This is a genomic window from Sphingobium sp. AS12 (assembly GCF_019097845.1).
In the GTDB taxonomy this organism is placed as follows: Bacteria; Pseudomonadota; Alphaproteobacteria; order Sphingomonadales; family Sphingomonadaceae; genus Sphingobium.
Genome location: NZ_JAHRGM010000046.1, coordinates 1 through 53,971, shown reverse-complemented (window position 1 = coordinate 53,971; position 53,971 = coordinate 1). Strand labels below are relative to the sequence as shown.

General features: G+C 63.4%; 63 protein-coding genes and 2 pseudogenes (1 of these 65 cut by a window edge). 29 read left to right on the top strand and 36 right to left on the bottom strand.

Features of this window, described 5'->3' with window-relative positions; all coding sequences use genetic code 11:
• From KRZ98_RS16595 to KRZ98_RS16580, 4 genes are all read right to left on the bottom strand, one after another.
• On the bottom strand, positions 1–200 hold the 5' portion of the coding sequence (locus KRZ98_RS16595; protein WP_217674548.1) for a hypothetical protein. 112 nt of this gene lie to the left of the window's left edge; 200 of the gene's 312 nt are visible here — the first part of the coding sequence; its start codon is at positions 198–200; its stop codon lies off the left edge, out of view.
• Between the two features lie 120 nt (positions 201–320).
• Complete coding sequence (locus KRZ98_RS16590; RefSeq protein ID WP_217674547.1) at positions 321–713, bottom strand: TfoX/Sxy family protein; 393 nt, start codon at positions 711–713, stop codon at positions 321–323.
• A complete protein-coding gene (locus KRZ98_RS16585; protein WP_217674546.1) occupies positions 710–1,066 on the bottom strand; it encodes a nuclear transport factor 2 family protein in 357 nt (118 codons plus the stop codon). Before KRZ98_RS16585 ends, KRZ98_RS16590 begins: the two co-directional genes overlap by 4 nt.
• Complete coding sequence (locus KRZ98_RS16580) at positions 1,056–1,610, bottom strand: TetR/AcrR family transcriptional regulator (protein WP_217674545.1); 555 nt, start codon at positions 1,608–1,610, stop codon at positions 1,056–1,058. The genes KRZ98_RS16585 and KRZ98_RS16580 overlap by 11 nt, the downstream gene beginning before the upstream one ends.
• A 311-nt stretch (positions 1,611–1,921) precedes the next feature.
• Between KRZ98_RS16580 and KRZ98_RS16575 the strand changes: the two genes are divergently transcribed.
• From KRZ98_RS16575 to KRZ98_RS16555, 5 genes are all read left to right on the top strand, one after another.
• On the top strand, positions 1,922–2,311 hold the full coding sequence (locus tag KRZ98_RS16575) for a GntR family transcriptional regulator (protein ID WP_217674544.1): 390 nt from the start codon (positions 1,922–1,924) through the stop codon (positions 2,309–2,311).
• Between the two features lie 4 nt (positions 2,312–2,315).
• Entirely contained in the window at positions 2,316–3,191 is an 876-nt protein-coding gene (locus KRZ98_RS16570; protein ID WP_217674543.1) for an ABC transporter ATP-binding protein, read from the top strand.
• The gene (locus KRZ98_RS16565) at positions 3,188–4,105 is read left to right on the top strand and encodes a hypothetical protein (protein WP_217674542.1); all 918 of its coding nucleotides are present in this window, start codon (positions 3,188–3,190) and stop codon (positions 4,103–4,105) included. The genes KRZ98_RS16570 and KRZ98_RS16565 overlap by 4 nt, the downstream gene beginning before the upstream one ends.
• Positions 4,106–4,120: 15 nt before the next feature.
• Complete coding sequence (locus KRZ98_RS16560) at positions 4,121–4,957, top strand: DUF2306 domain-containing protein (RefSeq protein ID WP_217674541.1); 837 nt, start codon at positions 4,121–4,123, stop codon at positions 4,955–4,957.
• Positions 4,958–5,386: 429 nt separating this feature from the next.
• Positions 5,387–6,136: an SDR family oxidoreductase gene (locus tag KRZ98_RS16555; protein ID WP_217674540.1), complete on the top strand. Its 750-nt coding sequence runs from the start codon at positions 5,387–5,389 to the stop codon at positions 6,134–6,136.
• A 77-nt stretch (positions 6,137–6,213) separates the two neighbouring features.
• Here the strand turns inward: KRZ98_RS16555 and KRZ98_RS16550 are convergent, their stop codons facing one another.
• On the bottom strand, positions 6,214–6,453 hold the full coding sequence (locus tag KRZ98_RS16550; protein WP_217674539.1) for a hypothetical protein: 240 nt from the start codon (positions 6,451–6,453) through the stop codon (positions 6,214–6,216).
• A 280-nt stretch (positions 6,454–6,733) separates the two neighbouring features.
• Between KRZ98_RS16550 and KRZ98_RS16545 the strand changes: the two genes are divergently transcribed.
• On the top strand, positions 6,734–7,714 hold the full coding sequence (locus tag KRZ98_RS16545) for an aminotransferase class V-fold PLP-dependent enzyme (protein WP_217674538.1): 981 nt from the start codon (positions 6,734–6,736) through the stop codon (positions 7,712–7,714).
• Here KRZ98_RS16545 and KRZ98_RS16540 read toward each other — a convergent pair.
• The 5 genes from KRZ98_RS16540 to KRZ98_RS16520 form a co-directional block, all read right to left on the bottom strand.
• The gene (locus tag KRZ98_RS16540) at positions 7,686–8,429 is read right to left on the bottom strand and encodes an aspartate/glutamate racemase family protein (RefSeq protein WP_217674537.1); all 744 of its coding nucleotides are present in this window, start codon (positions 8,427–8,429) and stop codon (positions 7,686–7,688) included. The two genes, KRZ98_RS16545 and KRZ98_RS16540, sit on opposite strands and share 29 nt — an antisense overlap.
• Positions 8,430–8,452: 23 nt before the next feature.
• The gene (locus KRZ98_RS16535) at positions 8,453–8,779 is read right to left on the bottom strand and encodes a DHCW motif cupin fold protein (RefSeq protein ID WP_217674536.1); all 327 of its coding nucleotides are present in this window, start codon (positions 8,777–8,779) and stop codon (positions 8,453–8,455) included.
• Between the two features lie 55 nt (positions 8,780–8,834).
• Positions 8,835–10,058, bottom strand: a complete 1,224-nt coding sequence (locus tag KRZ98_RS16530; RefSeq protein ID WP_217674535.1) for a serine hydrolase — start codon at positions 10,056–10,058, stop codon at positions 8,835–8,837.
• 325 nt (positions 10,059–10,383) lie between these two features.
• Positions 10,384–11,760: a pyridoxal-dependent decarboxylase gene (locus tag KRZ98_RS16525; RefSeq protein WP_217674534.1), complete on the bottom strand. Its 1,377-nt coding sequence runs from the start codon at positions 11,758–11,760 to the stop codon at positions 10,384–10,386.
• A 13-nt stretch (positions 11,761–11,773) separates the two neighbouring features.
• Positions 11,774–12,151: a cupin domain-containing protein gene (locus KRZ98_RS16520; RefSeq protein ID WP_217674533.1), complete on the bottom strand. Its 378-nt coding sequence runs from the start codon at positions 12,149–12,151 to the stop codon at positions 11,774–11,776.
• Positions 12,152–12,256: 105 nt separating this feature from the next.
• Between KRZ98_RS16520 and KRZ98_RS16515 the strand changes: the two genes are divergently transcribed.
• A complete protein-coding gene (locus tag KRZ98_RS16515; protein ID WP_217674532.1) occupies positions 12,257–12,661 on the top strand; it encodes a helix-turn-helix transcriptional regulator in 405 nt (134 codons plus the stop codon).
• 14 nt (positions 12,662–12,675) lie between these two features.
• On the opposite strand, the gene KRZ98_RS16510 is transcribed toward KRZ98_RS16515, so the two are convergent.
• Both KRZ98_RS16510 and KRZ98_RS16505 read right to left on the bottom strand, forming a co-directional pair.
• Positions 12,676–13,206, bottom strand: coding sequence for a lipocalin-like domain-containing protein (locus tag KRZ98_RS16510; protein ID WP_217674531.1), 531 nt, complete (start codon positions 13,204–13,206; stop codon positions 12,676–12,678).
• Entirely contained in the window at positions 13,203–13,874 is a 672-nt protein-coding gene (locus tag KRZ98_RS16505; RefSeq protein ID WP_217674530.1) for an SDR family oxidoreductase, read from the bottom strand. The genes KRZ98_RS16510 and KRZ98_RS16505 overlap by 4 nt, the downstream gene beginning before the upstream one ends.
• Before the next feature lie 171 nt (positions 13,875–14,045).
• Here KRZ98_RS16505 and KRZ98_RS16500 point away from each other — a divergent pair, with 171 nt between their 5' ends.
• From KRZ98_RS16500 to KRZ98_RS16490, 3 genes and pseudogenes are all read left to right on the top strand, one after another.
• Positions 14,046–14,633: a CGNR zinc finger domain-containing protein gene (locus tag KRZ98_RS16500; RefSeq protein WP_217674529.1), complete on the top strand. Its 588-nt coding sequence runs from the start codon at positions 14,046–14,048 to the stop codon at positions 14,631–14,633.
• A 16-nt stretch (positions 14,634–14,649) separates the two neighbouring features.
• Positions 14,650–14,877 (top strand): annotated as a pseudogene (locus tag KRZ98_RS16495) (IS110 family transposase); the annotation flags it as partial.
• An 83-nt stretch (positions 14,878–14,960) separates the two neighbouring features.
• Positions 14,961–15,680 (top strand): surface lipoprotein assembly modifier, encoded by a 720-nt coding sequence (locus KRZ98_RS16490; RefSeq protein ID WP_217674528.1) that lies wholly within the window; start codon positions 14,961–14,963, stop codon positions 15,678–15,680.
• A gap of 267 nt (positions 15,681–15,947) precedes the next feature.
• On the opposite strand, the gene KRZ98_RS16485 is transcribed toward KRZ98_RS16490, so the two are convergent.
• On the bottom strand, positions 15,948–16,292 hold the full coding sequence (locus KRZ98_RS16485) for a hypothetical protein (RefSeq protein WP_217674527.1): 345 nt from the start codon (positions 16,290–16,292) through the stop codon (positions 15,948–15,950).
• A gap of 39 nt (positions 16,293–16,331) precedes the next feature.
• On the opposite strand from KRZ98_RS16485, the gene KRZ98_RS16480 reads away from it, so the two are divergent.
• The gene (locus KRZ98_RS16480; protein ID WP_217674824.1) at positions 16,332–16,517 is read left to right on the top strand and encodes a hypothetical protein; all 186 of its coding nucleotides are present in this window, start codon (positions 16,332–16,334) and stop codon (positions 16,515–16,517) included.
• A gap of 35 nt (positions 16,518–16,552) precedes the next feature.
• Here KRZ98_RS16480 and KRZ98_RS16475 read toward each other — a convergent pair.
• Positions 16,553–16,997: pseudogene (locus tag KRZ98_RS16475) on the bottom strand (AAA family ATPase); the annotation flags it as partial.
• 10 nt (positions 16,998–17,007) lie between these two features.
• A complete protein-coding gene (locus tag KRZ98_RS16470; protein ID WP_217674526.1) occupies positions 17,008–17,565 on the bottom strand; it encodes a pyridoxamine 5'-phosphate oxidase family protein in 558 nt (185 codons plus the stop codon).
• A 132-nt stretch (positions 17,566–17,697) separates the two neighbouring features.
• On the opposite strand from KRZ98_RS16470, the gene KRZ98_RS16465 reads away from it, so the two are divergent.
• Entirely contained in the window at positions 17,698–17,844 is a 147-nt protein-coding gene (locus KRZ98_RS16465; RefSeq protein ID WP_217674525.1) for a hypothetical protein, read from the top strand.
• A gap of 38 nt (positions 17,845–17,882) precedes the next feature.
• On the opposite strand, the gene KRZ98_RS24645 is transcribed toward KRZ98_RS16465, so the two are convergent.
• Complete coding sequence (locus KRZ98_RS24645) at positions 17,883–18,104, bottom strand: hypothetical protein (RefSeq protein WP_217674524.1); 222 nt, start codon at positions 18,102–18,104, stop codon at positions 17,883–17,885.
• Between the two features lie 806 nt (positions 18,105–18,910).
• Here KRZ98_RS24645 and KRZ98_RS24640 point away from each other — a divergent pair.
• The 4 genes from KRZ98_RS24640 (at position 18,911) to KRZ98_RS16440 (ending at position 21,831) form a co-directional block, all read left to right on the top strand.
• Positions 18,911–19,651 carry a CPBP family intramembrane glutamic endopeptidase gene (locus KRZ98_RS24640; RefSeq protein WP_217674523.1) on the top strand — a complete coding sequence of 247 codons (741 nt, stop codon included), beginning with the start codon at positions 18,911–18,913 and terminating at the stop codon, positions 19,649–19,651.
• A 30-nt stretch (positions 19,652–19,681) separates the two neighbouring features.
• Complete coding sequence (locus tag KRZ98_RS16450) at positions 19,682–20,146, top strand: hypothetical protein (RefSeq protein ID WP_217674522.1); 465 nt, start codon at positions 19,682–19,684, stop codon at positions 20,144–20,146.
• 17 nt (positions 20,147–20,163) lie between these two features.
• Complete coding sequence (locus tag KRZ98_RS16445) at positions 20,164–20,445, top strand: transcriptional regulator (RefSeq protein WP_254798577.1); 282 nt, start codon at positions 20,164–20,166, stop codon at positions 20,443–20,445.
• A 351-nt stretch (positions 20,446–20,796) separates the two neighbouring features.
• Complete coding sequence (locus KRZ98_RS16440; RefSeq protein ID WP_254798575.1) at positions 20,797–21,831, top strand: IS110 family transposase; 1,035 nt, start codon at positions 20,797–20,799, stop codon at positions 21,829–21,831.
• Between the two features lie 511 nt (positions 21,832–22,342).
• On the opposite strand, the gene dmpG is transcribed toward KRZ98_RS16440, so the two are convergent.
• The 4 genes from dmpG to KRZ98_RS16420 all read right to left on the bottom strand — a co-directional run bounded on the left by dmpG (position 22,343) and on the right by KRZ98_RS16420 (position 26,105).
• On the bottom strand, positions 22,343–23,389 hold the full coding sequence (dmpG, locus tag KRZ98_RS16435; RefSeq protein WP_217674800.1) for a 4-hydroxy-2-oxovalerate aldolase: 1,047 nt from the start codon (positions 23,387–23,389) through the stop codon (positions 22,343–22,345).
• Positions 23,389–24,330, bottom strand: coding sequence for an acetaldehyde dehydrogenase (acetylating) (locus KRZ98_RS16430; RefSeq protein WP_217674520.1), 942 nt, complete (start codon positions 24,328–24,330; stop codon positions 23,389–23,391). The genes dmpG and KRZ98_RS16430 overlap by 1 nt, the downstream gene beginning before the upstream one ends.
• Positions 24,327–25,115, bottom strand: coding sequence for a 2-keto-4-pentenoate hydratase (locus KRZ98_RS16425; RefSeq protein ID WP_217674519.1), 789 nt, complete (start codon positions 25,113–25,115; stop codon positions 24,327–24,329). The genes KRZ98_RS16430 and KRZ98_RS16425 overlap by 4 nt, the downstream gene beginning before the upstream one ends.
• A gap of 111 nt (positions 25,116–25,226) precedes the next feature.
• Complete coding sequence (locus tag KRZ98_RS16420) at positions 25,227–26,105, bottom strand: NmrA family NAD(P)-binding protein (protein ID WP_217674518.1); 879 nt, start codon at positions 26,103–26,105, stop codon at positions 25,227–25,229.
• Positions 26,106–26,331: 226 nt separating this feature from the next.
• Here KRZ98_RS16420 and KRZ98_RS16415 point away from each other — a divergent pair, with 226 nt between their 5' ends.
• Together KRZ98_RS16415 and KRZ98_RS16410 are read left to right on the top strand one after the other, a co-directional pair.
• Positions 26,332–27,384 carry a carbon-nitrogen hydrolase family protein gene (locus KRZ98_RS16415; RefSeq protein WP_217674517.1) on the top strand — a complete coding sequence of 351 codons (1,053 nt, stop codon included), beginning with the start codon at positions 26,332–26,334 and terminating at the stop codon, positions 27,382–27,384.
• 15 nt (positions 27,385–27,399) lie between these two features.
• Entirely contained in the window at positions 27,400–28,440 is a 1,041-nt protein-coding gene (locus KRZ98_RS16410) for a phenylacetaldoxime dehydratase family protein (RefSeq protein WP_217674516.1), read from the top strand.
• Between the two features lie 105 nt (positions 28,441–28,545).
• Here the strand turns inward: KRZ98_RS16410 and KRZ98_RS16405 are convergent, their stop codons facing one another.
• Entirely contained in the window at positions 28,546–29,286 is a 741-nt protein-coding gene (locus KRZ98_RS16405; RefSeq protein WP_217674515.1) for an aspartate/glutamate racemase family protein, read from the bottom strand.
• Between the two features lie 60 nt (positions 29,287–29,346).
• Complete coding sequence (locus KRZ98_RS16400) at positions 29,347–31,800, bottom strand: TonB-dependent receptor (protein WP_217674514.1); 2,454 nt, start codon at positions 31,798–31,800, stop codon at positions 29,347–29,349.
• Between the two features lie 218 nt (positions 31,801–32,018).
• Between KRZ98_RS16400 and KRZ98_RS16395 the strand changes: the two genes are divergently transcribed.
• The 7 genes from KRZ98_RS16395 (at position 32,019) to KRZ98_RS16365 (ending at position 39,446) form a co-directional block, all read left to right on the top strand.
• On the top strand, positions 32,019–33,230 hold the full coding sequence (locus tag KRZ98_RS16395) for a Rieske 2Fe-2S domain-containing protein (RefSeq protein WP_217674513.1): 1,212 nt from the start codon (positions 32,019–32,021) through the stop codon (positions 33,228–33,230).
• Positions 33,230–34,099, top strand: coding sequence for an alpha/beta fold hydrolase (locus KRZ98_RS16390; protein ID WP_217674512.1), 870 nt, complete (start codon positions 33,230–33,232; stop codon positions 34,097–34,099). Before KRZ98_RS16395 ends, KRZ98_RS16390 begins: the two co-directional genes overlap by 1 nt.
• 88 nt (positions 34,100–34,187) lie before the next feature.
• Positions 34,188–35,489, top strand: coding sequence for a M20 family metallopeptidase (locus KRZ98_RS16385; protein WP_217674511.1), 1,302 nt, complete (start codon positions 34,188–34,190; stop codon positions 35,487–35,489).
• Positions 35,482–36,423 carry a hypothetical protein gene (locus tag KRZ98_RS16380; RefSeq protein ID WP_217674510.1) on the top strand — a complete coding sequence of 314 codons (942 nt, stop codon included), beginning with the start codon at positions 35,482–35,484 and terminating at the stop codon, positions 36,421–36,423. The genes KRZ98_RS16385 and KRZ98_RS16380 overlap by 8 nt, the downstream gene beginning before the upstream one ends.
• On the top strand, positions 36,420–37,274 hold the full coding sequence (locus tag KRZ98_RS16375; protein ID WP_217674509.1) for an alpha/beta fold hydrolase: 855 nt from the start codon (positions 36,420–36,422) through the stop codon (positions 37,272–37,274). The genes KRZ98_RS16380 and KRZ98_RS16375 overlap by 4 nt, the downstream gene beginning before the upstream one ends.
• A gap of 84 nt (positions 37,275–37,358) precedes the next feature.
• The gene (locus KRZ98_RS16370) at positions 37,359–38,048 is read left to right on the top strand and encodes a GntR family transcriptional regulator (RefSeq protein ID WP_217674508.1); all 690 of its coding nucleotides are present in this window, start codon (positions 37,359–37,361) and stop codon (positions 38,046–38,048) included.
• A 576-nt stretch (positions 38,049–38,624) separates the two neighbouring features.
• Positions 38,625–39,446 carry an arginase family protein gene (locus tag KRZ98_RS16365; protein ID WP_217674507.1) on the top strand — a complete coding sequence of 274 codons (822 nt, stop codon included), beginning with the start codon at positions 38,625–38,627 and terminating at the stop codon, positions 39,444–39,446.
• 273 nt (positions 39,447–39,719) lie between these two features.
• Here KRZ98_RS16365 and KRZ98_RS16360 read toward each other — a convergent pair whose 3' ends face one another.
• The gene (locus KRZ98_RS16360) at positions 39,720–40,472 is read right to left on the bottom strand and encodes an SDR family oxidoreductase (RefSeq protein ID WP_217674506.1); all 753 of its coding nucleotides are present in this window, start codon (positions 40,470–40,472) and stop codon (positions 39,720–39,722) included.
• Positions 40,473–40,704: 232 nt separating this feature from the next.
• On the opposite strand from KRZ98_RS16360, the gene KRZ98_RS16355 reads away from it, so the two are divergent.
• From KRZ98_RS16355 to KRZ98_RS16345, 3 genes are read left to right on the top strand one after another with little or no spacing between them, the layout of a single operon-like run.
• Positions 40,705–41,454 (top strand): CPBP family intramembrane glutamic endopeptidase, encoded by a 750-nt coding sequence (locus tag KRZ98_RS16355; protein ID WP_217674505.1) that lies wholly within the window; start codon positions 40,705–40,707, stop codon positions 41,452–41,454.
• Between the two features lie 29 nt (positions 41,455–41,483).
• Entirely contained in the window at positions 41,484–41,948 is a 465-nt protein-coding gene (locus KRZ98_RS16350) for a hypothetical protein (RefSeq protein ID WP_217674504.1), read from the top strand.
• Entirely contained in the window at positions 41,945–42,250 is a 306-nt protein-coding gene (locus KRZ98_RS16345) for a transcriptional regulator (RefSeq protein WP_254798573.1), read from the top strand. Before KRZ98_RS16350 ends, KRZ98_RS16345 begins: the two co-directional genes overlap by 4 nt.
• 210 nt (positions 42,251–42,460) lie before the next feature.
• On the opposite strand, the gene KRZ98_RS16340 is transcribed toward KRZ98_RS16345, so the two are convergent.
• The 5 genes from KRZ98_RS16340 to KRZ98_RS16320 all read right to left on the bottom strand — a co-directional run bounded on the left by KRZ98_RS16340 (position 42,461) and on the right by KRZ98_RS16320 (position 47,121).
• Entirely contained in the window at positions 42,461–42,751 is a 291-nt protein-coding gene (locus KRZ98_RS16340; RefSeq protein ID WP_217674503.1) for a hypothetical protein, read from the bottom strand.
• Positions 42,752–42,816: 65 nt separating this feature from the next.
• Positions 42,817–44,340, bottom strand: coding sequence for a S8 family serine peptidase (locus KRZ98_RS16335; protein WP_217674502.1), 1,524 nt, complete (start codon positions 44,338–44,340; stop codon positions 42,817–42,819).
• Between the two features lie 49 nt (positions 44,341–44,389).
• A complete protein-coding gene (locus KRZ98_RS16330) occupies positions 44,390–45,232 on the bottom strand; it encodes a hypothetical protein (protein ID WP_217674501.1) in 843 nt (280 codons plus the stop codon).
• Positions 45,233–45,242: 10 nt separating this feature from the next.
• Positions 45,243–46,226: a hypothetical protein gene (locus tag KRZ98_RS16325; protein ID WP_217674500.1), complete on the bottom strand. Its 984-nt coding sequence runs from the start codon at positions 46,224–46,226 to the stop codon at positions 45,243–45,245.
• Between the two features lie 628 nt (positions 46,227–46,854).
• Complete coding sequence (locus KRZ98_RS16320) at positions 46,855–47,121, bottom strand: hypothetical protein (RefSeq protein WP_217674499.1); 267 nt, start codon at positions 47,119–47,121, stop codon at positions 46,855–46,857.
• A 185-nt stretch (positions 47,122–47,306) separates the two neighbouring features.
• On the opposite strand from KRZ98_RS16320, the gene KRZ98_RS16315 reads away from it, so the two are divergent.
• The gene (locus KRZ98_RS16315; RefSeq protein WP_254798571.1) at positions 47,307–47,498 is read left to right on the top strand and encodes a MipA/OmpV family protein; all 192 of its coding nucleotides are present in this window, start codon (positions 47,307–47,309) and stop codon (positions 47,496–47,498) included.
• Positions 47,499–47,620: 122 nt separating this feature from the next.
• Here the strand turns inward: KRZ98_RS16315 and KRZ98_RS16310 are convergent, their stop codons facing one another.
• The 8 genes from KRZ98_RS16310 to KRZ98_RS16275 form a co-directional block, all read right to left on the bottom strand.
• Positions 47,621–48,352, bottom strand: coding sequence for a response regulator transcription factor (locus KRZ98_RS16310; RefSeq protein ID WP_217674498.1), 732 nt, complete (start codon positions 48,350–48,352; stop codon positions 47,621–47,623).
• A 139-nt stretch (positions 48,353–48,491) separates the two neighbouring features.
• The gene (locus KRZ98_RS16305; protein WP_217674497.1) at positions 48,492–49,238 is read right to left on the bottom strand and encodes an SDR family NAD(P)-dependent oxidoreductase; all 747 of its coding nucleotides are present in this window, start codon (positions 49,236–49,238) and stop codon (positions 48,492–48,494) included.
• Positions 49,239–49,245: 7 nt separating this feature from the next.
• Entirely contained in the window at positions 49,246–49,755 is a 510-nt protein-coding gene (locus KRZ98_RS16300) for an aromatic-ring-hydroxylating dioxygenase subunit beta (RefSeq protein WP_217674496.1), read from the bottom strand.
• A complete protein-coding gene (locus KRZ98_RS16295) occupies positions 49,748–51,064 on the bottom strand; it encodes a Rieske 2Fe-2S domain-containing protein (protein ID WP_368389841.1) in 1,317 nt (438 codons plus the stop codon). The genes KRZ98_RS16300 and KRZ98_RS16295 overlap by 8 nt, the downstream gene beginning before the upstream one ends.
• Complete coding sequence (locus KRZ98_RS16290; RefSeq protein WP_217674495.1) at positions 51,007–52,134, bottom strand: amidase; 1,128 nt, start codon at positions 52,132–52,134, stop codon at positions 51,007–51,009. The genes KRZ98_RS16295 and KRZ98_RS16290 overlap by 58 nt, the downstream gene beginning before the upstream one ends.
• Positions 52,131–52,610 (bottom strand): nuclear transport factor 2 family protein, encoded by a 480-nt coding sequence (locus tag KRZ98_RS16285; RefSeq protein WP_217674494.1) that lies wholly within the window; start codon positions 52,608–52,610, stop codon positions 52,131–52,133. The genes KRZ98_RS16290 and KRZ98_RS16285 overlap by 4 nt, the downstream gene beginning before the upstream one ends.
• Complete coding sequence (locus KRZ98_RS16280; protein ID WP_217674493.1) at positions 52,607–52,969, bottom strand: hypothetical protein; 363 nt, start codon at positions 52,967–52,969, stop codon at positions 52,607–52,609. Before KRZ98_RS16280 ends, KRZ98_RS16285 begins: the two co-directional genes overlap by 4 nt.
• Positions 52,970–52,985: 16 nt before the next feature.
• On the bottom strand, positions 52,986–53,971 hold a 986-nt coding region (locus KRZ98_RS16275; protein WP_217674492.1), incomplete at its 5' end, for an acyl-CoA dehydrogenase family protein.

Here is a 53,971-nt window from a genome sequence, read left to right as displayed (position 1 = left end):
CGCATGCGTGCTTCGGTGCGTCCGATCCGATATTGCTGGCGGCCGAGCCGCGCCGCCTCGCGGCCGGTCAGCTCGCCCGATCTCCAGCCTTGCACGATCCGGTCGCGCTGCTGGTGCTGGCGGGCATTGACCTGCGCCGATGCCGTCCCTGCCGCTGCGATGATGCCAAGGCCGGCCAAGGCCGCAATGATCATCCTCATGTCCAAGTCTCCCGTGACGCTCTTACCTGTCGTCGCTTGCGCGTCCGACGAGGCTTGAACGGGACGGGGGCAGAAATCCGTCGCGCCGGGGTATAAATACTTTCTGGGCTGCCATTTGTTTCACCGGCTGGCCTTCCTTGTCGCGGTGATTCGTCCTGCGATTGGCTGGCCGCCACCGCGGGCGGTTGCGGCGGTGCGGCGCGCCTGCTCGGCCCATGCGCGGAGCCGCTCAGGGTCATCGACGATGTCGGTTGGCACCTCATAATAGCCCGTGACCGTCACGACCCACCCGGCGGCGGCATAGCGAAACGGCGCCGCTCCCATGGCCTCGAAGGTGGCGCGGCCGGCATCATCGACGCGCAGATAGAGCGATCCCTTCATGACGAAGCCGAACTGGACGCCGTCCGCCACCAGCGCTGCGCCGCCGAAAAACCGCTTCACCGTGATCGTGTGCAGCCCTCCAATGCGTTCGGCGAGGTCGAGCGCCAGCTCTCGCGATGTAACAATATTCATCCTTGCGGCTGGGGATGGAAGAAGCCGGAGATCGATTGCAGGCGGCCGTCCGCGGCGATCAGGCCAAAGCTCGTCCCGGTCTGGAGGACCTGTTCGTCGCTGCCTTGTAGCTCCCAGTGGGCGAGGGACCGATCATGATGGTGCAGCACCGTCCGGATGTGGAACCGGCCGCCGGGCACGCTGGCCTGGAATTGGCCCATGTAGGCCGAGATCGCCGCTGCGCCCGAGAGAAGGCCGTTCGGATCGCAATAGGTGACGTCGTCGGTCAGGCAGGCGGCGAGTTCCGCTTCCCGCGCGTCTGCGGAGAGAGACCAAATTGCCGAATAGCGGTTCCAGAGCGCGTCAGGAGTCATGGCTTTTCTCGAGATCCTTGCATTCATCTGTGATGAGGCGTTCAAGCGCAGCCACGTCATGGCCGGCACGCACCAGGACCAGAATCCCCTGATAAAGTACCAGCAGCTTCGTGGCGGCCTCAGCCGGTTCCAAGCCGGCCCGCAGCGTCTTACGGTCGCGCGCTTCTTCAAGCCGCGTCGTGAAAGCCCGCATCAGGGCCTGGAGGCCCTCCTCGACACAGCGATGCGGCCGCGGCGCGGCGCCGAACTCGATCGCTGAATTGGTGATCAGGCAGCCGAAGGTTTCGCCGTTCGGTTCATGCAGCAGGGAAAGGAAGAGGTCGCGTAAACCGTCAAGGCCATGCTCGACCGGCGCGTGTCGCGCGATCCGGCCCTCGAGGACGACGTGGTTGTAGTGGGCGAAGGCGGCGTCGAACAGACCGGCCTTGTCGCCGAAGCTATTGTAGATACTGCCGGCTTTCAGACCGGTCGCCTCCTCAAGGTCACGGATCGAAACGGCTTCGTAGCCCTCGCGTCTGAAGGCGTGCATCGCGCCGCTCAGCACGGCGCCCTCATCATAGGAACGGGTTCGGCCCACGGGAAATCCATTCTTGATTACATATTCTAAAATGACCGATCAAAAATGAATCGTCAACCCCTGGCTAAGGGAAATCGCGACGGGACCGAACCGGAGCAGGTGCATTGGGCGACGTGCGACACGATCAGTCTCCCCGTTCCTCGGGTTCCGCGTCTCAGGTGGAAGAGGGCGCGCTTCCATCGTCGTCGGGGTAGTTGACTGGTGATATATATAACTATATCACTATAGCAGGTGAGCCGCACCACTATCTGCGTCGGACCATTGATGGAGTGACGGGTATGGATTCAGCGTTCAGTGACAAGCAGCCGATCTACCGACAGCTTCGCGATCGGGTCGTGGCGATGATCCTCGACGAAGTGCTCAGGGATGGCGACCCGCTTCCCACCGTTCGCACGGTCGCGGCCGACTATCGGCTCAATCCCCTGACCATCCTCAAGGCGTACGCGCAGCTTGTCGATGAGGGTCTCGTGGAGAAGCGGCGAGGTCTCGGAATGTTCGTGAACCCGGGAGCACGCGCGCTGTTGCTGCAGGGCGAACGCCAGAAATTCCTCGCGGAGCAATGGCCTGAGGTCCTCGCGACGATCAAACGGCTCGGCCTCCAGCCGGCAGACATGCCGGGCTTTTCGGAGGTCGGCCGCAAGAACGCAAAGACGCTGGTCGGGCGCTGACCGGATGACGTGCATCGAGGCGCGCAATCTCTCCAAAGCCTTCGGGCCCGCGACGGCGCTCGACGGTATCAATCTCACCATCGAAGAGGGCAGCATCGTCGGACTGATCGGCCCTAATGGCTCTGGCAAGAGCACGCTCCTCAGAACAATCGTGGGACTGCTCCCGCACGAGGGAGATCTGGCCGTCCTGGGCCGGGATCCGTGGCGCGAACGGGCAGCGTTGATGCGTGACGTGTCCTACATCGCCGATGTCGCGGTGCTGCCGCCCTGGATCAATATGGGTCAGGCTCTCGACTATGTGGGGGGCGTCCACCCCCGCTTCGATCGCGCGAAGGCGGAAGCCTTTCTTCACCGGACCAGCATCAGCCGACGGGCCAGGGTGCGCGACCTGTCGAAGGGTATGGCCGCCCAACTTCATCTGGCGCTGGTGATGGCCATCGAAGCGCGTCTGACGGTGCTCGATGAGCCGACGCTCGGGCTCGACGTCGCCTATCGCAAAGCCTTCTATGACGCGCTGCTTGGCGACCATCTCGATCACGACCGGACTATCTTGATGGTGACGCATGAACTCGCCGAGATCGAGCGGGTTCTGGACCGGATCATTCTCCTCGACCACGGGCGGGTCAAACTCGACTTCGTCGCCCACGAGATCGATGCTCGATTCACCGAGCTCGTCGCGCATCCCGATCATCTGGCGGCTGCACGCGCATTGGGGCCGATCCAGGAACGCTTGCTGCTCGGGCAGAGTGTCTTCCTGTTCGACGGCGTCGATCGCGACGAATTCCGGACCTGGGGCGATCTGCGGACACCCAGCCTTACCGATCTCTTCACCGCGCTCGTCACTGCGAAGTCGGATCAGAATGATCGGGTGGCCGCATGACCAGGTTGCTGGCCATGCGGAAATCTCGGGCCTTCGATCCGGATGCGACCCGCCCGCGGCCCACACATCCAACGCACCCACTCCTTTGGACATTACGGCGCGAACTGTGGGAGCACCGTTCGCTGATATTCGCGCCCCTCGCTGCTGTTGCCGTGGCCCTGTCAGGGTTTCTGGTAAGCGCGGTCGGCTTGCCCGCAACGATGCAGGCCAGCCTCGCCGGGACACCAAGCGAACTGAAGGACGCGATCCGCCGGCCCTTTGACATCGCCGCGGTCGCGATCATTGCCACCACATCGCTCGCAGGACTGTTCTATGCGCTTGGCGCGCTGAATGGCGAGCGCCGCGACCGCAGCATCCTGTTCTGGAAATCGCTGCCGGTGTCCGATGCGACCGCCGTGCTTGTCAAAGCCGCGATTCCCATCGCGCTGCTGCCGCTAGTCGCTTTCCTCCTCGTCCTCGCGGCGCAGGCAATCATGCTGCTCGCCAGCACCGCGATCCTGAGCGCGAGCGGCGTGGCGATTGGGCCCCTGTGGGGCAGCGTGCCGGTGCTGCACCGGGTCCATATCATCGCCTGGAGCATTGCGACGCTCGCGCTGTGGCATGCACCTATCTATGCTTGGGCGCTGCTGGTCTCCGGCTGGGCGCGACGGATGACCCTCCTCTGGGCGACGCTACCGCCGCTCGCTGCCATTGTGTTCGACCGCATGGCATCTGGGCGATGGCATGTCGCTTCATGGTTCCGCGACAGGCTGATCGGCAGCCTCGAGGCGGGGATCAAGCCAAGCGCCACGGCCGAACCGCAAATGGCGGTCATCCACTTCGCCGCGTCGCCTGGCCTGTGGATCGGCCTCGCGATCACCGCCGCCTGCCTCGCTGCCGCCGTCCGACTTCGTCGCAACATCTTCAACCCTTGATCACGGAGCCCGAGCATGGCCACAACCGTCCTGCCCCTTGGGGTCGAAACAAGCAGCAAGCCCAGCACAGATAGCTGGCTCAAGGCGTCGGCATGGGCCTGGTGCGTGACGGCGGTCATCGGGCAGATGGCCTTCATCTATTTCATCGTCGCATTCTATGGGCCGTCGACCGCCAGCGGCAATTTCGCTGACTGGAACAAGAAGAACCTGATCACCGGCCATGTCCCGGGCGACACCGCCGGTAATCTCCAGTTCGCCGTCCATGTCCTGATGGGCGCCATGATCACGGCGAGCGGCGCGCTCCAGCTCCTTCCGCAGATCCGCAGATACGTGCCCGCCCTTCACCGCTGGAACGGGCGCTTCTACATCATGATGGCATTGCTGATGTCGCTCGGCGGCATGTCCCTGGTCTGGGTGCGAGGCACCTATCTCACGCTGACCGGCGCGCTCGGGATCAGCCTGCTGGGCGTCCTCCTCATGGGCGCCGCCATCATGGCCTGGCGAACCGCTGTCGCCCGCGACTTTCGCAATCATCCGCGCTGGGCGCTTCGCACCTTCCTTTTGGCCAACGGGGTGTGGTTCCAGCGGATCGGCTACATGGCCTGGATTCTCGTCAATCGCGGTCCGGTCGGCATCGGGAAGCGCATGGACGGCCCGTTCGATCTCTTCTGGGGCTTTGGAAGCTTCCTTCTCCCGCTCGCCGTCCTTGAACTGTACTTCTTCGTTAGGGACCGGGGCGGTGCGCGCGCCAAATCCGCCATGGCTGGTGGCCTCGTGGTCCTGACGCTGCTGACTGCGCTAGGAATTGGCGGTGCGTATATGCTGATGTGGCGACCGGTCCTTCTACGCTGATCAGCAGGCGATATTTGTCGAGCTTGGCCAGGGCGGCTTCCAGCGGCCAGTTCGTGGCTGGTGGGGATAGCTTGTCCTTGGAGGAGTTGATCGCCGCCGTGTCGGGTTCCCATCCGGAACAGATCGTCGAGCGTGTCGCATCGCTCGATGCGAGGCTCACCGACGCTGCCGCGGAAGGCGAACTCGGCGACATGGGGTTCCGGAAGCGGAGACGCTGGCACTGCTCGCGAAGCTGGTTGCGGAGATGGTCGGCCTGCCGCCGGGATATATCCGATGGCAGGAAGCGCCCAGGATCATCGACGTTCAGCAGAGCCTTCCGCGATCCCGGAACCGGATACGGGTTGATGCGCATTTGACCGCAAGGAACAGGAAGCTACCGTCAGTGGAACAGTTTAGCGAAGCAACTTCACCAACCGGAGTTGCGGAAAGATGCTTCTAAACGGAAAAGTCACCATCATCACCGGTGCGAGTTCAGGGATAGGGAGAGCGGCCGCAATGCTCTTTGCAGCCGAGGGCGCCTCCGTCGTTCTGGTCGCCCGGCGAAGTGGCCTGCTGAACCAACTGGTCGCTGAAATAGAACAAGGTGGCGGCCGTGCTCTCGCGGTCGTTGGAGACGTGACGGACGAACGCACGCATCGCTCAGCCGTGGTCGCCGCGCAGACCCGATTCGGCGGTTTGCATGTGGCGTTCAACAATGCCGGTCTGGTCGGCGCGACGAAACCGTTGGCGGAAATCACGCCCCAGCAATGGTCGGACGTGCTGGCGGTCAATCTGACCGCCGCCTTCCTTGGCGCGCGCGCCCAGATACCGGCATTGTTGGAGCAGCGAGGCGGCGCCCTTGTCTTCACGGGCAGCTTTGTCGGCAGCAGCGTCGGCCTGCCCGGCATGGCGGCCTATGCGGCTGCCAAGGCGGGCCTGACGGGCCTGGTTCGCGGCATAGCTGCGGACTATGGTGCCGCAGGCGTTCGTGCGAACGCATTGCTCCCTGGAGGCACGGCGACCGAGATGGCAGGCGATGCCGCCCAGCGCGAGTGGGCTGCGAGCCTGCACGCGATGAAGCGGATTGCCGAACCGGAAGAGATCGCCCAGGCAGCATTGTTCCTGGCCAGCGACATGTCGAGCTTCGTTACCGGTTCGGCTTTGTGGGCCGATGGCGGCAATGCGGCGGTGAAGCTCTAACCTCGTTGCAAAGTCTGTTTCTTTCGTCGTGACGGATGCTGGTTTGACCGCAAGCTTCGAGAGTCCGCAGCGCGAAATCACTGCCAGACGCACGCTCCGCTGCCTTGCGAGGATATCGAATGACCCTGATCCGTCCGTTGCTCCAACGTACCCAGGCCCATGCCGCCGACTTTCTGGAGGGACTGGGCGAACGGCCGGTCGGTGCCACAGTCGGTGCGGCGATGTTGCGCGACCGCCTCGGCCTGGACCTCGGCAGCGCAGGCGTTCCGGCCGAACAGGTGATCGACGAACTGGTTGCCGCAACCGAAGGCGGGCACCTGGGATCGGCAGGCGGGCGGTTCTTTGCCTGGGTGATCGGGGGCGCGCTGCCGTCGGCGCTCGCCGCCGACTGGCTCGCTTCGACCTGGGACAATAATGCAGCGCTCTACGCCTGTGGGCCAGCCGCGTCGGTCGTGGAAGAGGTGGCGGGCGCCTGGACCAAGGATGTGCTCGACCTGCCTCGGCACGCTTCCTTCTCGTTTACGACCGGGTGCCAGATGGCGCATTTCACCTGCCTCGCCGCGGCCCGCCACGCGCTGCTGCGGGATCGGGGATGGGATGTCGAGCGCGACGGCCGGCGCACCGGCGATCCGCGTGCTCGCGACCGAGCAGCGGCACGGGAGCGTCGAACGCGCGTTGCGCTTCCTCGGGCTCGGCACTGCCGCGCTGGTGCCGCTTGCGACCGATGCGGAGGCGCGCGTCACGCCCGCCGCGTTGGCCGACGCGCTGCAAGCCTCCGATGCGCCGACGATCGTCGTCCTCGACGCGGCCGACCTGAACGTGGGCGCCATCGACCCGTTCGCCCAGCTGGTTCCGATCGCGCGCAAGGCCGGAGCGTGGGTGCATGTCGACGGCGCGTTCGGGCTCTGGGCGCGTGCGAGCAGACGGCATCGCGTGAAGCTCGTCGGGGTCGAACTGGCGCACTCCTGGGCGACCGATGCCCACAAATGGCTGAACACGCCGAAGGACATCGGTATCGCGATAGTCACGGACGTAGCCGCGCATCGCGCCGCCATGACGCTCAGCGCCGACTATCTGCTTTCCGATGGCGACACGCGCGACCAGATCGACTGGACGCCCGACTGGACCCGTCGCGCGCGCGGGTTCGTGGTTTACGCGGCCCTGCGCGAGTTGGGGCGGGACGGCGTGGCCGGCCTCATCGACCGGAGTTGCGATCACGCTGCGGCGCTCGCGCACGGCATCGCGGCGCTGCACGGCGCGGAATTGGTGGCGGCGCCGACGCTGAACCAAGCGCTGGTCCGGTTCCGTTCGCCGGAGCCGGGCGCGACCGAAGCGGATCACGATGCACGCACCGCCGCCGTGATCGCGGCCATAAACGCGGACGGAACGGCGTTCTTCAGCGGCACGGTCTGGAAAGGGCGGCGCGCCATGCGGATCAGCGTCATCAACTGGCGAACCTCGGCCAGGGATGTGGAGGCGACGATCACGGCGGTTGCGTGCGTGCTCGCCAATATGGACTCATCTGTGACCGGGGGCGCATCAAGTATCGCTATTGACCGGCTGTGTGGTGGCGGTTGACTTTGCGGGGCAGCCCAACACGACGCGGTGAAGGCTGCTCATTGGACAACCTCTGTGCGACGCGGGCTGATTCGGTAGGATTGGATCGCGTTGGTCCCGCGCCGACCAGCAGCATGATCTCGGTGCAGCCGAGGATGATCGCCTCTGCGCCGCGATCGATCAGCCGGGCCATGACCGCGCGATAAGCGTCCCGCGACGCCGGGGACACGATGCCGGCGACAAGCTCCTCGTAGATCACCCTATGAACCAACAAGCGATCGGCTTCATCGGGCACGAGCACATCGAGTCCATAGCGGTCGCGGAGCCGATCCTTGTAGAAGGGTTGCTCCATCGTGAACGCCGTGCCGAGCAGGCCGACGCGCTCGACGCCGCCCGCCCGGATCTCCTCCGCGGTTGGATCGGCGATATGCAGCAGCGGGATCGAGACCGCTGCGGCGACGGCATCGGCCATGCGGTGCATGGTGTTGGTGCAGATCAGGAAGAAGTCCGCGCCGCCTCGTTCGAGCCGCCGCGCCGCATCGATCATCCGTTCGGTCAGGGTTGCCCAGTCGCCTGCATGCTGGAGCTTTTCGACCTCGCCAAAGTCGACCGAGAACATCAGGCTCCGGGCCGAATGTGCATCGCCCAGCCGCCGGCGGACGCCCTCATTGATGATCCGGTAATATTGCGCCGAGCTTTCCCAGCTCATTCCGCCGATCAGGCCGATCGTCTGCATCCGCAATCCCTCGCTTGTTGTGGTCAGTCGGCGACGAACACCCTGGCGCCGGCGCGGGTCGAGATGCGGTGTGCGGCGTGGCCGGAGTCGGACACCCGAAAACCCATGCCGGCCCTGAGATGGAACGACCGCCCGTCCCGAAGCTCGACCTCGAGCTCGCCTTCCAGCACATGAAGGATATGGCCCTTGTCGCACCAGTGATCGGCCAGACAGCCAGGCGAATAGTTCACCGCCCGGACCCGGACGCCGTCGATGTCCTCGGTGCGCCATAGGGCATGGCCTGTTTCGCCCCCGTGTTCGGTGACGGGCACCAGCGACCGGTCGGTGATCGTGAACTGCAGGTCAGGCATCTTCGAGGACGGTTCCTCCGGCTTGCAAGTGTCGCGCTGGCGCCACGTCCTCCCGTCAGCGAGAAGGGGCTATTCCGTCCCAGAAAACCAGGTCGCCATATTCCCAATCCCAAGGCGCGCCAGTCTCGCCGAGGATGAAGCGGACGATGGCCGGGAAGGCGCGCTCTGCGCGCACATCGTTGGCGAGGATGACGACGCAGCGACGGCCGCGCTCGACACACACCATGGTATTGCCCGTCGCGTCATCATGGCCGCCCTTGTAGAAACCCGGCCCCTGCGGCCCTGCAAAGACGATGACGCCGAGACCGGCGGCGAGATCGGAGCGCTGCTGTTCGGGCGGAAGCTGGAGCTGCGGCCACAAGGTCGGGAATTGCCGGCTCGAGGTGATGCGCAATTGCGGGCGCACCATCTCCGCTCGCGAGGCAGGCGAAAGCCCCTCGCCGCGGACAAAGGCTGCGGCGAATCGGGCGAAGTCGGCGATGGTCGTGTCCATCGAGCCTGCCGCACGCACGCGCGAGCGTTCGTCATGAGGCAGGGCGGCGCCGTCGGCCGTCCAGCCATCGGCCATGTTCGCCGCGAAATCGTCGCGCCAGACGAGCGACGTGTGCGTCATGCCCAGCCGGCGGAAGTTCGCGTCCGTCAGAGCGCCGATGCTGAAGCCAAGGCCCTTCTCGATCCCGAGCTGCAAAAGGATCATGCCGTCGCCGGAATAGGCATAGCGCGTTCCCGGATCGAAGTGGATGCGTGCCCGCTTGTCGTCCTCGAAGAAGAAATAGTTCGCAAAGCCGGTGCTGTGGTCGAGCACCATGCGCGGCGTGATCGCGCGCCAGCGTGGATCGTCCGCCAGCGGGCCGTAATCGGCATAGGCGCGCACGACATCCGCATCGGTGCCGTAGTCCGGCAAGGGTCGCGGCAGCAAAGCCGCAATGGGGCGGTCGAGGTCGAGCCGGCCCTGCCCCGCAAGCTGCATCACCGTGTAGGCGAACACCGTCTTGGTCAGCGACGCGGCGTACATCACGGTGTCGGCGGTCAGCGGCTCATCCTTGGCGTTGCGGAAGCCATAGGCGCCCACATGCGCTACCCGTCCATCCTCTATCACTGCTATGGCAAGACCTCTCGCACCCGTTCCCTCCATCGCACGCGCGACGAACGCCTTGATCTGCGCGGGAGACCGCCGGGACGGCGCGGCCGTACGGGCATCAGACGCCGACGCTGCGAGTAGAACGGCCGGGATCAGGCACCATCCGCGAATGGCGGGCGACAGGCCAAACAACTTCAATGGTCACCTCCATCAACGACCGGCGTGGCGCGGATGTCGCTCGACGATGGGCATTTGAACCGTCGTCCCGTCGAGGACGTCCGGCACGACATGATCCTTCCCGCACCATTGCAGATGGGCAAGGCGCCAGCAACCGCGCCCCGATCTGCTGCCGCGGCTCGGTGAGCGTGAACCCGGAGTCGATCGGAACGACAAAATAGCCTGCCGCCACTTCGTCGAGAATAGCACGCAGATCGGGGCGCGAATCCCGGCCCGGGGGATCGCGCCCGACGCCGCGGGCATCGACCGGAAAATGTCCAGCGGGGCCCCGCCCAGCGGGTGCGTGTCACACCGTCGCGGCCTTGATCGCGGCGACCGTACGGCGAACATCCTCTTCCGTCGTCACCCAGGAGGACACGCTCAGGCGTATCGCGTCCACGCCGCGCCATCTGGTCGGTCCGAACCATGCCTCGCCGCTGGCGCGAACCCCGGCGGCGATCTCCGGCATGCGCGCCTCCTGCCCGGGCAGGGTCGCCACGACCTGATTGAGCACCACGTCGTTGAGAATCTCGAAGCCGGCCGCGCGCAGCTGGTCCGCGAACAGGCGCGCCAACCGGCAGCATCTGTCGACCAGATCGGCGACGCCTTCGCGCCCGAGGCTGCGCAGCGCCGCCCAGACCTCTACGCCTCTCGCGGAGCGGGAGAACTCCGGCACCATATCCTTGGGCGCGGCGGTGTCCCCGGCCTTCAGATAGGGCGCGACGGTCGCCATCACGGCATGGACGGCCTGCGGCTGGCGGCAGATGGCGAACCCGCAATCATAGGGCGTGTTCAGCCATTTATGCCCGTCGCTCACCCAGGAATCGGCCGCTTCATATCCCGCGATCAGGCGCCGGGTCTGCGGGGAGGCCGCCGCCCACAGCCCGAAGGCGCCGTCGACATGCACCCAGGCGCCGGCGGTTCCGGCGCGGGCGCAGATTTCTCCGATCGGGTCGATCGCGCCCGAGTTCACATTGCCCGCCTGGGCGATGACGAGGCTGCGCTCGGTCAATGCCGGCATGGCGTCGGGGATCATCCGGCCCTGTTCGTCGCAGTCGACATGGGTGATGTCCTCCAAACCGAATCCCAGCAGCGACAGCACCTTGGCATTGGTGACGTGCATCTGCGCCGTCGCTGCGACATGCAGTCGAGGCGCGCCGTTCAGCCCCCTGGACGTCACATCCCAGCCCGCCTTTGCCAGCAGGGCGTGACGCGCCGCCGCGAGGCAGACGAGCGCGCCCATCGTGGTTCCGGTCACGAAGCCGACGGAGGCCTGCCTCGGCAGGTCGAACAGGTCGAGCAGCCAGCCCGCGGCAATCTTCTCCAGCTCCACGCCGATCGCGCTGGTGCCGTCGTTGAACACGACCTGGTCCCAGGCCGAGGCGATCACCCGCGCGCCGAGGGCGGCAGGCAGCGTTCCGCCCACGACAAGCCCGAAGAACCGTCCCGCCGCTGTCGCGGTTGTCGCGGGGCCGCCGTAGCGCGCGAGCAGGTCCAGGGTAGCGGCCGGATCGCTCGGGCCTTCTGGCAGGGCTTCGTGGAAACGCTGCAGATCGGACAGCGCCGATGCGTTCGGAGCGACGTTCCTGGCTTCGAGATTCCGCAGATAGCGCTCGCCATGGCCGGCGGCCAGGCGAAGCGCCTCGATCGAACTGGCAAGCAGGGACTGGTGGTTCGGGGTCATGTGCTCATCCTGCTCAATCGCCCGTGGCGGTGACGGTCGCGCCTTCGATCATCAGCATCGCCGTCCGCTCGAGCGCACGGGTTCGATGGACGACCCCCTTGGGAACGAGATAGCCTTGGTTGGGCGACAGCTCGACGGACGGGCCGTCCTCGATGTCGACGTACAGCTTGCCCGCGACGACGTAGAACAATTCGTCCTCACGATCGTGCTTGTGCCAGTGGAACTCGCCTTCGATGACGCCGAGGCGCAGGACGCAGTCATTGATGCGGGCCAGCGGCTGGTTGAACCAGCTGTCCGGCGCGCCAGCGCGGATCGCGTCGACATCGATCATGGTCAGCGGCAGGCATTTGACGTCCGTGCGGATGTCATAATCATAGTCGGTGTCGCTCATCAGGGCCTCCTTCGCCATGCGGAGCGCGAAACCGGGCCGGGCCTTCCCCGAGCCGAGGCCGGAGCCGCCGCTTGCAGTCGCGCGTCCGCGAATCTATATAGAGGAATGACTATATTGACGAATGCCTATCCAGAATCGAGCTCCTGGTCAACCGTTGCCGCGCTGAAGGCGATCGCGAACGAGAACCGGCTTCGCATCCTCGGCTGGCTGCTCGATCCGACGGCGCATTTCCCACCGCAACGGGATGGCGATCTTGTCGAGGACGGTGTCTGCGTCGGCTTCATCACCGACAAGATCGGGCTGAGCCAACCGACGGTCACAAGCCATATGTCGATCCTCGCAGACGCTGGCCTGGTGACGCACAGGAAGATCAAGAACTGGGTCTTCTACAAGCCGGACCGGCAGCGGATCGCACGTCTGCGCACGGCGCTCGACCTCCAACTCGGCGCGATGGGCGGCAAGGGCAAGGAGACGACAAACCGGCCTGACGAGGTCCAGACCCGGCGATAAGCTTGCACAGGCGCTCATGGCGTCGGACGCGATACGCGGCGCCAGACCGAGATCGGCACTGATCCGTCCGGCCGCGGCGGAACCTCCCAGGTCAGGACATCCTCGTCGAGCGTGAACGACCGGACCTGCACCTGCCCGCGCCAGTTCGGGAAGGACGAATCCTCGATCGCAAAGCGCAGCGTCCTGGCCGTCCCGTCGACCGTCAGCGAACCAAAGTGCGTGCTCGAACCCATCACGGCGGCGCGCATTTCGGCATCCGTACCCTTGCCCTTGTCCCCCGCCGCGAAATCGGGACGCTCGGCGCGGAAGATCTGGAGCGCATATCGCCCCGCGTCATCGATCATCAGCCGGCCTTGTGGCGCGGCGCCATAGTCGCGCGTCACCGAGCCGTCGGGCAATCGGCGGTCGGCGGCGACGAGCGTCCATGTGCCGGCAAGCGACGGCGCGACCGGGCGTGAAGCGGCGTCGCGTGCGGCAGCCGCCACGGGAACGGCCGCAGCAAGCGCGAGCAGTGCGCGGCGGCCGAACAGAACGTGCGAATTCATAACAATCCTCCACCATTGATATCGAAAACGGCGCCCGTCACGAACGGGTTGGCCATCACGAACAAATAGGCCGAGGCCAGTTCCTCGGGTGTGGCGACCCGCTTGATGGGCAGCGCCGCAGCAATGCGCTCCAGCGCTTCCAGCCTCTTGGCCGAGCCCGCTTCGCCCCATTGGGCCGTATCGGTCACACCAGGGCTGATCACGTTGACACGGCGCGGCGCCAGTTCCTTGGCGAGATGCTTGCCGGCCGAATCCACGGCTGCGTTGACCGAGCCTTTGAGGACGCTGCCGACGCCATATCTGCGTGACACCTGGCCCGAGGTGAAGGTGATCGACGCCAACGGATCGAGATAGGGCAGAGCCAGGCGGACCGCGTGCAGTGCGCCGAACAACTTGGCGTCAAAGGTCTGTTGCAGATGGTCGCTCGTCAGCGTTCCGAGCGATGGCGCGCCTTGGCGGGACCAGGCGGTGTAGGCGATGTGATGGATTTGGCCGATCCTTGCGAAAGCCGCTTTCATCGACGGCAAATCGGTCACGTCGGCAACCATCCCCTGCGTGCCCTCGGGCGCGCGCCCCGAGCGGCCAAGGGCAAAGGTTCGCGCGCCTGCCTTGGCGGTGGTTTCCGCAACCGCCCAGCCGATCCCGGTGCTGCCGCCGACAACAACCACGCTTTGCCCTTCCAGTGATGTGCTCACGAGAACCTCCGTTCGGTTCGCAAAAGAATGCGGTTGACTACGCGTTCGCTGCGGTAACCTATTTGTGAGGTTACGTTGTCTTGCCAACTGTAACCTGTCAATATGGTTTCATAGCAAAACGCATCACAATCAGATGAAATGCCCATGCTTCCAGTGAAAGGTACGGCCTCCCATGAGGAAACCCGGGACGGTTTCCGCTTTCGCGGCGGCCATGCGGCGCTCGACCTCACGGCCACGCTCACGGGCCGCCTCAAGGAGGCGCAGCGCGATCTCTTCGCGGGGCCTGAGGACGTCGTGCGCTGGCTTTGGGCGGCCGGGTTCGAATGTGTTCAGAACGTGCCGGACGACCACCTGTTGGATTCTGCGCGGCTGTTGCGGGAAGCGATCTACATCCTGACGATGGGACGCATCATGGGACAGGTGCCGCCTGCGAGGGAGCGCACGGTTCTCAACGACATCGCTCGACTGCCTGCGGCAGCCCCCGAGTTCGATTCCGACGGTTCGGCGCGACTGTGCGGCGACGCCGGCGCATTGCTGGCCTTTATCGCGCGTGAGGCGGTCCTTCTGCTGGGGGGCGAGATGGCCGATCGGGTTCGGCAATGCGAGGGGGAGGGATGTGCGATCGTCTTTCTCGACACGTCGCGCTCGGGCGATCGCCGCTGGTGCTCGATGGCGGCGTGCGGCAATCGGCACAAGGTCGCTGCCTTTCGGCAACGTAAACGGAAGCCGTGATGAGAATCGACCCGCCATTTGGAGGATAGCGCGAGCCGATCTGGCGAAGAGCGTATTCCAAGCACACGGCATCGACGAGAGCGGTGCCACGGTGCTGGTGAAGAAGCTGCACCGCAAGCAGATGCTGCCCTTTTTCTCGAAGCTGCCGCCTTGCCTGATCGCGGTGGAGGCTTGCGGAACCGCTCATTACTGGGCTCGCACGCTTGCAGCAATGGGCCACGAAGTCCGCCTGATACCGCCATCGTAGGTCAAGGCTTACGTGAAGTTATGCCCACCTACGCATAACTTCACGAACGGCTTCAGGCGCAATCCGGTCTGGGCGTAACCTTGACCGGCGATGTCTTTCTGCGCGTTCCGTTGGCGACGGCGAGCAACCTGTTGACCACGGTGAGCGCTAGCGCGAATATCTATGGCAAGAGCCGGTTCAACGACATTAACGCCAGTCTCTCGACAGGGCCGGAACTGCTGCGCGGACGTTCGCGCATCCGGCCCCAACTCCTTGTCGGGAAACGCTGGTTCGGTGGTGACGGCTATTCGACCAGCTATGGCGGCTGGCTGAATTGGCGACGGCAGCTCGACCGTTCGAGCCAGGCCGAACTGGACCTTATCCTGCTTCACTATGACTATGACCGCAATGACGGCCTTGACGGACGGCTGGCGAGCAGCGCGTTGCACTACGAGCGTGCGCTTTCGCCGCGCCTGTTCGGACGGCTCGGCTTGCGGGTCGATCGACAGCAAGCCCGCGATCCGGCCTATGCGACGTGGACGGTGGGCGGGGATTTCCTGCTTTCGCGCGAAATCGGCCGCCAATTCTTTTTCGGCCAGCTCTCCTATTATCATATCAGCGCCGATGCGGCCTTCCGGCTCCCGCCCGCCCGGCGAGACGACGATCTGGTGGAGGCAGCGGCAGGTGTCCTGCTTCGTAGCCTGTCGTTCAAGGGGCTTGCACCGGCGATCAGGGTGCGATGGACGCACAGCAAGTCGCCCGTGTTCTTCTACGACTATTCCCGCCTTCGCGCCGAAATATCGTTGACGCGCGATTTCTGAAACCAAAGGCACGGGGATCGTTCAAGCGGTATCTGGCCGCTCGGCCAATCCGAACAGGCGCATCAGTCCGCCGCAACGTCAATGGTGCAGCGCACCGATTCCTTTGCTTTCGTGGCTGCGTCCTGGCATTTCTCGATTGCCTCTTGGTTGCCGCGCAACATTTCAACTGCATGGTTGAGAGTGGCCCGTGCCTGCGGGCTGCGAGACGTTCAGGCCAATGCCAGCCTCTCGGCCCGAGGCGTGGGCCAAAGCCGGGAAGTGCCGCCCTTAGCAGGCATCCAGCGGCGAAGCCGCGCCTGCCGCCCGCCATAGGTTGCGGTTCTGCTGGTCGATGGTGGCGGCCGTGCCGATGGTCGCCCGCAAGCTTCGCGCGTTTTCTGTAAGCTCGCGCTTCGCTTCGGCAAGCATGGCCTGATCCTCGCACCGCGCCATCACCGCCGCCGCCTCGAACCGCGCCCCAAAATCCTCCGGCGTCATCTGCAAGGTGGGAGCGCTCTCGATGGCGTGGCGTAATAGCGCCAATTCGCCCTGTAGTTGGGTAAAGGCCCGTGTCGCCCGGTCCGGTGCGGGCGGCTCGTAAGGCAGTGCGTTGGGCCAGCGATATTCGTCCATGTCCTTCTTCTCCTATCGGCTCATGCCAAGGTCGCGGCCATGATCGAACGGCACGGAGTCCGCCAAATCACGGGCAAGGCAGCGGCCCATATCTGCGTCAATGCCCAATTCCTGCCTGCGGCCGGGCAGCAGCGATTCCACCTGCGCGTCGCGTTCGAGGCTTTTCGCTATCCCCGCCATTTCCTGCGCGACGCGCTTCGCGCCCTGGAAATCGCCGCGCGGTAGTTCGTCCTGCGCCTGCCGGAGCTGCCGCCAGCCCTCCGGTCGCGCGCGGCCTTGTTCAGTTCGCGCACCTCGTCATTGGTGTGCGTGAGGATGATCCGCGATTGATCCGGCGCGGCGATGCGCTCGCGGCCCCACCGCTCGACAAGTTCGCTCCGCGCCTGCTCGCGCGTCTCGGCCGCATGGACCAGCCCCGCTCTGCGTAGACCCGGATCGCTTCGCGGGTTCGGCCGGTCGCCAGATGCCGCTTAGCGTCGCGCTGCCAGTCGTGAAGCTGGCGGCGGACCTGCGTAATCTCCACCCCGCTATGCTGTTCGTGGATCGCCCGGAACGCCGCACCCGCCTCGATGGCCTGCAACTGCTGCGGGTCGCCCACCAGCACGACCTTGGCCCCGGCGTCTGCGGCATGGGACCGCACGCGCTCCATCTGGAGCGTGCCGACCATGCCGCCTCATCTATAACCAGCACATCGCGGGCGGTGAGGCGCTTACAGTTAAGCGACCGCGAGACCTTGAGGCTGCCATGTCTCTGCTGTGCCGGGCAGGCCTTTTGCCATGACCTCGATCCAGGTCGGCCGAAAACCCAGCAGCACGAAGTCGCGGGGAAAGTTTGGAAAGAAAGCTTGCAGTTCCTCGCCCTTGTAGGGGTTCTTGACCGCAATGACAGCCTCGTCCCGATACACCCGCGCTTCGCCCATCAAGCTCGCGTAAGCGCCGTTCGCGTCATCGCTGAAGTGGAGCGTCGCGGCGGGATTCTGTCCAAGCTGGTCGAGCTTGCGGCTGCCGCCTCTTGTGCCGATCCACAGCGTGAGATCGTCGTCTGGCGGCGAAACAAGGACAGTGCGGGCTCTCGGCCTGCCTTCCGCGTCCACAGTGACAAAGGTTGCCAGAACATCCGTGGTCACGAGCGCTCGTGCCGCGGCAAGCACCGCTTGTACTTCGGCAATTCGGTAGAGCAGCGGGACGCGCGACTGCGCCAAAGCTTTCGCAGGGCTGGCGACCAAGGCTGCCAGCGTTGCCGTTATCATGGCCCGGCGCCGATCAACATTCATGATGGTCCTCCGCTGGCTTAGGAATTTCTATGTGCGTGTAACGCATTTTCCAGCTTCGGGTAAGTGTCGTGCCGCCGCTCGATGAATATGCCTGCCCAATGACGATCAGGCGACGGCCTGTAACCCCTTGCGTTGGATGATCGACAACGGGCGCAGCGCCGGGCCGCCCGGTCGCTTCACGCTGCGTTCCTGTCAATCGCGGGCAAGCTGCAAGGCGAGGAACGCGACAAGGCGCTCGCCCTTTGGGAAACGACGCGGCAAGCGGGCGTTCGAGAATGAAGCCGAAACGCGAGGCGATAAGGTCGTTTGATCGGGGATCAGGCCGCCGCGCGCCCGGAGTCATCGGAGGCATCCTTGCCGGTCTTGCCAAGGTCGCGCATGTGGTCGATCCGAACAGGTTGCGCGTCGGGGAAGCGGGCGACAAGTTCAAGGCTTCCGCCCGCCGCCTCGATATAGCCGCGCAGCGTGGCCAGCTTGAGGTCGGCGCGCTTCTCGATCTTCGACACGCCCGCCTGATTGGTTTTCAGCTTCTCGGCCACGGCTTTCTGTGAAAGGCGCCGCGCCCTGCGTAGCTGCGATCGGCATCTGGAGCAATACGAAGAGGCCCGGTCTTGCAGACATGGACGAATATGGGAAAGTCTTCCGGGCGGCCGATGAACTTTGTCCGCCCGGTGTTCCGACTGTCGACCGAGCAACGAACTCCCAGTGAGGCGATAGCGCCGAATAGCCCGGCGCGTTCTGGCCAGCGATCGTCTGGCTCCCGCGCATGAGGCGTTCGCCTCTCGGCTTCGTTCACCAGGTGGGCCGTAACCAGATACTGGCTCCCTTTGCAGGCATCGGGGATGGCCGGGGTTCCCCCGATGAATACGCGAACTTGTCGGCGACATGATCCGCGAGCGATTCATGCTCCCCGTCCCGGATGTTCATGGTCTCTTTGCGCGCTACAGATTCGAGCGGGTATCGCCGCCGCGCGGCTATCGAACGAAAACAGCATGGATCAGGCCGCCCCGCCAAGGTCGCGACAATCAACAATACCGACGTGTCGCTCCCCGGCAATCAACCTGCGACATAGGCTTTGCCAGCGACAATCAAACGCACCAAAACAGCAATGTCGCGATCAACGCTTCTCATCCAGATCGTCGCGCTACACTTAAGGTTTCCTGGCCTCACCGATGCTGACGGGGCGGGCGATTTCCCTGATTGCAGCCGACAATGATCGACACCCGCGCAAGGCGGCAGACCGTTACCAAGCGCAATCGTCAGTTTCTCCCATGGAAAGTTTTCACTTGCCACATTGGAAAGCGATGTTATGTCTTTCCGAATTGGAAAGTGATGGAGGCGACGTGTGCCGCAGACCCTGCTTGTGCTCGCCGGACTTACGGGGTGGGCCTGGCTCGACCGCCACTCCTATCGCGCGCTTTGTCTGGTCGAGGAAAGCACAAAGCGGCGCGCCTTCTACCGGCAGTGGACATGGGTTTCCTTTGTCGCGTTCGGTCTGGGCGGGCTGGCGCTGCTTGTGCTGGTGGGATCGCTCGAAGCGCTCCGGCGCATGCCCGCCGAATTCGCCGCGCTTCGTCCCTCGTTCGAAGCCCCCGAGACCGTGAATGCCGGCAGCGCCGATTATCTCATCGGCGTGCTGATCGGGGCAGGGCTGGTCCTCGGCCTTTCTGCTTTTCTGTGGTCGCGGCGCATTCGCAAGATGCGCATGCCGGTCATAGGCGACATCGAACCGCTCATGCCCCGCAACCGATCGGAAATCCTCAGCGCGATCCCGATGGCGATCAGCGCTGGCGTGGTCGAGGAGCTGTTTTTCCGACTGGCGCTGCCACTGCTGGCCGCCCAGGTCACTGGCTCCGCGCTGGCTGGCTTTGCGATCGCCTGTGTCGCTTTCGCGCTCGTCCACTTGTATCAGGGTTGGAAGGGAATGGTCTTTGTCTTTGTTGCAGGCGTGTGGTTCGCTTGGCTGTATCTTGGCAGCGGTTCGCTGCTGAAACTGATCCTGCTTCACATTCTGATAGACCTCGTCGCGCTGGTCGTGCGCCCGACGATCGGGCTCCTCCTTCTGCGGCGCGCCGCTACGGTTTGACTATTCTCCCCGGTATGGAAGGAAAATGAGATGGACCCAGAACCGCTGAAGCCGGAAGACGCCCGCGCGGCGCTCGACGGCATCGAGGAGGCCCGTCGCGAACTGGCGCGGAAGGCGACTGCCTTTCCGCTCTGGCGCCATGCCGCGTTCGGCGCGATCATGGCCATGTTCGTTCTCGGCCAAGATTTCGGCCCGCCGCTTCAAATCGTGCTGCCGGTCGGAGCATTGGCGGCGACCTTCTGGCTCGCCGCCGACGACCGACGGCGCCACGGCATGTTCATCAACGGCTATCGTAAAGGGCTGACGCTGATTGTGTCGGTGGCGCTGCTCGCAGCGATGCTGGGCGGTATCGCGTTCGAGGTCTACGCACGACTCGCGGGGCTGTCGCTAGCGGTAAAGCTGGGGATAGCGATGGTCGCCTTCCTTGTCGCGCTGGAGTCAAGCTACGCTTGGAACCGCGCCTACCGTCGCGAGCTGATGAACGAAACGCGGTGAGCGTGGACGGGATTGACATGGTGCTGCATCCGCCCAGCCGGCTGCAGATCGCAGCGTTGCTCGCGAAGGTGAGCGAGATGGAATTCGCGAAACTGCGCGAGCTTACGAAAGTCAGCGATTCGGTATTGTCGAAGCACCTCTCTGCACTGGTCGACGCCGGTTATGTGCGGCTGCGCAAGGCGGCAACTGGCGGGCGGCAACGTACCTGGGAGTCGCTCACCGCTGCGGGAAGGCGTGCGCTCGCGCGGCATGTTGCTGCTTTGCGTGCGCTCGTCGCGCACCTGCCGATGGCGGAATAGAGCATCACGATTCGCGGCAGCTGGTTTGTGGCCCAGGTGTCCAGAGCAGCATAGGTAGATGTGACATCGGCGGTCGGCGGCGCAAGACGGCCAATTGTGACTGGTCCGATAGCGCGTCCGAAACCCCCTGACACGGACCTCGCTTCATGATGTGTTCGCGAGATCCCCGGAGACCACGAATGAGCGAGGGCTTTGCAGCCCGATGCTGATTTTATCGCAAGAATCGGGAAGCAGCAGCAGGAGATTTGAGTCAGATTCATGTGTGGACATCCGATAATCGCGGCGCTCGATGAGTCGCTGATAGTGTCGCGGTCCGGGCGATGTTGCCCGGTGGTTTGACCATCGGAGGCTATGATGATCCACTATGTCGGTTTGGATGTGTCGCAGAAGATGACGGCGATCTGCGCGGTCGATGCGCAGGGGCAGAGACTTTGGCGAGATCAGTGCGGTTCGACACCGGAGCAGATCGAGGCGGCGGTGCTCCGTCGCGCTGGCCCTGATGCGCGTCTCGGCATCGAGACGGGGCCGATGACGCCTTGGCTGGTTCATGAGCTGCGCGATCGAGGTTTCGATATTGTTTGCCTCGATGCACGACATGCCCGCGCTGCGCTCAAGATGCAGCTCAACAAAACGGACCAGAATGTTGCCGAAGGATTGGCGCAGATCATGCGTACAGGCTGGTATCGATCGGTTCACGTGAAGTCGTTTGACACTCATCGTGCGCGGGCTTTGCTGGGCGCCCGTGCTCAACTTGTCGGCATGACGACACGGTTGTCCAACCACATTCGAGGCGTGCTGAAGACATTTGGTCTCCTGCCCGGCACGATGCGTGGTCTGCCATTCGACAGGTGGGTTGAAGCCTTGCTTGCCAATCGTCCGGATGTCGCACCGGTCGTTCACCCCATGCTCGTCGCTTGGCGGCAGCTACGGGAGCAGATTGCTGTCTTTGACAAAGCAGTGCGCGTACTGGTCAAAGCTAATCCGGCCTGCAGGCTCCCGATGAGCGTACCTGGCATCGGCGTATTGTCGGTGCTCGCCTATGTCAGCACGGTCGAGGATCCGGCTCGATTTCATCGATCTCGATCTGTTGGCGCACATTGCGGGCTTACGCCGCGGCAGTATCAGTCTGGGGAGGTCGACCGCAGTGGCAGGATATCGAAGTGCGGCGACATTCTCACTCGAACGCTGCTGTATGAAGCCGCTGTCGTGATCCTGGCGCGGATCAAGCGCGCTTCTGGGCTCAAAGAATGGGCCGAGGCGATCGCGAGGCGGTCGGGCCACGGCAAGGCACGGATAGCGCTAGCCCGCAAATTGTCGGTTATCCTCCACAGCATCTGGCGCTCGGGCGAGCCGTACCGTTGGCCGGAGGATCGGCTGGCAGCCTGACCCACTTGCGCGATTCCATTCCGTCGTTCTGGCGAATGGGATGCTTGCCCGATGGGCGAGGATGAAGGTGACTGCGCAAGAGGGCCTTGGGCCTCTTGATCCTCAAGAGAGCCCGCTGTGGACCTTGCAGCACCTCGGCTTCGTACCAGATGTTGCGGCGGCATTGCCGACCGCGAAGAGAACCGTGACCCCGGGGCGGGCATCATTGCCAGATACAGATTGACGGGAGAAGCGCGATTAGAGAACGGCCCCTGTTGGGCAAGAGGGAATTGACGCATTGATCTGAGCCGGGTCAGGTTCATTCATGTGTCCGGCCTGGCGCAGCAAGTGGAGCGGCTCGCCGACGTTACCGCCGAAGGTGAGTTCACCGATATGGGTTTATAGGTTTCTCGCAGGAGGCAAGCCTCGCGCTGCTTGCCGAGCTGCTTGCTGACATGGTCGGCTTGCCGCTCGGATAGCCGGAAAACTTTGAGTGCATTTCCGTCCGGTCTACCGAAGCCGGACCAACCCGCTAGTGCGGACTGTTTGGCGCGAGGAGATCGGACCGGATATCTAGCGCGACATCGACGATCATGTCTTCTTGCCCACCCACCATGCGGCGGCGGCCGAGTTCCACGAGAATTTCACGGGTGTCCACACCGTAATCCGCACTGGCTTTCTCGGCGTGGCGCAGGAAGCTGGAGTAAATACCCGCATAGCCCAGGCTCAGCGTCTCGCGATCGACTCGAACCGGGCGATCCTGCAGCGGGCGGACCAGTTCCTCCGCCGCGTCCATCAGCTTGTAGAGGTCGCAGCCGTGTTTCCAGCCCTTGCGGTCAGCGGCGGCGATGAACACTTCGAGCGGAGCGTTGCCTGCACCCGCGCCCATCCCGGCGAGGCTGGCATCGATGCGGATCGCGCCTGCCTGCACGCCGACCATCGAATTCGCGACGCCGAGCGAAAGATTGTGATGCGCGTGGATACCGCGCTGGGTTTCCGGTTTCAGCACACGATCATAGGCTTCGCACCGCGCCCTGTAGCCATCCATGTCAAGCGCGCCGCCGCTGTCGGTGACATAGACACAATGCGCGCCGTAGCTTTCCATGAGTTTCGCCTGCTGCGCGAGCGCGTCGGGCTCGATCATGTGGCTCATCATCAAAAAGCCCGAGACATCCATGCCCAGATCGAGCGCGGCCGCGATATGCTGGCGCGATATGTCCGCCTCGGTGCAATGCGTCGCCACGCGGACCGAACGTACCCCCAGCGCGCAGGCATGCCTGAGTTCCTCGATGGTGCCGATGCCGGGGATCAGCAGGGTGGTGAGCACGCTATGTTCCAGCACATCGGCCACCGCCTCGAGCCATTCCCAGTCGGTATGCGCGCCGAAGCCATAGTTGAACGAGGAACCGTTGAGCCCGTCGCCATGCGCCACTTCGATCGCATCGACTTTCGCGTCGTCGAGCGCTTTCGCGATCTGGCGGACGTGCTCGACGCCATACTGATGGCGAATTGCGTGCATGCCGTCACGCAGCGTCACGTCCTGGATATAGAGCTTGGTCGCGGTGGGATCGAAGCCCATCATGCGGTCTCCTTCTGCAGACGGCGCGCGGCGATGCGCTCGGCCGTGGCAAGACCCGCCGAAGTCATGATATCAAGATTACCGGCATAGGCTGGCAAGTAGTGCGCCGCGCCTTCCACTTCGAGGAAGACGCTGGTCTTGATCCCCTCGAAAGTACCCACGCCGGGAATGCGCACCGGATTGTTGGAGCCGAAGCGCTCGAACTGCAGCTTCTGCTTCAGGCGATAGCCGGGAACATAGGCGTTGACGCGGGCGACCATTGCCTCGACGGCGGCCTCGATCGCCGTCTCGTCCGCTCCCGATGACAGGGTGAAGACGGTATCTCGCATCAGCATCGGCGGCTCGGCCGGATTGAGAATGATGATCGCTTTCCCCTTCGCGGCGCCGCCAACCTTTTCGATGCCCCGGCTGGTGGTGTCGGTGAACTCGTCGATGTTGGCGCGGGTGCCGGGACCAGCCGATTTGGAGGCGATGGAGGCAACGATCTCGGCATAGTGCACTTGCGCCACCGAAGAGACTGCGGCGACGATCGGGATCGTCGCCTGTCCGCCGCAGGTGACCATATTGACGTTGGCCGCATCGAGATGCGCATCGCCGTTGACCACCGGGACCACGTATGGACCGATGGCCGCCGGGGTCAAATCGATCATGGCCTTGCCGGCACCGGTCACTACTGCGCTGTGGTGCGCATGCGCTCCGGCCGAGGTCGCGTCGAACACGATCCCGATTTCGCTCCATATGGGCAAGGCCTGCAGGCCCTCAATTCCTTCGTGCGTGGTGGCGACACCCAGCCGCTCGGCGCGCTTGAGGCCGTCCGATTCAGGATCTATGCCCACCAGAGCGCCCATTTCGAGTACGTCCGAATGGCGCATGATCTTGATCATCAGATCGGTGCCGATGTTGCCCGATCCGATGATCGCGGCCTTCACTTTCCCGCTCATGCCGCAGTGCACTCATAGCTGAAACTGGCACGGCCGAGGCCGCCGATGCGCGCCTCCACGTGGTCGCCCGGTGTCAGCGCCACCATTGGGCCAAGCGCACCGGTCAGTACCACTTCGCCGGCCCTGAGCGGCGCTCCGGCGGCGGCGAGCGTGCGGGCAAGCCAGGCAGCGGCGTTTAGCGGATGGCCCAGGCACGCCGCGCCCGCGCCAAGCGAGGCAATCGCGCCGTTGAGTTCGAGCACCATGCCGCAAGCATAGAAATCAAGGCCATCGAGCTTGTGGCGTTCCTCGCCGAGCACGAAGAACGCGGAAGAACCGTTGTCGGCCACCGTATCGGCGAAAGTGATCTTCCAGTCGGCGATCCGGCTGTCGACGATCTCGATGGCGGAGACCGCGTGGTCGGCGGCGGCGGCCACCGTCTCGGGTGTGGCGTCGGGATCGTTCAGGTCACGACCAAGGACGATCGCGATTTCTGCTTCAGCCTTGGGCTGGAGCGTCCGGGATGCGGAAAGGATTCCGCCATCGGCAATGCGCATGTCATCAAAGAGCACGCCGAAGTCGGGCTGGCCCACACCGAGCTGCGCCTGCACTGCCTTGGCCGTCAGCCCAACCTTGCGCCCCACGATGCGCCGGCCGGAGTTCTGCCAGAACCGGGTGTTGATCGCCTGTACGGCGTATGCTCCGGCCGCGTCTGTCGGTTCCAGAACATGTTGGAGCGACGGAATCGCGCCATCACTATAGGCACGACGCAGGTCGGCTGCGGCTACCTCATATTGGCCCGTCATTTCCTCTCCCTTCAAACGCCTCCCCGGCAAGCCAATATGAAGTGACCGTGATTTGATAGATGGCACTTCAGTCACCGGAAAGGGGGATGGAACCATCAGCTCACGAGGCCGTCACTTGTTGTCGAGACCTTTGCGCAGCAACTCGCGATGCCGGGAAACCCATGAACGGAAGTTTTCCATCGGACCCAACAGAGCGCGTCCGGACTCCATCGACGCCAATGCTCGCAAACTGCCGATCAACCGGAACAATCCCACGCCCTGTGGCCACTGAGCGCCGAATTGATCGAGCGGAACGCTCGCTGCCGCCACGGGAAGGCCAAGTTCCTCCGAGAAGACTTCCGCGATGCCGGCAAAGCTGACATGCTCGCCGGCGAGCTCATATATCTGCCCCGCATGGCGTGCGGGACCGGCAGCGATGACGACAGCAGACCGCCCGATATCGTCGACTGAGACAACGTCCAGCATCGCCTCCGGCGGAAGCGGCAAGGCGACCTCGTGGCAATTCTCGCTCGGGCGAATGCGAAACCTCTCCAGAAAGATGTCCATGAACAATCCGGGGCGGATGATCGTCGTGGGGACCTCCAGTTCCGCGATCCGCTCCTCAATCGCTCGCTTGGATCCCATCGCCAGAACGCCCTTGGCATCGGCGGTCACCGCAGACTGGTAGATCAGATGCGGCGTTCCGACTTCCGCAGCCGCGTCGCAAACATTGATGCCCTGTACCGCCTGACCAATGTCCCATCGACTACCCAGCGACGGTCCTGACAGATAGACTGCGGACGCGTCGGCAATCGCCTTTCTGACCGAGGCCCGGTCATCGAGATCGGCCGTCACAGGCTCTGCGCCGAGCGCTGCAAGCAAACGCGCTGCCTCGCCCTCCGCGTTTCGGGTTGCAACGCGCACGATCCAGCCGGCTTCGAGAAGATGACGCGAGACCGCGCCTCCCGCGAGGCCAGTTCCACCGAACACGGTGACGATCATTGAGGACATTCGCTCATTCCCCTTAATGTATTCGGTATACTGTCTCTAGTGCATCGCGCGGCCACTGTAAACCGCTATGCGCCGGGCATCGATACCGCCGAGCGTTGCATATGTACGGCCGAATCTCGGAATTCGGTATACATACAGGCTTTACTCCAGGGAGTAAGGTTGCCATGTTCCGATTCGACAAGATTGCCTCTGACTCGATGCCGTGTGCACGGCGACTGGAGTTCCGATGACTGATCCCGCCAAAAGCATCCGCGTTGCCGCCGCGCAGATTTCTCCTGTTTTCCTCGATCGGGAGGCGACCGTAGATAAGGCCATCGAGCATATCGCGCTTGCCGCGAAGCAAGGCGTCAATCTCATCGGGTTCGGCGAGGCATGGCTTCCCGGCTATCCCTGGTGGATATATCTGGTCTCCCCGATCAAGGGCTTTCCGTTCGCGCAGCGCCTCTATGAAAATGCGGTCGAAGTTCCGAGCCAGACTACCGATCGCCTTTGCAAGGCAGCGCGCGACAATGGCATATATGTGGTGATCGGCCTCACCGAGAAAGATCGTGGCAGTCTTTATCTGGCGCAACTCTTCATCGATCCCGAAGGGCGGATCATCGGGCATCGCCGCAAGCTCAAGCCCACGCATAACGAGCGCGCCGTTTGGGGCGAAGGCGATGGCAGCGACATCATTGTCGTCAAGACGGAGTTCGGCAATGTCGGCGCGCTCAACTGTTGGGAGCATCTTCAGCCGCTCACCCGTTTCGCGATGAATTATCTGAACGAGCAGATCCACGTCTCGGCCTGGCCGGGCTTCTCGCTCTATACCGGGATAATGCATTCGTTCAGCGCCGAGGCCAATCTGGCGGCATCCCGCTCCTATGCTCTGGAAACCCAGACCTTCGTGATCCATGTGGGTCCGCACACCGATGCGGAGACCGTAGAGATGCTGTGTGATGACGAGCACAGCGCGAGCCTGTTGCGTGTCGGGGGCGGCTATTCCGAGATTATCGACCCCAACGGCAAGACGATCGGCGGCCCGCTTGACCCCGACACCGAGGGCCTCGTTATCGCGGACTGCGACCTTTCGCTGATTGGCGCTGCCCGCATGGCGAACGATCCGGCCGGCCACTATGCAAGGGCCGATGTTTTACAACTCGTGTTCAATCGCAGCCCTCGCCGCGCGGTCGTTTTCCGAGACGTCGTTCCGTCGGGCGAATCCAAACCCAAGGAACTCGCGGAGGCGTCGGCGCTCCTCTCAATCGTGCCGCCAGAACCGAACGTGGCCGGACTCTAGGACGGATTTAGAAACATGCCCGAAAAGCGGATGCCGGAGAACTGGACCCCGCCCTATCCGGTGTGGATACCCGATTTTGCCGACGCAACCGAGAATATCGTTGTCGCCTATTTCGCCGAACAGCTTCCATCAGGCGCCAGCATCGGGGTTCTTTCCCGTGCAATGAATGCCGCGCTGGCGCATGAGGCGGCGCCGGCCACTGTGGAGCGTGCAGCCTTCGTAGACCATGATGGACGGCACAATGACGTCTATCTGACCTATTGGCTTTCGGCGAACAGCTATCGAAGTTGGTGGGGAACGAGTGGCTTTGGTGCCTGGTGGGACCATGCCGATCGCCAAACGGGTCCTTCCGGCTTCTGGCGCGAAGTGCATGTGCAGCCCGTCCGGCGCCTCGAATCCAACACGTCCACGATCCACCCTGCGGCGACTCAAAAGGGCGTGACCCGGGCCGCGCCGGCGCTGCGGGGTCCAATCCCCGAGATCGGCTATTGGGGCGCCGCGCGGGACCGGATCCCTGACTCGGCGAGTGACGATTTCGCGCCGACCCGAGCCTGGGAAGAGCCGACCGCGACTGAAAACAACAGCTTGGGGGGCCGTGTCCGCCGGCGCTTCGCAGACAACATGGCCATGATCCGATCGGGCCAGGACTGGACGCGGTCCAGCCCCGATGAGTTGCTGACATACCGGACGCTGGTCGAACCTGTCCTCGATGAAGGAATGGCATATCTGATTGGGCACCCCGCTGAAATGGGCTGTGTGTCTTGCCGGCCGATGCGGCAGTTGGATGTCGCGACCGGCGCGCCGCTCGAGCAGACGTTCACGACGGCCTATTTCCTCTCGCTCCATCATCTCGAGCAATGGGCCTGGCACCATCCCACGCACGAAGCGATCTATCGCAAGGCGCAGGAGATGATCCGGGCGCGCGCCTATCAGTTGGACCTGCAGCTTTGGCATGAAGTGCTGATCCTCGATCAGGGGAGCGAGGCGGAATATGTCAACTGCTCCGGTGCCGTGGGCCTTCTGCGTCTCGGCCCGATGAGCGTGTCGGCTGCTTGACGGGGACCGCTGTGAGGATTGCCACCCATCGACAAAATCGGATGAAGATCGTTCGATACGGACTGCCGCTTGTAAACCGGTGCCGGGAAAATCCGGCTGCGGCTTTCAGTTGGGGAAAACCGGTGGGATCGGCTGGAAAGGGTTGCTCGCCAGCACTCCCGGCGCGGGATAGGCGATCTTGCTCTGCGCGAGGCCGAGGTCGATCAGCGTTTCGCAGGCCTTGTACGCCGCAAGTCCCGGATTGATCACGGGGCAGGGAAGCACCGAAGCAAGATAGGCGTGGGACTGGTACATGGTCGTCGAGCCAAGCATGATGACTTCCGCCCCGTCCTGCTCGATCGCAGCGCGCGCCTCGGCTTCCAGCTTGGCGAAGACGATATCCTCCTTGCCGTTCAGCAGTTCGTGCGTGTCGGGGCGGACACCGATCTGCCGGACGGACGCGACCCTACCGGCCAGACCATATTTTGCGATCGTTTCGGTGATCGCCCGGCGCCAGGGTTCCCACATGGTTACCACGGAGAAGCGACCGCCGAGCTGAATCGCGAGCGAAAAAGCCGCCTGCGCCGCGCCGACCACGGGAATGGAAAGGCAGGAGCGCAGGGCGGCGATCCCGGAATCGCTGGTCGAGAAGCTGCACACGGCCGCGCAGCCTTCCTTTTCGGCATCGAGGCCAGCATCGAGCACGAAGGCATCGGCCAGCGTCGACTCATAGGCGCTATCGACAAGCGATGCGCCGGTCCGGCAGCCGACAAATTCCAGATCTATGTCCGGCCGCCGCAGCGTCTGGGGAATCTGCGCGGCGAAATTGGCAAGCGCTTCGGGTGGCAGCGGCACAGGAAGGATCATCCGGATTCGATTCACGTCTTTCTTCCCTCCCGCATCGCCGCAATTTGCGCTATCCATCGCCTAGAAACTCGTCCGCATCGAAACATTCCACCAACGAGGCGTGCCGTAGCTTTCCTCGTTGCAGCCGCAGAGTGTCGCGAGGTTGAATGTGACGTTACGGTAACGCTTGTCGAGGATATTCTCGACACCGAAGCCGATCTTGTAGCGCTCGTCCCCGGTCGTGAAAAAGACGTGGCCATTGGCGAGGAAATAGGCGTCGATCACGTCCGCGTCGAAATTGCGGATATTGCCGTAGACCTTGCTGCGCCAGCTTCCGTCCAGGTTGAAGGAGACGTTGCCCCCCAGGACCTTCTGCGGGACAGTATAGGCGATCTGGCCGGAGAAGGTCTTGCCGGGCGTGAAGCTCGGCTTGACATCCGTGATGAGGCCGGGCGCCAGCTCGAGATCATAGACCTTGGCGTCGAGCAGCGAGACGCCGAGCCCGATGTGGAGGCCCCTGACGGGCCGCAGGTTGAGCGAGGCCTCGAAGCCATAGACGCGCGCATCGTTGTTGGAAACGATGCCGGACACATTGGCGAAGGTGAAGGCCTGATAGTCTTTGTAGTCGTAATAATAGGTCGCCGCGTCGAAGGTCGCCTTGCCGTCGAGAAAAGTCGCCTTGAGGCCCAGCTCATAGGCGGTGAGCGTTTCCGGCCGGTAGGGGATGCGGTCGGGCGACAGCGAGGGCGATCCGTCGGGCAGGGCCGCGTTATAGGCGCCGCCTTTCACGCCGCGACTGACGCCCAAATACAGCAGCGTGTCGCTGTCGGGCCGATATTCGACCTGTGCCTTGCCGGCCCAGAGCGTCTTGGAACGCTTGTCGGCGAAGGAATCCTGCAGAGGGAACAGGGCCGGGCCATGATCGAAGTCATAGTCGTCGACATTGGCGTGCGCGAAGGAATCAAAGCTGTATTCCTGATGCTCCCGAATGAGGCGGCCGCCCAGGATGAAGCTCAGCTTGGGCGCGAAATCATATTCGATCTGGCCAAAGCCGGAGACCGATCGCGTTTCAAGATGGATTTCATTGATGAGGTCGATGCCATCGGTCGCGAACGGCGGGCCGAAGCTTGCCGCGAAGATGGAGTTGCTCGGGGCGACGAAGCCGGAATAGGCGTTCGTCTTGACATAGAGATAGTAAAAGCCCGTCACCCAGCGGAAAGCCCCCTTGCCCGTGCCGGCGAGCCGGACCTCCTGCGAGAAGCTGCGCTGCCGGCTGTCGCCCAGAAAGTTGATCAGATTCTCGGGGCCTGCGTCGACGTCCGTGCCGTGCACGCTGAAGAAGCGGCGATAGTTGCTGATCGAGACCAGTTCCGCCCCGTCGAACTCGTAGTTCAAGTGGAGCGCGCCGTCATAGCTTTTGAGGCGATTGAGATCGTCGAGCGCCCAGTCCTTCGAGATTGTCAGGCTCTTGGCGCTGGGCGCGCGGTAGCCGAAGAAGTCGCCGCCAGGCGTCGGACGCATCTGCGCGGTCGGCAGCCCGTTCGTGCCGACATTCTCGCCATTGGGTCCGATGTTCATGCGAGTCTCGTTGGGGCCGGCGAACTGAACGTTGACCAGCCGGCCTTCGGCATCGAACACACCGATCGTGGCCGTTGCATTGTAGGGATTTTCGCCGAACCTCGTGCGCGCATAAGAGCCGGTGGCACGGATGGTAAGACGCTCGGTCGGCTCGAACTGGATCTGACCGCGCAACGCGACGGTGTTATCGTTCCAGAGGTCCTCGCAACATTTCGGTCCAGGCGGCGTGGTGCCGGCCACCAACGAGCTGACACCATAGGGATAGATGTTCTTGAGGATCGGATCGAAGCGGTTGAACAGGCCAGACAGGCGGATCTGAACCTTCTCGCTAAGCGGAAGGCCGATCGCGCCTTCGGCCCGGACGTGGTTGAAGCGCCCATAGCTCAGGTCGAGAAATCCGTTGGCCGTGTCGGATGGCCGGTTCGGAATGAAATGGATCAGGCCGCCGGTCGCATTGCGACCGAACAACGTGCCCTGCGGCCCTTTAAGCACTTCCACGCGCTGGACATCGAATGTGCCGAACAGCTGACCATTGAGATTGGGGATGTAGGTATCGTCGACATACGCCGCGACCGGCCCCTCAATGAAGTCGCCGAAGTCGTTCTGCACGACGCCACGGATGGAGAATTGCGAGTTCTGCCCGCCCGAAGTGCTCGAAATGGAAAGGCCCGGCGTCAATCTCGCAATGTCGATCGAGGAACTTGCGCCCATTTCCCTCAGCTGCTCGCCGCTGAACGCGGTGATCGCAATGCCGACATCCTGAATGCTCTGCTCGCGGCGCTGTGCCGTGACGACGATCTCGCCATCGCCGCCAACCTGGTCGCTCGCTGTCTGCGCCAGGGCGACCTGGGTGGTACCCGCGGCCATGATCGCAATTGCCGCTTGGGCAGCGGTGCTGAACAGCGTGCCGGTCAGCGATCGGCTTTTCTGGTCTCGCCTGTCGCGCCCTCCAGGCAACCCCAACCGCCTACGAGGCGCAAAATGTCTCACCATCCCGAAGTCCCCCTCTTTTTGCTGGTCATGGCGCTTTATGAGCCATATAGTGCACCGTATACCGGATTCGATCTCTGTCAAGGGCGGTTGCGCGGGCGATTAGGTGAGGCGCTGACACTCGTTGGCATTACCAATGTATTCGGTATACATCTATTTTTGGCCACTAAGAACAAGAGACCTGCATGAGCGATGCCGACACCACGCGCCGCAAGGAGGGGTGGAAATTCGATTCGGGCCGGAACTGGGATTCCTGGCCGAAATATCAGGCTGCAGCCGGAGGGCTGCATGACTATTGGTATCCCGTAGCCTGGTCCGATCAGGTAGGCCGGAAGCCATTGGCCGTGCGGGTCTGCGGGCTCAACATCGTCCTTATGCGCTCGCAGGCCGGCAAGCCCCATGCGTTGCAGGACAGATGCCCGCATCGCGGCGTCAGGCTCTCCCAGGGCAGCCAGCAGTTTCCGGACACGCTGAGCTGTCCCTATCATGGCTGGACCTATCGCCTCTCCGATGGCGAAATGGTGGCGGCCATCACCGACGGGCCGGATTCGCGCATGTGCGGGGCTGTGGCGGTGCGCACCTATGCCGCTGAGGACCGGCTCGGGCTCGTCTGGATATTCGTCGGTGATCGCCCTCCGCATCCGTTGGACGATCAGCTGCCGGAGGAGTTGGTCGCGCCGCCGCCATTCGCTGTCGGCGGCCGTATCGAAGAGCGCGACGGCAACTGGCGTCTCTACGCCGAAAACGGCTTCGACGAGGGGCATGCCAAATATCTGCACCGCACGGCGCTGTGGCGCATCTTCAAGGTCATGCCGACCTGGAACAGGATACATATCGAGCGCGACGGTCGCTGGCTCTATCGCGTGGAGGACGAACGACACTGGGAAGCCGATTTCCCAGGTCTCGGCCGATGGACGAACAGGCGCTGGTGGAAGCTCAAGCCGCGCTACACCGAGGGCAAGATGCTCGGCAATACCGGCGGCTCGGCGCGCAGCGATCCCTATATCGCCTCGCTTCCGCTCAAGGGCTTCGCTTCACTGTCGCTGCCCGGCGTGTTGCGGATCGCCTATCCGCAGTTCATCCACTATGAATTCTATGTTCCGATCGACGAGAAGCGCACCCGCTATGTCGGCCTGATGGTGCAGTTCAAGCGAGGCCTCGCGCGCCTGGGATTCTATCTTCACTATCTCACGGTCATCCGCTGGCTGTTCCATGGGCAGTTTTCCGGTCAGGACCATTGGATGGTTGCGCAGACCGATGCGCCGCCCGAACGCCTCTATCGGCCCGACGTTTCGGTCATCGAGTGGCGTCGGCTGTTCTCGGATATCGATCTCGGCTCTGATGAGGCGCCGGCGTCACCGACGAGAACCGCGCAATCCGACGGGGGAGAAGCCTGATGCAGCTCGCGCCCGCCCCAGCGCCCGGCGGCCGCCTTTTGCCGGTAGACAGCCGAACCTATCATGTCACGGAAATGGGCGAGGGGCCGCCCACGGTCTTTCTCCACGGTGGCGGCCCGGGTTGCACGGCATGGTCGGACTTTGGCGTTGTCGCACCGCTTTTCGCCCGGCATCGTCGGTGCGTCCTTCCCGATCTGCTGCAATATGGCAGGTCGGACAAGGCGCCGATCTTCGGCCCGATGTGGACCTTTCATGCCTGCTCCATCGCCGGGCTGCTCGATGCCCTGAGCATCCAACGCGCCGACTTCGTCTGCAACTCATGGGGCGGCACGATAGCCCTTTGCCTGGCGGCGCAATATCCCGACCGGGTCCGCTCCCTGACGATCACCGGATCCATGCCGGTCTTCTATGGCCCTCTGGCCCCGTTGCCGGAAGGCGGACGGCGCGGCCGCAACGCACGCGACATCTATTATGGCGGCGAAGGGCCGACGCTTGAGAAGATGCGCCAGCTCATCGCGCGCCTCGAATGGCATAACGTCGACCTGCTTCCGCGGGAGACCGTGGAGATGCGCTATCGCCAAAGCCTTGATCCCGACGAAATGGCCCTTGCCGCCCGATCCGACAGCCCTCGCGGCGAATGGCAGGATCTGACCGCGGAACTGGCCCAGGTGAAGTGCCCGACATTGTTCTGCTGGGGAATGAACGATGCCTTTCTTCAGCCTGACTATGCCCTGATGCTCTCGCGCATGGTCCAGCGCGGGCAGCTTCACATACTGGATGCCTGCTCGCATCATCTCCAGGAGGAAAGGCCCGAGCATTATTACCTCATCGTCCGGTCCTTTCTTGATCAGCCGGACGGGCAGGACTGATGGCCTTGCTCAAGCGAATGCTCGTCTATTGGCTGCTGGTCCGCGCCAGCGGAACATGGATCGGCGCGCCCGACCGGGACCGCCGTCCTTGAGCCTGCCGCCCGCCTTGCGCCGCTCGTTCGAGCAGGCCTGTTCGCATATCAGCCGCGACCGGCTCGCCGAAACGCTGACCATGCTCGTCGACACGCCTTCGCCCACTGGCGGGGAGGCGCCGCTCGCGCGCCGCATCGCCGCGCATCTCGCCGATCTTGGAATCGAAGCGCATGAGCAGCGAATACAGGTTGACCAGTCCAATGCCGTTGGATGGCTGGGCGAATCGGGCGGCGGCGCTTCGCTGTTGCTCTACAGCCCGATCGACACCGTCACGTCGAACGACGCCGCGGAGGATCTGCCCTGGGCGGGCGAAACGCTCCGAACGGATATGCGTGCGAAAGCATGGCGAGAGGGCGACACGCTGTTCGGACTTGGCGCCCAGAACCCGAAGGGCCACGCCGCCTGCATATTGATGGCGGCGGAAGCGCTGGCCCGTGCGAAGGCGCCGCTGGCGGGGCAACTGCGTCTCGGCTTCGGCGCGGGCGGCATGCCGACCGACAGCCGGCAGGGTAAGGTCCCGGACACGGGCCATGGCGTGGGCTGCGCGCATATGCTGGCCGCCAGCCCGCTCCCCGACTTTGCGATCATCGCCAAGACCGGCTGGGCGGTGTCCTGGGAAGAGGTCGGCCTCGCCTGGTATGAGGTCCGCGTGCGGGGAACGCATAGCTATGTCGGCAGCCGACATTTGCTGCCTTATGCGAATGCGATCGAACATATGGGCCGTGTGGTCCGGTCACTCGAACAATGGTTCCCCATCTGGGCCGAACAGAACCGTTCCGGCCTCGTCGCACCGCAAGGCGTGGTTTCCTTCATTGAAGGCGGCACGGCGCGGACAGCGGCGTTCACGCCCGCGGAATGCCGCATCCGGCTCGATCTGCGGCTGAGCCCGCGCACGACTCCCGACGAAGCGGATGAAGCGATCGGCCAGATCCTCGAGGAATTGGCGGCAAGCGAAGGGATCGACCTATGCTGGCGGCGGCTTCTCGCGATTCCGGGGACGTCCACGCGGGAGGGCGATTGGATCATCCGGTCCACCATCGCGGGATGGGAGGAGATAGAAGGCAGAGCCCACACGGCCACACCCGGACTTTCGGGCGCGACCGACGCGAACATCCTGCGCGCGCATGGCGTGCCGACGGCTCGGATCGGCCTGCCCAAGGCGCCGCTCGACGATCCCGATTTTCAGCTCGGGATGAACGCCGCCTACCTCCCGCATATGGAGCGATTGACCCGTCTCCTGGTCCACAGCGCGCTCGTGACCTGCAATCGCCCACCGGACGGAGAGAAGGGTGGCTGAAATCGTCCTGGGCATCGGTGCGTCCCATACAACGCTCATGAACACATGTTGGGACGCGGTCGATCATCTCGACCGGGCACATCGTTTCCGCGATGCGCTGCGCGATGCGGCAAGGCGGCTCGCCGCCGCTGAGCCGGAGGCCGTCGTCATTATCGGTTCCAACCACTTCCGCGGATTCTGGCTTGACCTGATGCCGGCCTTCACCATCGGCGTGGACGAGGTTATTTCCGGCGGAGAGCATGGCACGCCCGCAGGCGGTCTGCCTTCCGCCCCGGCGGTGGCCCGGCACATCTGCGAATTCCTGGTCGCGCGGGATTTCGACATCGCCTTCTCGACCCGCCTCACGGTCGATCATGGCGTCAGCCATGCGTATCAGTGGCTGATGAAGGAGATTTCAGTCCCGATCGTGCCGATCGTCATCAACTGCTTCGCGCCGCCGCTGCCCTCCCTGGCCCGCACCCGGCTTTTCGGCCGGGCGCTGCGCGAGGCGTTGCTGTCGAGCACCCTCGGGCGAGTGGCGGTCATCGGCACCGGTGGGCTGTCTCATACCCTGCCATTTCCGGACTGGCGCTCGCCGAAGAGCGACGATGATCATTTCCTTGTCGACTCCTGGCGCGAAGGGCGCGGCCGCTGGCGGGATTTCGAAGCCCGCCGCCGCGCGATCGTGACCGGCGCGCCAGCCATGTTGAACGAGGAATTTGATCGGGCGTTTCTCAACGCCGTTGAAGGCGGGAAGGTCGCCGCGCTCGCCGAGACCCTCAATGACAATGCCCTCGTGCGCGCGGCCGGCAACGGCGCCGCCGAAATTAGAACCTGGCTGACCATGGCCGCAGTCATGGCGCATCAGCCCGGGCAAGCACTCGCTTATTCTCCCATGCCTGAATGGCTCACCGGCATGGCGGTGGCCATCATACCCAATGGAGCATCTTCATGACGATATGGACCGACCTCATCGGCGCCGGGTTTTCCCTGAGCTTTGTCAGCGCCGCCGGTGTCCGCACCAGAGCCCTGATCGCCGGCGAGGGTGATGATGTGATCATGCTCCACGGCACAAGCGGGCATCTAGAGGCGTTCAGCCGCAACATCGTCCCTCATGTCGAGGCGGGGTATCGGTGCCACGCAATCGACATGCTGGGGCATGGATATACCCACAAGCCGGACGCGACCAGGGAAATCCCCGACTATGGCCGGCATGTCCTGGACTATCTCGACGCCCAAGGAATCGAGCGCGCGCATTTCATCGGCGAATCGCTGGGCGGCTGGGTCAGCGGCTGGATCGCCATCCATCATCCCGATCGCGTGGGAAGTCTGCAATTGGTGGCGGCAGGGGGCACCAAGGCGGACCCCGAGGTAATGAAGCGAATCAAGGAAAGCACGCGGCGCGCAGTGCTGACCGACGACATCGAACTCACCCGGGGCCGGCTGCGACTGCTCATGCATGACGCCGCGGACGCGACAGAGGAACTCGTCGAGATACGGCACAGAATCTATCATGAGCCGGATTTCGTCGCCAATATCGACCGGCTGCTGGCGCTCCAGGAAATGGACATACGCCAGCGCAACATCCTGCGGCCGGACGATCTCGCCAGGATTGCAGCGCCAACGCTCGTTGTTTGGGGCCGCAACAATCCCTTCGGCGACATTCCCGAGGCGACTGCTATGAACGCCGCCATCCCAGACTCCCGGCTGGAATTGTTCGACGCGTGCGGGCATTGGCCGCAGCATGAGCAGTCCGGCAGGTTCAATGCCATGTCTGTCGCCTTCCTCGACGCTTCACCGCTCTGAGGCTCCGCTGCGCGCAGTCTCAATTGATTGACGCTCGTATTCGGTATACAGGGCCGCCCACCAGAAGGATGCAGGAGCAGGACATTGGCCACCATTGCAAAGAAGTCGGCAACCCTACGGGAGCAGGTGGTGGGCATATTGCTCGACGAACTGCAACGCGGGCTGTTTGCGCCCGGGGACCGGCTCACCGAGCAGGTTCTCGCTGAACGCCTCGAAGTTTCGCGGACGCCAGCTCGGGAAGCCCTCAATCAGCTGACCGAACAAGGTCTTCTGCGTTCCCGGCCGGGTGGCGGCTATGTTGTGCCAACGCCCACGGTGGAGGAGGTTCGGCAGATCATTGCTGTCCGCATGCTGCTTGAGCCGCCTGCCGTCAGGATGGCCGCCGCTGAATATGGGCCGACAAATGTGGATGAGATCAATGGCGGCATCGAGGGCGAGAAGCTTGCGGCCTCCGATCCCAATCCCGGGCAGTTTGCGCGCGCGAACGAGGTTTTCCGCTCTGCGGTTTTCGGATCGATCTCTAACGTTCCCCTTCGGGAACTGATTTCTCAGTTCGCAAACCACCTCAATTTCATTCGCGCCTCCACGCTCAAGGACATGGAACTGAGGCACGAGATCGTGAAACGGCAAATCCAGATACGCGACGCTATTTCGGTAAGCGATGGCGATCTGGCTGAGGGCCTCTGGCGATCCTATCTGCGGTATACAGAGGAGACCTTGGTCGCGGCCATGATGGAAATAGCAAACGACAGCGAAGATTGCGACCCGAACTGATGCGGAGGATGCCACAAATCTTCGCGCCGTTCATCGGAAGCTGGAATCTGATAGTGCGCTGGTATGACGAGGCCGGCAATGTCTGTCGGACCGAGGCAGGCGAATGGCACTTCCTGGGTGCTTGAGGGACGCGGCGTTCAGGACGTGTGGACCGTGCCACCCTGAGCACAGTGCAATTCCGGCGCTCGTTATGAATGTGGCGCCAGCATCCTCTTCTACAATCCCGTGCTGGACGCTTGGCGATTGACGTTGATCGGTCCGATGCACCACGTCGTTCGGACTTTTGTGGCACGAAACATCGGGCCTGAGATCGTTCTTGAAACAACGCCGGAAGTCTCTCAGGCAATGAGGTGGTCATTCGGCGACATCGCCGCAGACGCTTTCCTTTGGAAGAACGAAGTCCGGGCCGAGGGACGTTGGTGGGTATAGCAGACGTTCGAGACGAAGCACCAAGGTGATAGTCAGGCACAATTAAAATAGATGTTCTGCCGCTCGCATGGATCGAACAGATCGTCGCCTCCATCCTCACTGTGAGGCGGGGATGGAGGCATGGCGCTATGGAGGCAAGAGGAGAGCATGACGCTGACAATCTATGCTGGCAATGCCGGCGATCGAAACGAGCGCGGTATGCGGGGTGCCGTCAGCTTGGGGGGTGATCTTGCCCACCGGCTCGGCATCGCCCCGGAGACGATCGGGTCGTTCACGAACCTGGTCGAAGGCGGTTGGTCGGAACAATTGAAAGCCGCCGAACCGAACCTGCGGCAGCTTGCGGAGCGGACCGCCCACCAACTCGAACAAGGAAAGCAGGGCATCCTCACAATGGGTCGGTGCGCCGCCGGCATAGTGACGTTGCCGCTCATCGCCAAACGCTACCCCGACGCCGCCGTCATATGGTTCGACGCCCATGGAGACTGCAATGTTCCGGTCGCAGGGGACACGACCGGCCCGAACTATCTCGGCGGCATGATCCTGACTGGAGCCGCCGGCGAATGGGACACCGGCTTTGGCGGCGGCTTCGATCTTGCCAATGCGATCCTTGTCGGCGCGCGGGACTTGGACCCTCCTGAGCAAAAGCGGATCGACAGCGGCCAGATCGCGCTGGTTCGGGCCGGTCCTGGCTTGGGCCGCCGTCTGGCCGAAGCGATCAATGGCCGTCGCGTCTATGTGCATTTGGACTGCGACGTTCTGGATGCAGGCCTGATCGCGACCGAATATCAGTCACCCAACGGTCTTTCCTATGCCGATTTGCGCGAGGCGTTTGAGACCCTTGCGGAACATGACGTGCTTGGCCTCGAAATCGCCGAATATGAGGATTGCTGGCCCGATGGCGAACCCAACGACTCCGATCGACTCCTCGATGCCATCTGGCCGGTGACAGGCGGGGCGAGTCAGGGATAGCCATAGTGGAAATCGCGGCGAACCCTATCGATCCGCAATCCTTCCTCGAATCCGGCTGATCAGCCTCCCGGCGCGGCGCCGACCGCGACCTCCGCCGCTATTCCCCGGTAACAGCGGGCGAACCATACGGTCTCGCAAAGCGGCGAGATCCTACGATCGATCGCGGCTCGACACGGAATAGATCAAAAAAAGATGCTGCGCCACGCTAACGGTGCGACCGGCAGGAGGTGCGCGGAACGAAAGCCGTGGCCGGGATCAGCCGCCGAGCTTGCACTACAACTTCACCGCTGCATTGCCGCCATCGGCCCACAATGCCGAGCCGGTAACGAAGCTTGCCATGTCGCTGGCAAGGAACAGCGCGGCTCTGGCGATTTCGTCCGGATCGGCGATCCGCTTCATCGCGTGCAGACCCGCCGCCCATTCGCGCTGCGCAGTATTGCCCGCCATTTCGGTGGCGGTGCCGCCCGGCAACAGGGCATTTGCGCGTATGCCGGACGCGGCATAGTCCGCCGTGATGCCGCGCACCAAACCCATCAGGCCGGCCTTGGCGGCGGCATAGGCCGCCATGCCGGGCAAGCCGACGCTGTTGCCGACGAAGCTTCCCGTGAACACAAGCGCGCCACCGCCATGCTCTACCATCGCCGGGATCTGCGCTCGCGCGCCGAGGAAGGCGGCGGTGAGGTTCACTGCAAGCACCTCCGACCATTGCTGCGGCGTGATGTCGGCAATCGGCTTCATGGCACCGACAAGACCGGCATTGTTGAACGCGACATGCAGGCCGCCGAATTTGGAAATTGCCGCGGCGACAGCCGCCCCGTGCGTGCTTTCCTCCGCGACGTCGCCGGCAACGGCATGCGCTCGCCCACCATCCCTTTCGATCGTCCCGACCAGTTCTTCAAGCCTGTCGCGCCGGCGGGCGACCAGCACGACCGACGCGCCCTCCGCGGCAAAGAGGATCGCTGCGGCCTGTCCGATCCCTGAACTTGCGCCGGTAATGATGGCAACCTTGCCGCTGAGAAGCGTCATCCCGATACTCCGTTTCGATGGAGCTTCCGAATAGCGCGCTGCGGCCCCGGCTGCCTCCCGCCGCTTGCGATCAAATCAGCAGAATTCGCATATTGTTGAGATTTATCGACTCCTGCTGCACCGAGTTCAATGCAGGATGGCACTCATCATTTTCCAGTCTGGAAAATTATCACTTGCTAGATCGGAAAGTGATGCTATGTCTTTCCATGTTGGAAAACGATGGAGGCTGTTCATGCTGCATGTCCTGCTCCTGTTTCTTGTGCTCGCTGCGCTGGCATGGTGGGCCTATGCCGATGCTCGTGCCTATCGCGCTTTCTGCCTGCTCGAGGACAGTGCAAGGCGGCGCGCCTTCTACCGGCAATGGACTTTGACGTCCTTCGTTCTGTTCGGCCTGGGCGGACTGCTCCTGCTGGCTATGACTGGCTCGCTCGCAAACATCTGGCAAATTCCATCCCAGTTCACGCCACTTCGGCTGGTGCTCACCGCTCCAGAGGCTGTCGGCACGGGCAGCACGGACTATGTCGTCGGCGCGCTGATCGGCGTAGCGCTGATGCTCGCACTTTCCGTATTGCTCTGGACGCTGCAGATTCGCAAAATGACGATGCCGATGATTGGCAATATCGAGCCGCTGCTGCCGCGCAACGGCGCCGAGATCGTCGCCGCGCTGCCCATGGCGGTCAACGCCGGCGTTACCGAGGAGTTGTTTTTCCGCCTCGCACTGCCGTTGCTGGCGGCACAGGTCACCGGCTCGGCATTCGCGGGCTTCGCGATCGCCACCGGCGCCTTCGCGCTCGCCCATTGGTATCAGGGATGGAAGGGCATGCTGGTCGTGCTCGGGATTGGCGTGTGGTTCGCCTGGCTCTATCTATCCAGTGGTTCCCTGCTGAAGCCCATCCTGATCCATGTGCTGATCGATCTGATCGCGCTGGCGCTGCGCCCGGCAATCGCGCTGCGGTGGCACGCCCGGGTCGCAACGAACTGATGATCCATATTCAATCCGAGGATGTTCAGATGAGCCCCGAAGCATTCGACCCTGAAGATGCCCGCGCAGCGCTCGACGACATCGCCGACATGCGGCGCGAACTGGCATTGAAGGCGACCGACTGCCCGTTCTGGCGTCACGCCGTCTTCGCCGCCATCACGGCGGTGCTGGTGCTTGCGTCGGGACTGGAGTGGCTGCCGCAAGCTGCCCTGTCCATTGCCGGGCTGGCGGGGGTCGCCTGGGTAGCCGCGGACGACCGGCGCCGCTACGGGATGTTCATCAACGGCTATCGCAAGGGGCTGACGTTGCCCGTCACGATGGCGCTACTCGCGGCGATGCTGGGAGCGGTGGCGTTCGAATATTATGCACGCTTCACAGGCTTGTCGCTGGCGGTCAAGCTCGGGATCGCGGCCATCGCTTTCCTTGTGGCGCTGGAGGCGAGCTATGCGTGGAACCGCGCTTATTGCCGCGAACTGCTGGGCGACGCCGTATGAGCATCGATGGGATCGATATGGTGCTGCACCCGCCAAGTCGTCTCCATATCGCGGCGCTTCTCGCCAAGGTGAGCGAGTTGGAGTTCGCCAAGTTGCGCGAACTTACCAGGGTCAGCGATTCGGTGCTGTCCAAGCACCTTACCGCGTTAGGGGACGCAGGCTATGTGCGCCTCCGCAAGGCGGCGGTAGGCGGCCGGCAGCGCACCTGGGCATCATTGACGAAGACGGGCAAGCGGGCATTCGATCGCCATGTTGCCGCCCTGCGTACGCTCGTCGCCGATCTCCCGACGGCTGCGGAATAGGGACATCAGTTACACCGAGGCGCATTGCTGCCGGACGGATTACGCGACGCCGGGCCGGTAGCGTGCCAATTGCGGGCTTCGTCCAATGCGGATCCTGGATCGGGTCGCATCCAACGCCATTTGAGTGTGCTGATGAACGCGTCGCGCTACCGCAAGACACGCCATGCCTCGATTTAGATCATTACCACAGGATGGCGGACACCCATGCGCTTAGAATGATACGGGTGCCTCGGCCGCTTCGACCAGATCGACCAGCCTGGACAAGGGAAGATGCGGCTCGGGCGCTTCCACGACGCTTCCCCTTGCCGGCAATGTGACACCGAGTTCACGCAGGTAAGTCGCCTGGTCGGCCTTGACGCTGACCCCACGCCGACCGATCCGCTGGATCGCGAACCCATGTTCTTCCAGCATGTGCGCGGCCTGCTCGAGCAGCGTACGGCTCGGCGCGATGCCGCCCGTGGCGCCGGGGAACCGAATTCTGACTGTTGCGGTACGTTCCAACTGACCGTCTGCCTCATGCTTGTAGAGCCTTATATAGGCCCTGCTTTCTTAACGCCAAATATATCTCACACCTGCGCGATCGCGGCCGTCGCATCAACCAGGCCCCAGCCGACCGCCGTGCTCGGCTGACCAACGGCGGGCATGCCCATCTGGTTGCGCCCCTTGGTGACGGCGACCGCGGTGGATTCAAGGATCGAGCGGACACATCCCGCCGACAGCGGCTTGCCCAGTTCGCGGGCACGCTCGAGCATGAGCGCGACGATGCCGGCGACCTGGGGCGTCGCCGCACTGGTGCCGCTCGCCCCGACCCATCCATCATCCGACGCCGACTCGTCATGCTGAGGATGCGGCGTTCCCCCATGATCGACGTCCATCGTGCTTTGCGGCTGGGTCGGCATCATGATGTAGATCGCGCGCGGCAGCTGCCCCACGAGTCCGCAGACATCGGGCACCCGGCGGCCGGGGAACAGGCTGCTCATGAACCCGCTGGCATAGTTGCTGGCCTCAAGTTCCTGCTGCTCGTTCCAGAAGACGCCGCCGATCGACAGGACCTCGGGCTGGCTTCCCGGCCAGGCATAATGGCCGTTGCCTGCCGCGAAGAGCACGATCTTGCCCTCCTGGATGATGTCGAGCAGCGTCGCCTGCAGGATCGGGAAGACCTGCTCATAGTCGTATCCCCAAGAGCAGCTGATGATATCCGCCCCTGCGTCGGCGGCGTCTTCGAGCGCATCCTGGGGCGGAGAGCTTTGCTTGAATCCCAGGAGCTTCGCCTGGGGAGCCACCGCGAAGATGTTCGAGGCCATCGCGGTGCCATGCCCGTTATCATCAATGTGCGGAGATGGTTCGGACGAGGTTGGAGCGGCAACGTAGTCATAGCCGCTGGCGGCGAAGAAGGGATGATCGAAGAAGCCGGTATCGACCATCGCGATCGTGACGCCGGCGCCGGTTTGCGCCGCGGGCACGTTGAGCAGGCGCCGGATGGCCGCGTCATCGACGCCATGGAAGCTGTAGGGCGGCGGCACCGGCGAAGGCGGCGCGAAATAAAGCGGCGGGGGCGTGAACACGAGATGGTCGACCGCATCGCAGAATTGGGCCGGCACCGCGAGCGACCGGGCCGGCGACAGGAAGAGGTCGCCGGGATAGGGCGCTGCATAGTTGCGTGCGAACGCGCGTCCCGAGCCACTGGTCGCGCGTCTCTGCCGCGCCTGAATGATCAGCGGCTCGCCGGTGAGCTCGCTTACCAGCTCCGCCGGACCGCTCACGGTAATGCCGAAGCGCCCGCGCTTGACGACCGTCAGCCCCAGCTCTTCAGCCCGCGCTACAGCTTCGTCCATGAGATGCGGCACCGGCCGATAGTCCGCATAATTCTCCATGGTGAGAGCGCCGCGCTGATTCTGGATCGGCGCGTTCGCGAGCGTGGTGACGGCAAGGGTCACACGTACATCGTTTGCGAGCTCGCCGACCTTCTCGCTCAGCGCCTCGGACTCGCGAATGACGCCTTCAAGGCCTTCCCCGAAGGCGATCGGGCCGGGTGCCGCGATCACGCCCGCTTCGAGAGCATCGGCAGGTTCGGGGACGGGATCTGACATGTCGGACTATCCTGCGAACTATTGGTCCAAAAGAAAAATTCGGTTGCGGCTATTGCCCGTCGGGCTCCTTCTCCGCGGTGGCTTCGGCGATATAGGGCACGAGCGCGACCCACATGATCGTCGCGATCCCGAACAGGCCGGCGCTGGCGTCGGGGGTGATCCAGTCGACCGGATGGCCGCCTTCCTTGATCCAGTAGCCCTTCAATGAACCTATCCAGAGCAGGAACGAGATGACGGCGATACCGATCTCGTACTTGGCCGGTTTGCCGTCCTTGAGCGTGCCAAAATAGCGCAACGCCACGATGAACACGAGGATCACGATGATAAACAGCAAAAGTGTAAAGCCGCTGCCTTCGGAATAGGCCTGCGCCAGCGGAAAGGCTGTCGCGGCCTCCACCGGGAAGAGTTTGGCGACGCTGACGGCGTAGGTCGGCTGCGCCTGGGCGGCGGCCCCGCCGACGGCGGGCGCGCCGAAGCCGACCGGGCCACCCGTACGAGGCACCGGCGGCGATACGCGCAGCGAACCCACGAAATTGCTGGCCCCTTCCCGGACGACCCGCCGCGCAGCGGAAAAGACCGAACTCAGAATCGCGCTGAGCGCGTCGCAAGCCGTATCGGCAGCGGCGATCACGGCATCCACGGCGGTAGCCTCCTGCGCATCGACATTTCCGGCCGCCGTGCTCGCGGCATCGGCTGCCGCGGCGGCGCGATCGCCGCCCGGAACGTCGCCATTGCCAAAGCGCGCGGCGCATTGCTCGGCGAGCGATCCCGCGATCATCGCCCGGTGCAGCAGGATCGATTTCTGGGGATTGAGCGACGTACGCGCCGCCAGCGTCGTGAGGCTGTCCCGCAACCGGATGAACGCGTTGACCACGATATCGGCGCTTGCCATCGTTTTCTCCTCAAATGGCCGGGAAGATCGCCGCGACCTGCGACAATATTCCCAGAATCTGTGCCCGGTTCTCGCGCGCGATCCGCTGGCGATCGGCCTTGGAGAATTCCCCCGCAAGCGCCTGCCGCAACTTCATATCGATGGCCGCGAGCTGGGTGAGCGCTGAACGCAACGCAGCTATGCGCGCTTCGCGCGCTCCCGGGGAATCGTCGGCTGCGGCCGCGATCTGCCGAATCCACTCCCGGCGACCGACGAAGTCCGCATTCGCGCGCTCCCGGCCATAAGCCAGATCGAGCGCGAAGAGCAGCCGCGAGGCGGAGTTCGCGTCCTGCAACGCGGCGAGCTTCGTCACACCATCATCCAGCGCCGACAGAAGCGGCTTGCTGTCCTTCTCGGCCACTACGGCGCGAACGGCGTTGACCTTGAGGCTGGTCTGCTGGAGGGCGACGAGCGTGCCGATCAGGTCGACCACGGCCTTTGCGCGATCGCTCGTGAGCACGCCGAGGTCGAACAGCTTTTCGCCCGCTATCCGGTTGATGTCCGACGACGCCGTCGAGAGCGAGCCGATCGCGCTGTTGATCGCTTCCTTGGCATCGGGCGGCTTGTCCTCGAGCACGTCGGCGAGCGCCGCCTGATAGGCCGCCACGCCGGCAATGGCGACAGTGATTGTCTTGAGCGCGTCCTGCGACAGCGGGCGCAGGTCGATGCGTTCCTGGCGTTCCGGGGGAACTCCGGCGAGATCGCACAGTCCGGCCGGCGGGCGCCATCGACGATCGATGACCAGCACATCGCCCCAGCTACAGGACGGGTCGCTCGCGACCAGCGCGATATTGGCCTCCCGGCGCCGCGCCTTTACATCTGCGACATAGCCCTTGGCGGATTGCACCAGCGCACCGGCCTGGGTCGAGACCTGGCCGGCATATTCGAGCCGAAGAACATCAGCGGCGCAGGATGAAAGCAGGAGCCCGACCAAAGCCGTGGCGACGATCCGCATCTCCGTCCCCCTTGACTGTCCGATACGGCAAGACGCGAACAGGATGAACGCGACCGCACCGAAACATGGATTGGTACTACATTCTGATCAGACGATTACACTTGATCGGCGTCGCTTGTCGGGTCTGGTGATGAAAACGGCCGGAAATTGAATGAGACGGGCACGCTCAATTGAGAAACGATTTACAATATTTCGTTCAATGCGACTCTTGACCAACTGCGAAATTCTGTCTGATGGCGATCCCGAAGCATAGATAACATGACTGCTGTGCCGAAGCCAGCCAGTGATCATAGGAAATGATGAAATCAGGCTCCTTTCGCTAACGATATGGTGTGTCCGTGGGATGGCAGATTCTTCGTACATGTGCAGCCTCGCGCCGGAGGGTGGCCGACAGTGCGGCGACGGCCGGTAGAGACCATGAGGATGAAGGCATGATGCAGAATGTTGCCATCGTCCTGCCCGGCGGAAATCTTGGATCGCCCGCCCCGGAATCGCTTCGGGGATCGGATCATGATCATCGGTGAGGGAGTGTTTCGGGAAGCTGCCCCACCCGATCGGTAAAAGCAGCACGAGACAAGTGCGACCGGGCCGCATCCGGCGACCGCGATCGCCATACTGCTGCGGCAGCTCAGATGTCGGTTCTGAGAAATCGGACACGCTCAGCGCCTTCGACCGGATGCGCCTCGAATCCGGCATTGAGCCAGGCCCGGCACTGGACAATGCCGCGTTCGTCGCCCGGCGCATTGCCCCACCAGTCGCGAGATATCGCGCCGCGCGGCAGGATGGCGCCGATGATACGCTCGACATCGGCAAAGGTCAGTTCCACCGTGTCGGCAGTGGCGTTCTTTCTCTTCCAGCGCCTGAGGAAGGCGCCCAGCGGAGCATATTTACCCATCCTGTTTGTGCAAACCCATTGATCGAAAATCGCGTCACTTGGACACATGGAGAAACCCGGCCGGCTAGCAGCCGGACCCGCCGAATGCGCGCTACAGAACTTCGCCCGTAACCGCCGGTGCCGGAGGAGGAGGATCGCCGGCAAGGCCGCGATAGGCAAGACCGGCGGAGTGGTCTTGCCGCCTATTGGCCCGGCGCTTCGCTGCGCGATGTCGCGGCGGGCGCGACCTTCGGCTGTTAGTTCGATCCGCGCTGGGGCTGCTGGTCAGGATTTCCTACGGCAATTTGCTGGGCGATGCGGCCGACAGCCCGATCGTGCGTGAGGAAGGATCGCGCCATCAGGGGCTGGCCGGTCTTGCGCTCTCCTATTCTTTCTGACCCATGCAGGCGCGATTCTTCAGGTCTCGGCCGGGGCTGTCCTATGTGCCTTGAGCACCGTCTCGTCCTGACTGTGCCGGGACTCAATATCCGCGTGTGGTCGGCCAACTAACGCCACCGATTCATCTCGAAGCCAAATTGCTGACAGGCCGAATAGGAGGTAGCCCGCCCAGAAGAAAAATGTTGCGAAGAAGAGAGGTGAGCGTAGCGGTTCCGAACTTCCGTTTGATGTTCGTCCGGTGAATGTCGACGGTCTTCACGCTGATACCAAGCTCGTAGGCGATCACCTTGGTTGGCTTTCCCGCAACGACGCTCGCCAACACCTCCCGTTCACGTGGCGACAATGACGAGGCGCGACGCGAAAAGTCCTCGGGCGAGAAATCCGTCGGTTCATTTGGCAGCTTGCCAGTTTCGGGAGGGGGTATCCCCGCCTCGACTGCCTCCATGATTGCCCTCCTGAGCGCGAACGGCGGGCTATCGACCGGCAGCAAGTCCCAGGCGCCCGCACGCACGGCGCTCACGGCGAAAGCGACCGAGGGAGCGTCAGTCAAAATGATTACGCGCTGGCCCCTAGACTGCGCCTCCTTAACCAATGGATCGAATTTCTGCCAAACACGATGCCTGTATAGCAGAACATCGGGTACGTCAGGCCGCCCTATCTGATCTATGAGTGTTACATCGTTGGCGAGCGAGGTCCGCAGATGGCTGCTTTCAATCGCGTTGAAATTGATCAGAGCAACTGCAACACCATCGCCAATTGGCCCGATGCGAGCATCAATGGACTTTCGGGCCAAACCGATTGAGACATCGGTACGCGCAGTAGTGGACGGATGTTCGCTCTGTATCAAAGCCATTGAGATAGCTCCCGCCTGTTGGGTAGCCCTTTTCAACATCCCCCTTTCCTTATGAACGCCAATTCATATGAAAAGGAATATATTTGCAAGCACAAAATGAGCGCAAAAAAGGAAGCCGCCATGGAAATCGCACTTGCAATCAGCGCATCGACAAACCGCCGTTCATGTCCCAGCAGGCGCCGCTGACAAAGTCCGCATCGGGGCTGGCCAGCCAGGCTATGATAGCGGCGATGGAAGACATGTCGCCCAAATGCCCGACAGGGATTGCGCGCTTCACTTTTTCGAAGAGTTCAGGTGCAGCAGCCCGCGCAAGCGGACCGTCAAGCGGACCTGGGGCAACGCAGTTCACGGCAATGCCCGCAGACTGGAGTTCGCGCGCGAATATCTTGGTAAGGACACCGATGCCGGCTTTGCTGGCTGCGTAGTGTGCACCAGTTCCGGAGCCGCCGGACTGCCCAGCCAAGGATCCCAGATTCACGATCCGGCCATAAGCCTGCGCGCGCATCGGTCCGGCAAATTCGCGAGACATCAGGAAGGTGCCGCGCAAATTGGTTGTGACCACGGCGTCGAACTCTTCAGCAGTGATGTCCCATAGGCCGGTCATGGGCGTAACGGCAGCATTGTTGACCAGTGCGGACACCGCCGACCAGCGCCGCTCGATCTGGACCCGGGCCTGCACAATCGACTGGACTGACCTTATGTCGAGCGAAATGCCGAACGCACGCTCACCCGACGGATCGATTTCCCTGGCGGCGGCCTCGACCGCTTCCGCGTCGATGTCCGCCAGCACCACACGCATTTTCTGCCCGGCCAGGGCACGGGCGATCTCCGTGCCGAGCCCGCGCGCGGCTCCGGTGACTAGAGCGATATCAGTGCGACTACGCATGCTCGGCTCAGATCAAAAACGTGAGGTCGCCCTGCGCCTGATCAGCGTCGAGCAACCTACAGATTTTGCCGGCGATCGGTGCTGCCGAACCAAGACGGAGCCGGTGTTCGACTTGTGCTCCGATCATACGCTGCGTTCCGCTTCGGGCAACCAGGATGTACAGCGAAGAGGTCACCCGCACCTCGTCCCTCAAGGCGTCACGTTCGAGCAGGCGGACCTGCGATACGGAGCGCAAAGTACGTGACGGTGGCGTCATTGCGTGCACGCTGCCGCTCAGCAGCCGCTGGACCCGGCGCCTGCGCATATCGGCATCGTCATGGATATAGTTGAGCACCGTAGAATAGTCTTCGAGAGACTCGTAAGCCGTGGGCACTATGTACAGCGCGTCCGGCGCCCACATCTCCAGCCAGGCGGCATAGTCTTGCCCATCGAGCAGCGCGGCTTCATGGAAGAGAACATCGTTGGCTCGCCCAAGAAGGTTGGTATCCAGCGGTCGGTCCGAACGGAAATCAGGCATCGGCCATGACCTCCCGCCAGCGCGCATACGCGGCGCGCATGCCAAGCTCGTCGGTCGCATGCGCACGCCGCGCGTTGCCGGCGGCACGCTCCCGATTGACGCCACGATTGAGGAGCACGGCCATGTCGCCGCCGGCACGGGCGCCGCGCGCGACGCGCTCCCAGGCTTCACGGTCGTCCGAACTGCCGAGCCCGGCCGGACCCTGAAACTGTTCGTGGATCCGCAGGCGCGCCCTGTTCGCCGCCGCGGGACCGCCGCCCATGCCGAGCGCGATGTGACGAACCTCGGTCCGGTCCACGCCGAGCGGCCGCAATTCGCGCAGGAAAGCGCCGGACAGCGCAATGTTCGGGAAGATGTTGAGATTGAAACCGACACCGCCGACCGCACGCAATATGCGGGCGACGTCGGCGGTAGGGAGCGAGCCGGACAACTCGCGAGCCAATTGTTCATAGTGCTTGGGGACAGGCTTGCGGCTTGGCAGATCAAGATCGATGGCGTCGGCGTCGAAAATACCGACGCTATGTCCGTTACCGAGCGTCAGGCAATAGAGTTCGTCGGATGCCATGACGCTCGCCAGACGGTCGGAGGTTTCCGATTCCACGAAGCGCAAATAGGAATTGTGGACCACGGGAAGATGGTAACCGTCGGTGGTATTCTCCATCGGGATCTTCCAATTGCCCTCGAACTGGAAACGATGATCGCCCAGAACGACAAGCGGATAACCGGCCGCTTGACGGTTGAAACGGTCGATCCAGGGCTTTGCATCGGCAAGATAATCCGAAAGCGGCGCGACCGCATCATTGAGGCTCGCGAAGACCAGACCGCCATAGCTTTCGGTCCGCAAGGTTTTGAGACCGAGCGCGGAACGGTCGAGAACGCCTTCATAGCCTTCCGGCTGGGGAACGCCGACCAACCGGCCTTCAGGAGTATAGCTCCAGCCGTGATAAGCGCAGACGAATCGGGATGCGTGGCCTCTTTCGGCCTGGCAGACCGTGGCCGCCCGGTGGCGGCAGCGGTTCAGCATGGTCACCAGTTCGCCCTTGTCGGTGCGCGTGACGATCACCGGCTGGCGACCGATCGCCAAAGTCTTGAAGCTGCGCGCCTGCGCCACCTCGCTTTCATGCGCGACCCACACCCAGCCACCTTCGAAGATGCGTTCGATCTCGCGTTCGAATATGTCCGCACAGGTGTAGAGACGCCCGTCGATCCAGTCGGGGCCGACGAGTGCGGGCAGGGAGTCGAGGTCAAGTCTCACGCGGCGCCTCCTTGGTTGTGATTGGCGGGAAACATGTTCTTCGCGAAGTCGCACAGCGCGAGATCGGAACCGAGGCGTCCCACGATCTGCATCGCGATGGGACCGCGCTTGGTTCGGGCGATAGGGACGGACAAAGCAGGGTGCCCGGTCAGGTTGAACGGACGGACCAACGCCGTCAGTGCGATGCCCGAAGGGTCCGCACCGCCCTCGGCCAGGCTGGGCGGAAAAATGGCAAGCGTCGGCAGCAGCAATGCGTCGACCTGTGCCAGCAGCGCATCGACCTCAAGGCGGGCCCGCCGGCGCACGGCTTCGGCTTCGAGCCGTTGGGCATCGGTCACCCTGCTGCCGGCGCGCAGACGTTCGGAAACGTCAGCCGGCAAAAGGCCCGCTTCGACCAGCTCGCCATAAGCATCCCAGCTCTCGGCGTTGATAAGCGCCAGGCCTGCCTTGAAAGCCGCCTTCATGCCCGGCCAAACGACCGGGTCGACCGTCAGGTTTGCGTGAACGCAGGCGACGGTGACCGCAGCGTCCACGTCAAGGTCCGCAGCGATCTGAATCCTGCCCAACCGGCGGATCGGCCTGTCGGATAGCGGCGCATCGACGGTGACGGCATGCAAGGCCCGCGCAATCACGGCCGGGTCGCGCGCGAAGAGGCCGACGACATCGAGAGAGGAAGCGGCAGGATGGACACCGGCACGCGAAATGAGCCCGGCTGTTGTTTTCAGGCCGAAAACACCGCAGCATGCCGCAGGGACACGAACCGAACCGCCGGTGTCGGTCCCGATGGCAAGCTCGGCTTCGCCGGCTGCGATCACGGCGGCGCTGCCGCTCGATGAGCCACCCGGCACCAGTTCGGGGAACGAGGGGTTGATGGGCGTTCCGCTCCAGGCGTTGATCCCGGTTGCACCCAGGGCAAGCCCGTGCAGGCGGGTCTTGCCGGCGATTTCGAACCTGGCTGCGAGCAGCTTGTCGACCACCTCGGCATTGCGCTGTGCGGGTTGCGTCTGAGCGAAGGCCGGGCTGCCCATGCCGGTACGCTGACCGGCCAGGTCGATCGAATCCTTGACAGCGAGTCGAGGACTCTCTCCTCTTGTCGGGAAGCGAACGAGATAGCCTGAGGTCATGAAAGCTCTTCCAGCCCGGCGAGATCCGCATTCTCACCGATCCCATCCACGGCTTCCCGCCACATGAGATTGCGCGTTCTGAACCGCGCGATAGTGACTGCTCCGCCGGCCACGTCGAAGGTGACTCGTATCTCGGCTGTTGCCTCGATCGCCCGTTCATCGTTCAGCACGGAAAACTGCTGGAGAAGCCAGGCGCCGGTCAAAGCCGAACCCGGCATCCAAAGCTCATTGGTCAGCAGGTGCAGATTGAACCGGTAGCTTGGCGTCTCATCCAGCGCGAGGCGCATGGCGCCCGCGATGGCGTCGCGCCCCTCGAACCGGCCGAAGCGCTCGGCATAGCGGCCACCGACTCCTTCCCATATCGCATTAGCGGAAAAGAGATCGCCATAGCTCGTCTGGCCAACGCGACGCGGACGGTCGCAGAGCGCGAAATAGCGGTGAAGACACACGCTGGCGAGGCGGCGTATCTCGCTCATTCGTTGCCCGCAAAGAGCTGTCGGCCGATCCGCGCCTCGATTCTGGCGAATTTCCACAATTGGCCGTCCAGTGCCCTTGTCGAGCGGAAGATGTCGCAGATTGCGACGGCGGCCTTGAGATCGGGCAGGTCGGCCAGGATATAGGCGGTCCACGGCCAGCCGCCGGAAGCGGCGCCGACCGTCAATTGGTCGTCGTCGAACGTGCCCAGCACCGTGATACCGAAGCGACCGCGCAGATCGCGAAATGCTTCGATGAAGACGGCCATGACTTCCTTCGCCTGCGCAGCGGGCAAATCGTGGAAGCCTTGCGTGATGCCGATACAAAAAAGCGCTCGCAGCGGTTCAGTGGCCTGCGTCATGGCTTCATCCTCCCTTTCATGGGAAGCCGGCGGGCGGCTCGATCCCCAGCAATACCCGTCCCCCGCTTTCGACATTGCCCTCATTGGTGAAAGCGTGCTGCGTGATCATGGCTGCATCGCGCATCCGGCGCTGCAGGGAACAGGACATTCTGGTCGCCGTCGTGCCGGCGAGGCGAAAGGCTGTGCGCGTGATGGCGCAGCCGACCTCGGCCGCATGGCTGGCGGCGATGCGGGCGAGAGCCTTCTCATCGATGGTGGGCACGTCGCCACGCTTGACAGCCGCCCAGACGACCTCAACCTGCTCGTAGAAGAAGGCACGGGCGGAACGGAGTTCGGCCTCTGCCTTGCCGACCGCAAGCTGGACAAAACCGCGGTCCGCAGGGCGGGGGGCTCCGCTGATCGATATTTTTCCAATGGCGATCGACCGCAGATCATCCAGCGCCGCCCGCGCTATGCCAAGAGCCACCACCGCGTGGAAGAATGCGGCGCCGCACAGCGCGGGAAAACGGTATAAAGCGCCTTCCACGAGCGGCGTTCCCCCGCGTCGGCCGGTAAATTCGGTTGCGACGAACTGGCGAACAACCTTGAGATCATGACTCGCCGTTGCCTTCAGACCGACGACATCCCAGTTGGGAACGATCTCGACCGCAGAGGCAGGCAGCATTGCGATCAGCGGCGTCGTCCCTTCACCCTGCTGACCCTCGACGGACATGCCCACGCCGAGCCAGGAGGCCCCAAGGCATCCACTCGCGAAGGACCACTGCCCGTCGACCAGATAGCCTCCAGGAAGAACCTGGGCGGTCTGCATGGGAAAAAGGCCGCCGGCGACAACCGTGTCAGGCCCATCCGAATAGATTTCATCGAGAGCCCTGAGCGGCAGAGTCGCGAGATAGAGGGCCGTTTGCGGAGCGAAGCTTGCGACCCAACCCGCCGAGCCGTCTGCCTGGGCGATCCGCTCGACAAGACGCAGTATATCCGCGAAAGGTCGTTCATCCCCCCCAA

Excerpts from the sequence above, each read along its gene's own strand:
- KRZ98_RS16480 (WP_217674824.1), top strand. The coding sequence starts at position 16,332 with ATGATCGAACGGCACGGAGTCCGCCAAATCACGGGCAAGGCAGCGGCC.
- KRZ98_RS16310 (WP_217674498.1), bottom strand. The coding sequence starts at position 48,352 with ATGGCTTTGATACAGAGCGAACATCCGTCCACTACTGCGCGTACCGAT.
- KRZ98_RS16590 (WP_217674547.1), bottom strand. The coding sequence starts at position 713 with ATGAATATTGTTACATCGCGAGAGCTGGCGCTCGACCTCGCCGAACGC.
- KRZ98_RS16325 (WP_217674500.1), bottom strand. The coding sequence starts at position 46,226 with ATGCGGATCGTCGCCACGGCTTTGGTCGGGCTCCTGCTTTCATCCTGC.
- KRZ98_RS16450 (WP_217674522.1), top strand. The coding sequence starts at position 19,682 with ATGGACCCAGAACCGCTGAAGCCGGAAGACGCCCGCGCGGCGCTCGAC.
- KRZ98_RS16555 (WP_217674540.1), top strand. The coding sequence starts at position 5,387 with ATGCTTCTAAACGGAAAAGTCACCATCATCACCGGTGCGAGTTCAGGG.
- KRZ98_RS16395 (WP_217674513.1), top strand. The coding sequence starts at position 32,019 with ATGAGCGATGCCGACACCACGCGCCGCAAGGAGGGGTGGAAATTCGAT.
- KRZ98_RS16525 (WP_217674534.1), bottom strand. The coding sequence starts at position 11,760 with ATGACCCCGAACCACCAGTCCCTGCTTGCCAGTTCGATCGAGGCGCTT.
- KRZ98_RS16445 (WP_254798577.1), top strand. The coding sequence starts at position 20,164 with ATGGTGCTGCATCCGCCCAGCCGGCTGCAGATCGCAGCGTTGCTCGCG.
- KRZ98_RS16560 (WP_217674541.1), top strand. The coding sequence starts at position 4,121 with ATGGCCACAACCGTCCTGCCCCTTGGGGTCGAAACAAGCAGCAAGCCC.
- KRZ98_RS16410 (WP_217674516.1), top strand. The coding sequence starts at position 27,400 with ATGCCCGAAAAGCGGATGCCGGAGAACTGGACCCCGCCCTATCCGGTG.
- KRZ98_RS16535 (WP_217674536.1), bottom strand. The coding sequence starts at position 8,779 with ATGCCTGACCTGCAGTTCACGATCACCGACCGGTCGCTGGTGCCCGTC.
- KRZ98_RS16390 (WP_217674512.1), top strand. The coding sequence starts at position 33,230 with ATGCAGCTCGCGCCCGCCCCAGCGCCCGGCGGCCGCCTTTTGCCGGTA.
- dmpG (WP_217674800.1), bottom strand. The coding sequence starts at position 23,389 with ATGGGCTTCGATCCCACCGCGACCAAGCTCTATATCCAGGACGTGACG.
- KRZ98_RS16360 (WP_217674506.1), bottom strand. The coding sequence starts at position 40,472 with ATGACGCTTCTCAGCGGCAAGGTTGCCATCATTACCGGCGCAAGTTCA.
- KRZ98_RS16285 (WP_217674494.1), bottom strand. The coding sequence starts at position 52,610 with ATGAGCGAGATACGCCGCCTCGCCAGCGTGTGTCTTCACCGCTATTTC.
- KRZ98_RS16330 (WP_217674501.1), bottom strand. The coding sequence starts at position 45,232 with ATGGCAAGCGCCGATATCGTGGTCAACGCGTTCATCCGGTTGCGGGAC.
- KRZ98_RS16405 (WP_217674515.1), bottom strand. The coding sequence starts at position 29,286 with ATGATCCTTCCTGTGCCGCTGCCACCCGAAGCGCTTGCCAATTTCGCC.
- KRZ98_RS16305 (WP_217674497.1), bottom strand. The coding sequence starts at position 49,238 with ATGCGTAGTCGCACTGATATCGCTCTAGTCACCGGAGCCGCGCGCGGG.
- KRZ98_RS16540 (WP_217674537.1), bottom strand. The coding sequence starts at position 8,429 with ATGCAGACGATCGGCCTGATCGGCGGAATGAGCTGGGAAAGCTCGGCG.
- KRZ98_RS16300 (WP_217674496.1), bottom strand. The coding sequence starts at position 49,755 with ATGCCTGATTTCCGTTCGGACCGACCGCTGGATACCAACCTTCTTGGG.
- KRZ98_RS16510 (WP_217674531.1), bottom strand. The coding sequence starts at position 13,206 with ATGAATTCGCACGTTCTGTTCGGCCGCCGCGCACTGCTCGCGCTTGCT.
- KRZ98_RS16290 (WP_217674495.1), bottom strand. The coding sequence starts at position 52,134 with ATGACCTCAGGCTATCTCGTTCGCTTCCCGACAAGAGGAGAGAGTCCT.
- KRZ98_RS16430 (WP_217674520.1), bottom strand. The coding sequence starts at position 24,330 with ATGAGCGGGAAAGTGAAGGCCGCGATCATCGGATCGGGCAACATCGGC.
- KRZ98_RS16420 (WP_217674518.1), bottom strand. The coding sequence starts at position 26,105 with ATGTCCTCAATGATCGTCACCGTGTTCGGTGGAACTGGCCTCGCGGGA.
- KRZ98_RS16320 (WP_217674499.1), bottom strand. The coding sequence starts at position 47,121 with ATGGGTAAATATGCTCCGCTGGGCGCCTTCCTCAGGCGCTGGAAGAGA.
- KRZ98_RS16520 (WP_217674533.1), bottom strand. The coding sequence starts at position 12,151 with ATGAGCGACACCGACTATGATTATGACATCCGCACGGACGTCAAATGC.
- KRZ98_RS16350 (WP_217674504.1), top strand. The coding sequence starts at position 41,484 with ATGAGCCCCGAAGCATTCGACCCTGAAGATGCCCGCGCAGCGCTCGAC.
- KRZ98_RS16335 (WP_217674502.1), bottom strand. The coding sequence starts at position 44,340 with ATGTCAGATCCCGTCCCCGAACCTGCCGATGCTCTCGAAGCGGGCGTG.
- KRZ98_RS16365 (WP_217674507.1), top strand. The coding sequence starts at position 38,625 with ATGACGCTGACAATCTATGCTGGCAATGCCGGCGATCGAAACGAGCGC.
- KRZ98_RS16470 (WP_217674526.1), bottom strand. The coding sequence starts at position 17,565 with ATGAATGTTGATCGGCGCCGGGCCATGATAACGGCAACGCTGGCAGCC.
- KRZ98_RS16565 (WP_217674542.1), top strand. The coding sequence starts at position 3,188 with ATGACCAGGTTGCTGGCCATGCGGAAATCTCGGGCCTTCGATCCGGAT.
- KRZ98_RS16375 (WP_217674509.1), top strand. The coding sequence starts at position 36,420 with ATGACGATATGGACCGACCTCATCGGCGCCGGGTTTTCCCTGAGCTTT.
- KRZ98_RS16485 (WP_217674527.1), bottom strand. The coding sequence starts at position 16,292 with ATGGACGAATATCGCTGGCCCAACGCACTGCCTTACGAGCCGCCCGCA.
- KRZ98_RS16425 (WP_217674519.1), bottom strand. The coding sequence starts at position 25,115 with ATGACGGGCCAATATGAGGTAGCCGCAGCCGACCTGCGTCGTGCCTAT.
- KRZ98_RS16570 (WP_217674543.1), top strand. The coding sequence starts at position 2,316 with ATGACGTGCATCGAGGCGCGCAATCTCTCCAAAGCCTTCGGGCCCGCG.
- KRZ98_RS16585 (WP_217674546.1), bottom strand. The coding sequence starts at position 1,066 with ATGACTCCTGACGCGCTCTGGAACCGCTATTCGGCAATTTGGTCTCTC.
- KRZ98_RS16440 (WP_254798575.1), top strand. The coding sequence starts at position 20,797 with ATGATGATCCACTATGTCGGTTTGGATGTGTCGCAGAAGATGACGGCG.
- KRZ98_RS16545 (WP_217674538.1), top strand. The coding sequence starts at position 6,734 with ATGTCGAGCGCGACGGCCGGCGCACCGGCGATCCGCGTGCTCGCGACC.
- KRZ98_RS16415 (WP_217674517.1), top strand. The coding sequence starts at position 26,332 with ATGACTGATCCCGCCAAAAGCATCCGCGTTGCCGCCGCGCAGATTTCT.
- KRZ98_RS16355 (WP_217674505.1), top strand. The coding sequence starts at position 40,705 with ATGCTGCATGTCCTGCTCCTGTTTCTTGTGCTCGCTGCGCTGGCATGG.
- KRZ98_RS16345 (WP_254798573.1), top strand. The coding sequence starts at position 41,945 with ATGAGCATCGATGGGATCGATATGGTGCTGCACCCGCCAAGTCGTCTC.
- KRZ98_RS16500 (WP_217674529.1), top strand. The coding sequence starts at position 14,046 with ATGCTTCCAGTGAAAGGTACGGCCTCCCATGAGGAAACCCGGGACGGT.
- KRZ98_RS16280 (WP_217674493.1), bottom strand. The coding sequence starts at position 52,969 with ATGACGCAGGCCACTGAACCGCTGCGAGCGCTTTTTTGTATCGGCATC.
- KRZ98_RS16515 (WP_217674532.1), top strand. The coding sequence starts at position 12,257 with ATGACTATATTGACGAATGCCTATCCAGAATCGAGCTCCTGGTCAACC.
- KRZ98_RS16575 (WP_217674544.1), top strand. The coding sequence starts at position 1,922 with ATGGATTCAGCGTTCAGTGACAAGCAGCCGATCTACCGACAGCTTCGC.